The sequence below is a fragment of the Anaerococcus hydrogenalis DSM 7454 genome (assembly GCF_000173355.1).
Taxonomy (GTDB): Bacteria; Bacillota; Clostridia; order Tissierellales; family Peptoniphilaceae; genus Anaerococcus; species Anaerococcus hydrogenalis.
This window is the reverse complement of the sequence record NZ_ABXA01000032.1, coordinates 1-44,333: the sequence shown is the minus strand read 5'-3', so window position 1 is coordinate 44,333 and position 44,333 is coordinate 1. Positions and strand designations below refer to the sequence as shown.

Genomic DNA, 44,333 nt, shown 5'->3' with positions numbered 1-44,333 from the left:
ACAGGCTTATCTCCCCAAGAGTCCACATCGACGGGGAGGGTTTGGCACCTCGATGTCGGCTCGTCTCATCCTGGGGCTGGAGTAGGTCCCAAGGGTTGGGCTGTTCGCCCATTAAAGAGGCACGCGAGCTGGGTTCAGAACGTCGTGAGACAGTTCGGTCCCTATCCAGCGTGGGCGTAAGAAATTTGAGAGGAGCTGTCCTTAGTACGAGAGGACCGGGATGGACGCACCAATGGTGTACGAGTTGTTAGGCCACTAGCATGGCTCGGTAGCTAAGTGCGGAATTGATAAGTACTGAAAGCATCTAAGTACGAAGCAACCCTCAAGATAAGATTTCTTAGAGTAGGTAAAGAAATACCTTTGATAGGTCCAAGGTGTAAGTGCAGTAATGTATTAAGCTAATGGATACTAAACTTTAAATCTTGACTGGAAATATTTATAGCTATTGAATTAGCCCGTCCGGCTAAGAGAGGACAGCCCGTCCGGCTCATAGAGGACCCGTGCGGAGCACTCGCAGCGAAGCGAGAATAAAATAATTAGGTTAAAACAGTATATTAAAAATATGGTGACGATGGCAGAAGGGATACACCTGTTCCCATACCGAACACAGAAGTTAAGCCTTCTAACGCCGATGGTACTCGGAGGGAGACCTCCCGGGAGACTAGGTAGTTGCCAAACAAACAAGATCAGCTAAAGCTGGTCTTTTTTGATATTTATTTTTCTCCTTAAGCTAAGATTAAATTTCGTATTAATTATTTTAAGAAATGAAATAAATAGAATTTATCAAATTTAAACTATAAAGTTTTAAATATTGATTTTCCTATCACATAAATTAAGGTTTTACAAAGACATTTCTTACATAGCTAGCAAATACAATAAGTATAGTATTCTTCTTCGTTATTTATATTTTTTGCTTATAGAAGAATTAAAAAAATTTCTATAACTTAATTTCAATGGCACAAACATCTATTTATTAAAAAGTTCTTGTCCTGTCCACTTAGTCTTAAGGAGGCTTTTACCAGATCAAAATAAAAACATCTATCCTAAATTATATTTGGCTTAAATTTTATATAAACTCATATCATCTTAACTCTTTAGGATTAAATCTTACTATATCTAATTTTATTTAAAAATATTAATTAATGGATTAGCTTCTTTTTATTTACAATAATTTATATAATTACTTTATAAACCCAAAATAAAATGATGTAAACTTTCGAATAATTTAAGCAGCTTGGTGTACCAATGATGAACGTCTCCATTGGGACATTGGGACCTATTGGGAATAAAAAATGCGATGAAATAATTTATTTCATCGCATTTTTATTTTATTTATGTTTTATTTATACTTGTAGAATCCTTCGCCAGATTCTACTCCTTTTAGGCCTTTTTCGGCTCTTTCTTCTAGTTTTTTTACTGCTTTTGCTAGGGCTGAGTTTGGATCTTGGGCTTTTGGACTTATCTTTGTTATATTGATTACTGTTGTAATTCCTACTATATCAATTATTTCAAAAGGTCCTTTTGGTGCTCCTGTTCCTATTTTCCAGTCCATATCTATATCTTTTGGTTCAGCTATATCGTCACCGTAAAGCATTAGAGCTGAGTCTAATAGGGGTACTAGAAGTGAATTTAAAATATATCCTGCTTGTTCTTTTTTTAGTATTGCTGGATACATTCCTATTGATTTAGCAAATTCTATCACACTTTCAAAGGATTCATCGCTTGTTTTGTCGTGTTTCATTACTTCTGCTACATTTTGTCTCCAAATATTATTTGCAAAGTGTAGGTTTAAAAACTTATCTTCTCTTTTTGTATATTCCCTAAATTGTGAAGGAATGAGAGTTGATGAATTTGAAACTACTATTGTATCTTCTTTTAAGTGAGTAGAAATTTTTTCGTAAAAGGCCTTTTTTTCATCTACAATTTCTGCTATTGCTTCAATTACTAAGTCTGCGTTTGAAAAAGCCTCGTCAAGGTCTGTAGTATATTTCAAATCTTCATAAATTTCATCATTTACTTTCTTTAATTCTTCTATTTTTTCTTTTGTAATTTCACTTTTGTCCTTGAAAAATGATCTTGGATAATCTGGTTTTTCTTCTCCTATATAGGATGGGGCAAGATCTAATTCTTTTGAAAAAATATTGTGGAGTCTTTCGATTCTTGGTTTAATTCTTTCTATTGACCCCTCACTTCTTCCCCAAAGAGTTACATTGTATCCATGAAATGCTGTTATATAAGCTATTTGAGCACCTAGTACTCCACCGCCTGCTACTGTTACATTTTTAATCTTCATTTTTTTCTCCTTTTATAACTTTTTTCTCTTATATATCTTATACCCAATTTGCCTTGAGAATTTATTTTTTTTGATTTGGATAATTTTTATAAAAGGACTTGTTTTATTACTTAATTAATAGATTTTTGTTATAATTAAAGGCAGGTATTTAAGTTTTACTTTTGAAAATTGATATAAAGGAGCTAATATATTGAAAAAAAATGAAAAAATTTCAGCCAAGGCCTTAATTCCCTTTTTGGTTTTTATTATAATTTATTTATCTACAGGAATTATTCTCCAACTTAGGGGAGTTGAAATGGCCTTTTACCAACTTCCTGCCCCAATTGCAGTTTTTGTTGGTATAATTTCTGCCTTTTTATTGTTTTCTGGAAGTGTAGATGAAAAATTTGATAACTTAGTGGAAGGCTGTGGGGATTCAAATATTATTATAATGTGTTTAATTTATTTGTTGGCGGGAGCCTTTTCTGCTCTAGCATCAAAATCCGGTGGAGTTGATTCTGTAGTTGGTTTGGGACTTTCTTTTATTCCAGGAAAATTTTTGACAGCAGGTATATTTTTGATATCTTCTTTTATTTCTATAGCTACCGGCACTTCTGTTGGAACAATTACAGCTCTTGGTCCAATAGCTGTGGGACTTTCAGAATCTGGGGGAATTAATCTCGCCCTTATGCTAGGGGCCTTGGTAGGTGGATCTATGTTTGGGGATAACTTATCAGTTATTTCTGATACAACAATTGCAGCAAGCAGAACCCAAAATTGTCAGATGAAAGATAAATTTAGGATGAATATAAAAATGGCCCTTCCTGCAGGTTTAATTAGCTTAATTATTTTATTGATATTTGGAGGGCCAGAAAGTGAACCTAGTCAAAAAGACTTATCCTATGAACTTATCAAAATTCTTCCCTATATTTTTGTACTAATTTCTGCCCTTATGGGCCTAAATGTATTTTTGGTACTTACAGGTGGAATTTTATTTTCTGGAATAATCCTTCTTTTTGACAATGGATTTGATTTTTTAGCTCTTTCTCAAACTATGTGGCAAGGCTTTACAGGAATGTTTGAAATATTTTTACTGTCCATGTTAATAGGTGGCCTTTCCAATATGGTTAATAAGGAAGGTGGGATAAATTGGATAATAGGGAAAATAAAAAAAATAGCAAGGGGAGAAAAATCTGGTCAACTAGCTATAGCCCTTCTTGTTTCTCTCGCTGATATGGCAGTTGCAAATAATACTGTTGCAATAATAATTTCAGGTCCAATTGCTAAGAAAATGTGTGGGGAATATAAGATTGACCCAAGAAGGTCAGCCTCCCTGCTTGATGTCTTTTCTTGTGTATTTCAAGGAATAATTCCCTATGCCGCCCAAGTTTTGATAGCTGCAAGCTTTAGTAAAGGGAAACTTGCACCATTTCAACTTATACCATATTTTTACTACCAATTTATCTTAGGCTTAGTTGCTATAATTTCCATATATATCCCCTTTACAAGGCCAAAAGATAAGTGGAATTTTGAATTAGATATGGCAGAATCGGAAGTAGAAAATCATATTTTAAATAAGAAAAAATAAATTTTTTAGATCATGTGTCTCAGAAAAAAATATAATTAATAAATATAAGCAAGTAAAGACCTAAAACTAGCCACTTTATAAAAAAGTATATTAATACTATTTTTAATTTATATATTTATTCATAAAATTAAAAAAATACAGGTTAAAATACTTGCTATTATTTAATATAGAATAAATAATAATAAGTATTTAATTTAAATGTTGTTATTGAAATCTTAATATTTAATTTAGGTGTAAATACTTTATCATGATAATTAAATCTTTAAAATAAATATTTTTCATACAAGATGAAATAATATAAAGAAAATGAATAAAAATACCTAAATAAACATTTTACTAGGCTTTTATATATATTTACTCTAATAAACTTGCAATATATACACAATTGATATATAATGTGAGTATCAAAATAATATATATTAAAAAGGAGAAAAATAATGAAAAAGAAAAATGTATTAGCATTAGCTCTTGCAGCAGGATTAGTATTCGGTGGAACAGCTTATGCAGCAGATGCACCATCAAATGTTGAAGGTTCAGGTAATGTAGCAATTAAATCAGGAGAAGAATACAAAGGTGATGTAGATAAGGAACAAAATAATGCTCCAGCAGCAGTAGTAGAAGATAACGCTAATGGTTACTCAACAAAAGCAGCAGCAGAAGCAGCAGCAAAAGCAGCTTTAGCAAATGACAATCTTAACAAAAACTTCTCAGTTTCAGAAAACAATGGTAAATTCTTCTATGTACTTACACCAGCTGAAGATTTAAGCCATGTTCAAGCTCCAAAAGAAGAAAAAACACCAGAAAAACCATACGCTAAATATGATGAAAAAGCTGATGAAAAAGCATTCAACTTTGATAATGGATTTAAAACAAAAGAAGAAGCTATCAAACAAGCAGAAGCTTTAGTTAAAAATTCAAAAATCAATAAAGGTTATAATGTAACAGTTGGTGCTGATGGAAGATACTACATCCAATTAACAGTTGATGAAGCAAAAACTGAAGGACTTGAAAGAAAAGAAATTAAAAAAGAAGAAAAGAAAGAAGCTCCAAAAGAAGCTCCAAAAGAAGAAAAGAAAGCTGTATCTAACAACGTACAAACAGGTGTTGCTGGACTTACAGGTGTAGTTGCAACTCTTGCAGCAGCTTCAACAGCTCTTTTCAAATCAAAAAGAAAATAAGTAAAATTAATTTTAAAAACTAGGGTGGAAACATCCTAGTTTTTTTTGTGAAAAAATTTATTTCTTATAGATAAATATTTTTACAATAAATATGTAAATAAATCTTTTTTTTGATATAATTAAGATAATAAGAGTAAAGGGGTAGATATGGAAAAGAAAAAGTTTAATGGTATTTTTGCCTGTATTGTTGGAGCTTTTATGGTTCTTTCTTTTTGTTATATTTTGTTTTTATTAAGACCCAAAAAAGTTTCAAATTATAAGCCTACAAAAAACATTACTTATAAGGGCCAAATTTTGAAAAATAAATTAAATGGCAAGGGTAAGCTTATTTGTCCTGAGGGAAAATATCTTGGAAGCTTTAAAGATTCAAGGTTTGACGGCAAGGGAAAGTTTATTTTTGATGATTTTGTTTATTATGCTAAATTTAATAAGGATAAGGCAAATGAGGATATTAAAATCAAACACAGTGATGGCTATACTTACAAGAGAGTGAAAAATGGTTGGATGAGATTAGAAGGTAAAGATGAGAATTAAGGGTTTAGATTATATTCGTGTATTGGGAATATTTTTGGTAGTAGCCTACCATTTTTTTCCGAATTTTATTCCAGGTGGATTTTTGGGTGTAAATATTTTATTTGTTTTATCAGGTTTTTTGATCACCTACCACCTTTTGAAAGAAATTTATAAAAATAAAGAAATTGATATTAAAAAATTTTATTATAAAAGATTTGTTAGGATTTTCCCACCCCTTTTATTGATGGTTTTTATAACAAGTCTTCTTTGTTTTTTTATAAATAAGGATTATAGCGTAAGATTTTTGGACCAATTTATTTCTGCTCTTTCTTTTAATTATAATATTTTTGAACTGGTAAGGGGAGGATCTTATGAGGGTGGCTTTGTCAAACAATTATTTATGCCTACTTGGTCTTTGGCAATCGAGGTTCACTTTTACTTGCTTTGGCCCTTGGTCTTAACCCTTCTTATAAATACATTCGATAAGGATAGGAATTTTAAGGAGAAATTTTCTTCTTTATTGATGAAGGTTTGTATTTTTTTATACCTTCTTTCATATTTTTTGATGGTTTATCTGGTAAAAAATTATAATAATGCCATAGCCTTCGTTTATTTCTTTGATTTTACCCGTATGGGATCATTTTTGATGGGGGCTTTTGCAGCCTTGTTTGTAGGAAAAATAAGAAAACTTCCTTATAAAACTTTAACGGCTCTATTTAGTCTTGCTTTGATTGGACTAAGTTTTATTTTATCCTATTCTAATGAACTTACCTATAAATTTGGCTTTATCCTAGCTGATTTATTTACGGTTTTAATGATAATTGTCTCCTATTCCAATAAAAATATAAGGGAATATAAATTTATTAATAAATTATCCATGTATTCATATGGAATTTTCCTTTTCCATTGGCCAAGTTTTGTTATATGCACAAGTATTTTGAATAATTATTGGGGAATAATCTTATCGATTTTTGTAACGGGAATTTTGACCCTAGTCAATTTTCATTTGTTTGAACCCTTATTTAAGGAAAAAAATACAAGTGGGAAAAAGAAAAATTCTAGGCTTTCAAATGCAATTAGCCAAATTTTTATTGGATTAATCTTTGTATCTTCAATAGCCATGGCTTATATTTTAAATGAAAATGCTAATAATATGGTAAAGATTGAAAAAACTATTTTTGAAAAATCTATAAAACAAGATATAGATAAGATGAAAATGGATAAAAATTTACTTGATATGGCTATAAAAAAGGCTGAAAACAAGGATTATGCCGCTAAAAAGGAAAATGTAATGATTAATGTCTTGGGAGATAGTGTGCTTTTGGGAAACAGGGACATGCTCCAAGAAAATATTAAAAATTTACATGTAAATGCAGAAGGTAGCAGGCCAATCGATTCTGCAAGTGACCTTATCAAGCAAATGAAAAAAGATGGGAATTTGGGATCTCTTGTGGTAATTGCCCTTGGAACCAATGCCATAAAAGATCCAAAGGAAAGTCTTGAAGAAATTATAAAAACTGTTCCTAAAAAAACTCGTTTGATTTTTGTAACTTGCTATGATAATAGGTACGACCAACCGCACAGGGTTTCTGTTGCAATGAGAGATCTTTCTAAAAAATATGACTTTATAACCCTAATGGATTGGGAAAAAGAGGGCATGGCCCACCCAGAATATTATTCTGGAACTGATGGGGTGCATTTTTATGGAAAATTAAATGCCTATGATGCCTATTTAAAAATGCTAGAAAAATCCATAGACCAGTCCTTAAAAGCAAAGGCAAAAAAATAAGAAGGACTTAAAATAAGTTTCAGACTGTTGACAAAGTAAACAAATCCTCACGCTAAGAATAGAATACGTAAAAAATTGATTTGATTTCAAATTTAAAAATTCGTCAAAAATCGCACTGTTTGAGCCTTAGCGAGTTTGCGATTTTAGAATTTTAAAATTTAGAAATAAACAATTTTTGAAGTTGGATATTCGTGCTTGAGAGTTTGTCTACGCTCTGATACTTAAAATAAGTTTTTCTTATTTTTTATATAATTTTAAATATTGTAGTCTAATTTTTATAGTTTTACCATATTTTAATAGGAGAAAATTTTATTAATATTTGCCTAAATTTAGTTTTATTTTAAATAAAAAAATAAGTTATATTGTTTTGATAAAATGTATATCTTTTCTTAACGACCAATATTAATTTGAAAAATAGACCTTTGTTAGCTATAAATTTTTCTTATATAAACCATAACATATATGTATTTTACTAGGGTATTAAAATAATGTATGATAATTATGAAAACGTAATCATTTAAAAAAAGGGGTGAAAATTTTGAAAGAGAATGAAAGAATTTCTGGTAAAGCCTTAATTCCATTTTTAGTTTTTATTGTTGTATACCTTGCCACAGGTATAGTGCTTCATTTAAGAGAGGTGGAAATGGCATTTTATCAATTGCCTGCACCGATAGCAGCCTTTGTTGGTATTGTTAGTGCTTTTGTTTTATTTAGTGGAAGCATTGATGATAAGTTTGATAATTTGATTGAAGGTTGTGGGGATTCGAACATTATTATTATGTGTTTGATTTACATATTGGCAGGGGCTTTTTCAACTGTAGCTTCTGCTTCTGGTGGTGTTGATTCTGTTGTGGGATTGGGTTTATCTTTTATACCAGCTAGGTTTTTGACAGCAGGTGTATTTTTGATAGCTTGTTTTATATCTATAGCTACTGGATCTTCAGTTGGAACAATTACAGCCCTTGGTCCTATAGCCATAGGCCTTGCAAATTCAGGAGGGATAAATCTTTCCTTGATGCTTGGAGCCTTGGTAGGTGGATCAATGTTTGGTGATAACTTGTCAGTAATTTCTGATACAACCATAGCTGCTACTAGAACTCAAAATTGTGATATGAAAGATAAGTTTAGGATGAACATAAAATTAGCCCTTCCAGCAGGTCTAATAACTTTTATCTTACTTCTTATATTTGGATCTCCAGAATCAGAGCCTAGCCAAGCTGCATTAAATTATGAAATAATCAAGGTTATTCCTTACTTATTTGTACTAGTTGTTGCCCTTATGGGGGTTAATGTATTTTTAGTACTTACTGGTGGAATTGTACTTTCCGGAATAGTTTTACTTATGAACAATGGTTTTAATTTATTAGAACTTTCTCAAACCATGTGGGAAGGATTTACAGGAATGTTTGAAATATTCCTACTATCAATGTTGATTGGGGGTCTTTCCAATATGGTCACCAAAGAAGGTGGAATTAATTGGATCATTTCTAAAATTAAAAAATTTGCAAAAGGTGAAAAATCTGGAGAGTTTGGTATAGCAGCCTTAGTTTCTCTTGCAGATGTTGCAGTCGCAAATAATACTGTAGCAATTATAATTTCAGGACCAATTGCAAAGAAAATGTGCAACGAATATAAAATTGACCCTAGAAGGTCGGCATCACTTCTTGATACTTTCTCTTGCGTATTTCAAGGAGTAATTCCTTATGCAGCCCAAGTTTTGATAGCAGCAGGATTTACAAAAGGAGCAGTAGCTCCATTTCAAATTATCCCTTACTTCTGGTATCAATTTATACTTGGAATAATCTCAATAATTTCAATATATGTACCATTTACAGCTGCAAAAGATAAGTGGAATTTTGAATATGATATGCCAGAATCAAAAGTAGCTGATCATATCAAAGTTTTGGAAGACAATGAAAAAGTTCAAGCTTAGTAAGGTCTAAGTATTCTTTACAAAGTTTTGAAAGATTTCTGGAAGATTTGTAAACATAACCTATATCCATAGATAAATTTTCAGGATTTTCAAGTTTAACAGTTTTTATGTTAGAAAATCCGTTATTAGGATGAAGGCAACCAGTTCCAACATTAAAAGAATTGGTATTAGATATTAATCCTAAAGTTGTACCCCTGTCTTGGGTGTAAATGATTTGTTTGTGGTCAGGTAAGTTTACAAATTCTTCTGGCAATACTTGGGTATTATCTTGCTCATAAATTATCATGGGATAGGAATAAAGGTCAGAAATTTTTATAAGTTTTTTCTTTGCCAAAGGGTGGTCCTTGTTTATAAAAACGTGAGGAATAACCTTGGCTATCGATACATATGTTAGGGATTTTTCCTTAAACAAATTAAAGATAGCCTCCCTATAAGATTTATTTATGTAGATAAAGGAAAGGTCTGAATAATCATTTTCAACATGGTTAATGGCATGGAGGGAAGTCGTTTCCTTAAGGTAGAACTTAAATGGAGAGTTCTTGTATTTTTCGATTAATTTCATAAAGGCAGAGACAGTAAAGTTAAAATGTTGGCTTGAAATTCTAAGCTCGGCAATATCATTTTTATCAGGACAATATTGCCTTTGAATATCCTTATATTTGCTGATTAAATCTTGACATTTAATTAGATATTCAAGCCCTTTAACAGTAGTTTGAGTTCCGCTTTTAGACCTTTTAAAGATTTTAAAGCCCAATTCTTTTTCAAGATCATTAATGGCCATGGAAATGGCAGGTTGGGAAGTATATAAGTTTTTGGCGGCTTTTGAAATTGAGCCAGTCTTAGAAACTTCTATAGCGTAAGAAATTTTGTTTAAATTCATAATATCTCCTTAAATTCTTTGGATATATTATATTAAATATTTTATAAAAATAAAAGTAATAAAAAATAATAAGAAAGGATAAAAAAATGGCAGAAAACAATAAAAGATCATTTGCAACACAAACAATCCACGCAGGAGCAATGAAAGATAAATATGGTTCCTTGGGACTTCCAGTTTACCAAACATCAACTTTTATATTTGATAGTGCAGAACAAGGTGGCAGAAGATTTGCCCTAGAGGAAGAAGGCTTTATCTATTCAAGGTTAGGAAACCCAACAAATGATGCCCTAGAAAAAAAACTAGCAGCCCTCGAAGGAGCAGAGGCAGCAGTATCCACAGCATCAGGAATGGGAGCAATTACATCATCAATTTGGCCATTTATAAAAGCTGGAGACCATATTCTTGCTTGTGGAACACTTTATGGATGCACCTTTGCCTTTTTAAATGAAATTAAAAAATTTAATGTAGAAGTAGAGTTTATAGATATGACAAATCTAGAAGAGGTAAAAAGTCATCTAAAAGAAAATACAAGAATAGTTTATCTAGAAACACCAGCAAATCCAACCCTTGATATAATAGATATAGAAGAAGTTGTAAAACTAGCAAAAGCAAACTCAAAAGATACTATGGTAATAGCAGATAATACCTTTGCAACTCCATATTTACAAAATCCACTAAAACTTGGAGCAGATATAGTAGTACACTCAGCAACCAAATACCTAAACGGCCACGGGGATGTAATAGCAGGATTTTCATGTGGATCAAAAGAATTAATGACCCAAGTAAGGCTAGTTGGACAAAAAGACTTTACAGGTTCAGTCCTATCTGCTCATGATGCATTTTTAATCTTTAGAGGAATGAAAACTCTAGAAGTTAGAATGAAACAACATATAGAAAATGCTAAAAAAGTAGTAGAAGCTTTACAAAAACATAAAAATGTAGAAAAAGTATACTATCCAGGCCTAGAAGATTTTAAAAACCACGAAGTTGCTAAAAAACAAATGAAAGATTATGGTGCAATGGTAACCTTTGAAGTAAAAGGTGGAATTGAATCAGGAAGAACAATAATGAATAATGTAAAATTATGCTCACTTGCTGTAAGTTTGGGAGATGCAGAAACATTAATAGAACACCCAGCAACAATGACCCATTCTACCTACACAGAACAAGCTTTAAAAGAAGCAGGAATAGCACCAGGTTTAATAAGATTATCAGTAGGATTGGAAGATAGCGATGATATAATAGAAGATCTAAATCAAGCTTTAGACTTAATCTAAAATAAAAATTATCTCCCTTAATTGGGAGATTCAGAATGTTGACGAACTAAAAAATTTCTCATTTCGACCGAGTGCACGAGTGGAGAAATCTCTTGAGATCTCTCCATGCGTTCGTTTCACTCACTAAAACTCATTTGCTTCGCAAATTTTTCCGTGCTATCGCACTTGGTTTTAGGGATGATTGTGCCAAATCAAGGCACAATCATCTAGTCGAGATGGTACTTAGCTTTATTTTTATTTAAAAATAAAATATTATCTAATTTCATACTTTGTCTACGCTCTGTATCTCCCTTAATTGGGAGATTTTTTTATTTTTTAAAATAATATGTATGCTATTTTATTTAATGAAAATAAAAAATTTAAAAAATTTATAAAAAAATGTTTAGAATCGATTTCATGGGGTATCATTATAATAACAGAAGATAAGATACTTCTGATAGTCCACTAGCATAGAAAGGACGAGGGCTTAATTTTATAGGAAATTAATTATAGTAAAAAGTTTAACCTATAAATGTATTTAGACTATGAGAATTTAAATGGATTTAAAATCTGAAATTTCTAATTAAAGTCTTTACAATAGTGATATTTATTTAAAAAAAGAATCAAAATTTCATAGAAAAAGTGGTGGAAATCAAGTGTAAAATATAGCCATCTGACATTTTTCTAAAAAGGATTTGTTTGTAGCTAAATAAAAAAGAGCCAAATTACAATTGAATATGATAAAAGTGTTAGGAGGAAGTTTTCCCATAAAGTAAAAAATATACAAAACTGTCAATATGCCGAGGTATTTAAATAAATTTAAATATGAAAAAAGAAAGGACTTAAGCGTGATTGAACCAAAATCAGAAAGCTGTGCTAGTGGACATATAAAATAATCGACTTTAAATTGTAAAGAAAGTTTAAAGTCGATTTTTTTGTGCTGAAATTTAAATATTTGGTTTTTTATTAAAAAATTATGATAATTTCTTCCTGTAGACAAGTTGATTTATCAAAAATAAAAGAGAAATTACAAAAAGATTTGTAAAAGAATCAGTATTATTTGTAAAAGGTAAAATCATATCAAGTAAAAGATAAATTATAAAGGCCATTAGGGTGTGAGAACAAGTTTTATTAAAAATTTTTCTATCCCTATCATCACCAAAACTAAATTTTGACAATAAAAGAACATTAACTATTGCACTTATTATTAAAATTACTATAAAAATCACTGTGGTTTTCATAAAAAATCCTTTCTTTTTCTCTATTTATAAAATATTATATATAAATAAAGATGTCAAATTTAATCACATAAGTAGAAAAGAGAAAAAAGATGAGAAATTTAACAAGAAAACAAATTCTTTATGACTTCGATTTAAAAAATGATGACTTAGTTGAAAATAAAAATATTTTTTTAAATATGAAATTTAAAAAAGAATCTTTGACCTATAATCTTTATCCAACTTCTATAATTGGATGTGGGAAAAATGTCCTAATAAAATCAGATAATAAGAAAATGTTAGAAGAATTGAAAGATGAATTGGAAGATTTTCCATCAGAATGGTTTTTTGAATATGAAAATATTTATAAAATAGATAAAATTATTGGAAAATATGGTCAAAAAAATATAAATTATGGTCCAGTATTTGAGCCTAATAACAATTTCAAAAAAATTGAAGGAGCTTTTAAATTTGAAAAAATCGACCTTAAAAATGCTGAAAAATACAGAAAATACAAATTCATTTTTGATTTTGATGATCCCTATTTTAATTCGAAATTTGCCTATGCTTATTATGATTATGAAAAGTTAATAGCCTTAGCATCTTTTAGTAAAAATTCTAAATATTTATGGGAATTTTCCTGTCAAAAATTTTCCAAAGATCCCAAATATAAAAAATTAATGAGTCTTATGCTAAATAATATGACCCATGAAATTTTAAAAAATCATAAAGAAATATTGCCAATTACAGCAAGTCAATTCTCTCACATAGATTCTATGAATTTATCCATTAATGCAGGCTATAAATTTGCTTTTTCATTTATAGCAATTGATAAAAAGTAGGAAGTTTATAATAATATAAAATTTTGAGTTGATTTTATTATTTTCAATTAGTGTAGGAAATATCAAATAAGTTTTTATCTATTTTTTTCTTGAAAGTTTTTAAATATTCCCATATAATTATAAGACAGTAAGAGTCTAAACGATGAAAGGGATTATATGGATATTTTAGAAAAATTGGAGATTTTGACAGATGCTGCTAAATATGATGTGTCTTGTTCTTCTTCAGGATCGAATAGAAAAAATTCATCAAAAGGTTTGGGAAATAGTCATCTTTCTGGGATTTGTCATTCATGGAGCGAAGATGGTAGGTGTATTTCTCTTTTGAAAATTTTATTTACCAATAAGTGCGTTTATGATTGTGAATATTGTATAAATAGGTCATCAAATGTCACAAAACGAGCAGAATTTACTCCAAGAGAAGTTGCTGATTTGACTATTAATTTTTATAGGAGAAATTATATAGAAGGTTTATTTTTATCATCGGGAATTATCAAAAATCCAAATTATACAATGGAGCTTTTGATAAAAACGGCTGATATTTTGAGAAATGAATATCATTATAATGGATATATACATATGAAATCTATACCTGGAGCTGACTCTGATTTAGTTAAAAGAATGGGTCTTTTGGTTGATAGGATGAGCGTTAATGTTGAACTTCCATCAGAAAATTCTCTAAAAATTTTAGCTCCCCAAAAATCTACCAAGGCCATAGAATCTTCTATGAATTTTGCCAAGGAAAAAATAATCCAAAGAAAAAATGAAATAAAATTGTATAGGCATACTCCAAAATTCCTCCCTGCAGGTCAAACTACCCAAATGATAATTGGAGCAGGAGGAGAATCTGATTTTGATATAGTAAATAGGGCAGAAAATTTGTACAACTCTTATTCGTTAAAAAGAGTTTTTTATTCAGCTTTTGTTCCTGTTGTAAAAAGTGAATTTACAAAAGATGTAAAAAAAGCTCCACTTTTAAGAGAACACAGACTCTATCAGGCTGATTGGCTTTTAAGATTTTATGGTTTTAAATCATCTGATTTATTAAATGAAGAAAATAAAAACTTTGACTTAAGAATTGATCCTAAAACAGATTGGGCAATAAATAATATTGATAAATTTCCTGTTGAAATAAATAAGGCAAGCTTTTCTGATTTAATGAAAGTTCCAGGTATTGGAAGAATTTCAGCAAGAAGAATTGTAAATGCAAGAGAATACAGAAATCTTGAATATTACCACTTGAAATCCTTAAACATTTCTGTAAAAAAAGCTAGAAATTTTATTACAGTAAACGGAAAATACCAAGGTTTAAAATTTAAGGACCAAAAAGATTTGAGGGAAAGGATGATCCTTTCTGATCCTAAATCTTTTGAGCAATTATCACTTTTTGGGTAAAATATGAAAAATATTGTATATGATGGGTCATTTGAGGGATTTTTAACAGTAGTTTTTCTTTTTTATAAGGATCTTTTTAAAATTAAAATTGAAAGTGAAAATAATCAAATTTCTCTTTTTGACCAAACTTTTATAAAAACAGAATATGATAAGGCAGGAAGGGTAGAAAATTCTATAAAGAAAAATATATCAAAAGAATTTTTTTATCAAATAAAAATAGCCTTTAGGTCAGATTATAAAAATAAGGACATAATAATTGCAAGACTTATAAAACTTTCTTTTCTAAAGGGTAAAAATATTATAAATTCTACAAATAAATACTCTATAGCTTTTAATAAAATGATAAAAAATTATACAAGCGAAGCTCATGCTTATAAGGGGCTATTGAGATTTAGAGAAATTCAAGAGGGATTTTTATTTTCTGAGTACCAATCTCACAATAATATTTTGGAAGATCTTTCAAGACATTTTTTAAGAAGAATGCCCAAGGAAAAATTTATTATTTACGATAAAAATAGAAAAAAAGCATTTATTTCAATTTATGGAAATGTAGAAGTTATAGAAATTTTAAATCTCGATATAGAAGAAAGTGACCAAGAGAAATTTTTTCAAAATCTTTGGATAGGATTTTATGATGCAATTTCTATAAAAGAGCGAAAAAATAAAAAACTTATGATTTCAAATATGCCAAAAAAATATTGGAAATATTTGCCAGAAAAAAACAGGAGGAAATAATGAAAGACAAGATTTCAGACTACCAAGTTATTGGGGGAGCAATTTCTTATATGATAGTAATGATAATCTCATGGACAAAAAAACTTCCAACAAGTGGGCCAAATGCTATCTTTTATTCCATTGTATTTAGTGGAATGGTCTATAAAATATTTATTAAAAAAGAAAAAAATAATATGTTTTTTAATATTTTAACTATGATAGGGTATATTTTAACTATGATAGGGTCGTTTATTTTGATGATTGTAAGTTTTTTGGAAATGCTTTAGGAGAAAATATGAAAAAAAGACCAGAAATTTATATATTTACCTTTGCTATAATAATTTTGATAATTTCAATAATTGTCCCATATGATTCAATGGAATTTATATTTGGTAAAGGACTTAGACCCTTAGGATTTACAAGTTTATATTTGTGTCCTATATGTGGGATTATAGGATCAATTTTTTCTGTAAAAAATAAAAATTATGTATTTTTGTTTTTAAATATTTTATTAATATTTACATTTTTCTTTACAAATATAATTGGATATATGATTTATTAATTTATAAAAAAATTACTTTTTTATATTACTACTTAAAAATTAAGACCTCAGGGTCTTTCAGACTGTTTTCAAACTAAAAATTTTCTCATTTCGACCGAGTGCAACGAGCGGAGAAATCTCATTAGATCTCTCCATGCGTTCGCTTCACTCATACTAAAACACGTTTGCCTTGCAAACTTTTTCGTGCTTTCACACTTAGTTTTAGGGATAAATATGCCAAATCAAGGCATATTTATCTAGTAGAGATGGTTTTTTAGCGTAATTTTATTTTTAAATCATTGATTAATTATTAAACTGACTTTGTTTACGCTCTGTAAGACCTTAGGGTCTTTTTTTATTTAGGAAAATGTTATAATTTTTTGTTTTTATTAATACAGAACTTTAAGAAAATTTCAAAAAAATTTTGAAAAATATACCTACTTCTTATAAAAAGCTAAAATTAGAGGATTAAATAGAAAAAAATATTTTTTGAAAAAATTAATTAAAGGCTTGATTTTTATTTTTAAATATGCTATAGTTAATTTACGGAAACGATACCGAAAATAGTTTGCATGAATTTTTCTAAGTATAAAAAGTTTAATTCTAAAAAATGCTAATTTAAAAATACTAATTAAAAAAATTAGGCTTTTTTATCGAAAAATATCTTTGCTAGGCAAAAAATCAAAATGGAGGAATTTTTATGAAATTGAAGAAAACGTTATTGGCAACAGCCTTGCTTCTTGCAACATCTTTATCACTTACATCTTGTGGGCAAAAAAATGATGCTGACAATAGCTCTAATGCAAAAAGTGGCGATAGTGCAAAGGGATCTGTTTATTATTTGAATTTCAAACCAGAAGTTGAAAAGGTTTGGAATGAGATTGCAAAAACTTATACTGATGAAACGGGTGTTCCTGTTAAGGTTGTTACTGCTGCAAGTGGAACTTATGAAAAAACTTTGAAGGCAGAAATTACAAAATCTGATGCCCCAACACTTTTCCAAATTAATGGACCTATCGGTTACAAAAACTGGAAAGATTATACAAAGGATTTAAAGGATTCTGAACTTTATAAACACCTTATAGATAAAGACCTTGCTGTTAAGGATGGGGAAGGAGTTTTTGGTATTCCTTATGTTGTTGAAGGATATGGAATAATCTATAACGATGCAATTTTACAAAAATATATAAAACTTGACGGTGCAAAAATTAAAAGCGTTGATGAAATTAATAATTTTGAAAAATTAAAAGAAGTTGCTGAGGATATGCAAGCTAAAAAAGCTGATCTTGGAATAGACGGAGCCTTTGCTTGTACTTCTTTAAAACCGGGTGAAGATTGGAGATGGCAAACTCACCTTGCAAATTTACCAATTTTTTATGAATATAGGGACAACAAAGTAAAGGATATGGATGAAGTTAAATTCAAATATTCTGATAATTACAAAAATATTTTTGATCTTTATATTCAAAATTCAACAGTTGAACCAAATGCTTTAACTGGAAAAGCAGTAACAGATTCTATGGCTGAATTTGCACTTGAAAAAGCTGCCTTTGTTCAAAATGGAAACTGGGCATGGAGCCAAATTTCAGAAGTTTCTGGCAACAAGGTTAAGGCTGAAAATATTAAATTCTTACCAATTTATACAGGAGTAAAGGGTGAAGAAAAACAAGGTATCTGTATTGGTACTGAAAACTTCTTCTCAGTAAATTCAAAGGCTAGTGAAGAAGACCAAAAAGCTACAGAAGAATTCTTAAATTGGTTATTTACATCTGATAAGGGAAAAGAATTTGTAACAAAAGATCTTGGATTTATTTCACCATTTGATACATTCAAAGAAGAAGATCAACCAGAAGATCCTCTTGCAAAAGAAGTTGTAAAATACATGTCAAACAAAGACTTATACAATGTTGATTGGAACTTCACATCATTCCCAAGCCAAGCTTTCAAAGACTTCTTTGGACAAGCTCTAGGTCAATATGCATCTGGAGAAATGAAATGGAATGAAGTTAAAGATTCATTTGTAAAATCTTGGAAAGATGAAAAAGCAGCTCAAAAGTAAAAGAACAAAAGATTATCTCTGATTAATCTATCCTAATAGAAAAAGTCTGAATGTATGATAAATCATTAAAACATTCAGACTTTTTTTAAAAATCCATAAAGGAGGTTTTTATGGAAAAAATATTGAAAAAATATTTCCCATTTTTTGTCTTACCTACTTTTTTAGTTTTTTGTATAGTTTTTATCATTCCTTTTATTTTAGGAATTGGACTTTCTTTTACAAAATTTACTACAATTTTTAATTCTGAGTTTGTAGGTTTACAAAATTATGTTACAGCCCTTTCAAGTGGGCAAAGATTTGGAAAAGCCTTTGTATTTACAGTAATTTTTACAATTATTTGTGTTATTTCTATAAATGTCTTGGCATTTTCACTTGCTGTTGTTCTTACTAGAAAAATCAGGGGAACAAATTTATTTAGGACTGTATTTTTTATGCCAAACTTAATAGGTGGAATAGTCCTTGGTTATACTTGGCAAGTTATGATTGATTCGTTTTTATTAAAATTTGGCCAAACACTTTTGGCAAATCCAAAATTTGGTTTTTGGGGTTTGGTAATTCTTATGAATTGGCAATTGATTGGTTATATGATGGTAATTTATATAGCAGGCCTTCAAAATGTGCCTCCTGCTTTGATAGAAGCTGCAGAAATTGATGGGGCTAGCAAGGGACAAATTTTAAAGTCAATAACAATTCCAATGGTAATGCCATCAATTACAATTTGTACCTTCTTAACCCTTACCAATAGTTTCAAATTATACGACCAAAACCTTGCCCTAACAGCAGGAGCTCCAATGTATAAAACTGAAATGCTTGCTATGAATATAGTTGATACAATGTTTTCAAGAAATGGATTTGAGGGAGTAGGACAGGCAAAAGCTGTAATATTTTTTATAATCGTAGCCTTTATAGCCTATCTTCAAATCAAACTTACTAGAGAAAAAGAGGTGGAACAATAATGAAAGAAAAAACTATAAATGCAATTTTATTTGTCATAATGTTGTTTTTACTTGTGATTTTCCTATTTCCTATTGGATTTATCCTAATAAATTCTTTTAAAGGAAAATTTTTTATAAGTGATTCACCATTTAGCCTTCCAAAAGGAGATTCTTTTGCAGGTCTTGAAAATTATGTTTCTGGTCTTGCAAGGACAGGGTTTTTCCAAGCAGCTGGCTGGTCATTTTTTATAACAATAATTTCTGTTGCAGTTGTTGTACTTTTTTCAGCGATGACAGCCTATTATTTAACCAGGGTGAAAAATAAATTTACACAAGTAATTTATTACTTATTTGTATTTTCAATGATAGTTCCCTTCCAAATGGTTATGTTTCCAACAATAAAAGTTGCAGACATGCTTCATTTAAACAATCCAATAGGTATGGTTGTTTTGTATTTGGGCTTTGGAAGTGGGCTTTCAGTATTTATGTTTGCAGGATTTATAAAATCAATCCCAATAGAAATCGAAGAAGCATCGATGATAGATGGATGTTCGCCAATAAAACATTTCTTCTATATTATTCTTCCAATTTTAAAACCAACAGCAATAACAGTAGCAATTTTAAACACTATGTGGATTTGGAATGATTACCTCCTACCTTATCTTGTAATAGGAGTAAGCACCCCATATAAAACTATTCCAGTTGTAATCCAAATGCTTGTTGGAAGTAATGGAAACAAAGACTTAGGAGCTATGATGGCTATGCTTGTATTATCTATGCTACCTGTGATAGTATTTTACTTGACAATGCAAAAACATATTGTGAAAGGAGTTGCCGCTGGAGCAATTAAGGGATAGGTAAATGAAAAGAGTAACCATAAAAGAAATAGCATCCTTGTGTGGAGTAAGTGTAAGTACAGTTTCAAGAGCTATAAATAATAATGATGAAATAAGCGAAAAAACAAGAAAAAAAATCCTTGATACTATAAAAGAAGTTGGCTATACACCAAATCAAAATGCAAGAAATTTAAAAATAACAAAAACAAAAACTATTGCAGTTTTGATAAAGGGAATTACAAATCCTTTTTTCACACCCATGCTAAAGGTCTTAGAAGAAGAAATTACAAATTCTGGTTACACTTTTGCCCTACAAAAAGTTGAAGAAAATTCAAGCGAGATAGATCTGGCCCAAAAAATTGTAAAAACTTTAAAACCGGAAGGAATAATATTTTTGGGAGGATATTTTATAAATGATAGTAAAAAATTAAAGTCATTAGCAGTGCCTTTTACAATGACAACAATAATAAATCAAACCCTACAAATTCCAAGGTCAGCTTGCTTGGGAATAGATGATTTTCTTCAAAGCAAAAAATTAGTAGAATATTTGATAAGTCTAGGTCACAAAAAAATCGCCTTGATTGGACCAAGATATGATGATGAAAGTATAGGAAAGCTTAGACTTCTAGGTTACAAAAAGGCCCTAGAAGAAAATGGGATAGAATTTGATGAAAAATTAGTTTTTTATTCAAATAAAGGCTTAAACCCTTACTCCCTAGAACATGGTTATGAGGTTGGCAAAAAAATTGTCAAAGAAAATATTTCTTGCACGGCAATTTATGCAATTTCAGATACCATTGCCATGGGGGCTATGAAGGCTATTGATGATTTTGGAAAAAAAGTTCCAGAAGATTATTCTCTTGCAGGTTTTGATGGACTAGAGATAAATAAATACTTACTAAAACCGATAACAACCATAGTCCAACCTGCATCAGAAATAGCCTATAAGTCTGTAAAAGAATTATTTAAAATAATTGATAAAAAAGAATACGAAAAGATAAGTAAGTTTGATGCGAAATTATATATAGGAAAAACCACAAAAAAAGTTAGGAGTTAAAATGAAAAAAGCAGGTATTTTATTACCCCTACAAAGTATAAACGGAGATTACGGGATTGGAGATTTTGGAGAAAAATCATATGAGTTTATAGATATAATAAAAAAATCTGGGTTTGATATGTGGCAAATTTTGCCCCTAAATCCACTAGGCTATGGAAATTCTCCCTACCAACCCTACTCATCCTTCGCAGGAGATGAAATTTATATATCCTTAGAACTATTATATAAGGATGGACTTCTTGATCAAAAACCAAAAAAATTAGACCAAAAATCAAGAATTGACTATGAATTTGTAAGAAAATTTAAGGAAAAATATTTAAAATTAGCCTATGAAAATTTCAAAAAAAATAAGGGATATGAAGATGAGTCTTACAAAGATTTTTTGAAATTTGATTTTGTCTACAATTACGGGGTTTTTATAACATTTAAAAAAGAAAATGGTCTAAGGTCATGGAATGAATGGCCAGATGAGATGAAAAATTGGATAAGGGATAAAAAGCTAGACTTAAGTCCTTATGAGGATAAGATAAATTATGAAATTTTTATCCAATATATTTTCTACAAACAATGGATGAAGTTAAAAGAATATGCCAATGAAAATAAGATAAAAATTGTTGGAGATATTCCTTTTTATGTAGGTCTTGATAGCCTTGATGTTTGGGAAAATCAAAAATATTTCCAAATAACTAAAGATGGTAGAGAAAAATTAATTGCGGGAGTACCACCAGATAATTTTTCAGCTACAGGCCAAAGATGGGGAAATCCAATTTATAATTGGGAAAAAATAAAAGAAGATGATTTTTCATTTTGGATAAATAGGCTTTCTTATAACGGAAAACTCTATGATATTGTAAGGCTTGATCATTTTAGGGCCTTTGATACCTATTGGGTAATTGATGCAAAAGAAAAAACAGCTATTAAAGGAAAGTGGCATCTTGCCCCAGGTTATGACTTATTTAAAAAAGTGAAAAAAGAATTAAATGATGTGGAATTTATTGCAGAAGATTTGGGAGAAATAAGGCCAGAAGTTTTTGAGCTTAGGGATTATTTTGACTTAAAGGGCATGGTTATTATCCAAGAATTTTTAAAACCAAAAGAGGAAAAGTATATAGATGCCCCAGAAAATTCTGTAGCCTATACAGGAACTCACGATAACAAAACTCTTATGGCCTGGTTTGACGAGTTGGATAAGGATAAAAAGAAAGATGTAAAAAAACTTTTTGAAAAACTTGGCATAAAAAATGATACTATTTATGATGATTTCTTTGAATTTGCCATGAAAAGGGATAGTGAGTATGTAATAATTCCTCTCCAAGATATTTTGGGCTTGGGTGATGAGGCTAGAATCAATGAGCCTGCAACTTTAAATGATAAAAATTGGTCTTTCAAATTCACATCCATGGAAAATTTAAAAGAAAAAGAAGAATTTTTGAAAGAAATCATAGAAAAAAATAGGAAATAAATTCGAAATATTAAAATTTACATCTTTAGCTTGTGAATTTTGATATTAAAGGAGAAAAAATGGCAAATTTAAGTTTAAAAAATATAAATAAAATTTATGATAACGGCTTTCATGCTGTAAAAGATTTTAATATGGAAATTGAGGATAAGGAATTTATAATTTTTGTTGGTCCATCAGGTTGTGGTAAGTCTACAACTTTAAGAATGATAGCTGGCCTTGAAGACATAAGTTCCGGTGATCTTGAAATTGATGGAAAAAGAATGAATGACATCCTTCCAAAAGATAGGGATATAGCCATGGTTTTTCAAAATTATGCCCTCTATCCTCATATGACAGTTTATGATAATATGGCATTTTCTCTAAAAATTAAAAAAATGCCAAAAGATGAAATTGATAAAAAAGTAAAAGAAGCTGCCCAAATTTTGGGAATAGAAAATTTATTAAAGAGAAAACCAAAACAATTATCCGGTGGTCAAAGACAAAGAGTTGCCATGGGACGAGCTATTGTTAGAAATCCAAAAGTATTTTTGATGGATGAGCCTTTAAGTAACTTGGATGCAAAACTTAGGGTTCAAATGAGAATAGAAATTTCAAAACTCCACCAAAAATTGGGAACTACAATGATTTATGTAACCCATGACCAAACAGAGGCTATGACTCTTGGTACAAGGATTGTTGTAATGAAAGACGGAATTGTCCAACAAATCGACACCCCACAAAATCTTTATGACCATCCAAGAAACTTATTTGTGGCAGGATTTATAGGTTCTCCTCAAATTAACTTGATTGATGTAGAAATTTTAAAAGAAGATGATGGAATTTATGTAAAAAATGATCATATAAAATTAAAACTTCCTGAAGAAAAGGGTCGTGCCCTTGAAGATAAAAATTATATAGGAAAAAAAGTAGTTTTTGGAATAAGACCAGAATCTTTATATGATGATGACGATTATTTAGAAAAAACAGACCAAGGGTCAATTATTGAAGCAAAAGTAAGAGTTTATGAGCTTATGGGAGCAGAAGTTTATTTATATTTTGACCTTGGTGATGATCAAATTACTGCCAGGGTAAAACCATCAACAAAAGCAAGGGTTGGAGAAAATACAAAATTTGCCTTTGATATGGAAAAATCATACTTGTTTGATCCTGAGACAAAATTAATTATAGAATAAAAATATAGAAAGAATAGGGAAATTATGGAAGAAAAATTGAAAGATTTAGCCCAAAAACTTTTTGGCAAAGAAATTCTTGATTTAAATGATAAGGAGCTTTATCTTCTTTTATCAGAATTTTCGAATAATTTATTAAATAAAATTGAAAAACCAAAGAAAAGTGATAAAAAGCTTTATTATTTTTCAGCAGAATTTCTTTTAGGTAAACTTTTGAAAAATAACTTATCAAATTTGGGAATAAGGGATGAGATTAAAGAAATTTTATCTAAAAATGGAAAGGATATAGAAAAAGCAGAAGAGTTTGAAGCTGAACCATCTTTGGGAAATGGTGGACTTGGAAGGCTTGCTGCTTGTTTTATGGATTCTTTTGCAAATTTAGGCTTAAATGCAGAAGGAATTGGAATTTGTTATCATTTTGGACTCTTTAGGCAAAAATTTGAAGATTATAAGCAAAAAGAAGTCAAAGATCCTTGGCTTGATGATTCAAACGCCCTAATAAAAACTGATACAAAATACCATGTAAATTTTAAAAACCAAAAGGTTGGAGCTACAATGTATGACTTGCCAATTTCTGCAAGGAAAGACTCAAGATCAACAATACATTTTTTTGATATAGATAGTGTAGATGAGTCAATAGTAAAAGAAGGAATTTCTTTTGATAAAAAAGATATAGAAAAAAACCTAAGCCTATTTTTATATCCTGATGATAGCGACGAAGATGGACAAAAACTTAGAATTTACCAACAATATTTTATGGTTTCATGTGGTGGAAGATATATCTTAGATGAGTATATAAAAAATGGGGGAAAACTTGAAGAGTTTGGAGATAAGATTAGAATCCAAATAAATGACACCCACCCAACTATGATAATTCCTGAAATGATTAGGCTACTTACAAATAAGGGCCTAAGTTTTGAAAAGGCTGTTGAAGAAATTACAAAAGCATGCGCTTACACCAATCACACAATTTTACAAGAGGCCTTGGAAAAATGGAATTACCAAATGCTAGAAGATGTAGTTCCAGCTTTGATGCCAATAATTGAAAAATTAGATGAAATTGTAAGAAAAAATTATGACAACGAAAAAGTTTATATTATAGAAAATAAAAAAGAGGATGAAAAAAATCCAGAAAAACTTACAAGAATTGTCCACATGGCAAATATAGCCATACATTTTTCATCAAAGGTAAATGGAGTTGCCCAACTTCATAGCGATATATTGGTAAATGAAACCCTAAAAGATTTTTATGAAATATATCCAGATAAGTTTGAAAATGTGACAAATGGAATTTCCTTCAAAAGATTTTTCCACAATTGTAATGAAGACTTAACAAAATTAATAGAATCCTTGATAGGTCCTGAATTTAAAGATGATCCTACTAAGCTAGAAGAATTATTAAAATTCCAAGATGACCCAGAAGTTTTGGATAAATTTTTGAAGGTAAAAGAAATATCCAAAGAAAATTTCTCTAAATATGTAAAAGAAAAAGAGGGGGTAGAATTAGACACAAATTCTATTTTCGACGTTCAAATCAAGCGTCTTCACGAATACAAAAGACAACAAATGAACGCCCTTTATGTAATAGATACCTACCTAAAAATTAAAAAAGGTATCCTACCAAAAAATCCTATAACAGTAATTTTTGGGGCAAAGGCAGCACCTTCTTATTACATGGCGAAAAATATTATCCACCTAATCTTGTGCTTACAAGAATTAATTAATAAGGATGAGGATGTAAATAAGTATTTGAAAGTTGTAATGTTGACAAATTATAATGTCTCATACGCAGAAAAAATAATTCCAGCAACAGAAATTTCTGAGCAAATTTCCCTAGCATCAAAAGAAGCATCTGGAACAGGAAATATGAAAATGATGCTTAATGGAGCAGTAACTTTGGGAACCTTGGATGGTGCAAATGTAGAGATAAGAGACTTGGTTGGAGATGAAAATATTTATATTTTTGGTAAAAAAGCTGATCAAATAATAGACCTTTATGAAAAAGACTCTTATAAGGCAAAAGAAATCTACGAAAAAAATGAAGATATAAAAAGAGCTGTTGACTTTATAGTATCAAAAGAAATTTTAGAAATTGGTCATAAGGAAATGTTAGAAAGCCTTCACAATGACCTAATAAATAAAGATTACTTTATGGCCCTAATAGATCTTGAGGAATATATTGAAGTTAAAAATAAATTAATAGAAGCATATACAGACAAAAAATCATTTGCAAAAATGGCCATCAACAATATAGCAAAGGCAGGATTTTTCTCATCTGATAGGAGTATTAGAGATTATAACAGAAAAATCTGGAACCTATAATAAAAAATACCCTCTTTACTGGACAACCCAGTAGAGAGGGTATTTTTGTGAAATATAGTTAAGATTTTAAAAAAAATTAAAGTTGTACATAGAAGGAAAATGGTCGGATACACCTGAAGGTATTAAAGAAAAAATATTCAGCAATTTTTGTAGAAATATGACTTATACTAACAAATCATTTTCCAATTAGATTAATAATGTATACTTTAATTCTAAATAATTTCTATAGCAAGCCAATATGTAAATTTATTTTTTTATAAAAATGTTTGCAAAAAATTTTTAAGCGTGGTATTATATAAAAGTAAACGAAAGGAAATGAAATTAAATAAAATGTTTTTAGAAGAAAGATTGAAATTTATCGAAAGCAAACTTAATAAAGATTACAGGGTTAATGTTTCCGATTTGGCAGATGATCTTAAAGTTTCTGAAGTAACTATAAGAAAAGATTTGAAAGAGCTTGAAGAAAAAAATATTGCCAAAAGAACCCACGGTGGGGCTATTAAGATTCAAAAAAATATAAAAGAACTTGCGGTTGATAACAAGAAAACCATAAATATAGATTTAAAAAAAATCTATAGCCTTAAAGGCAAGTAAGTTTTTAGAAGATGATATAGTTATATTCTTAGATTCTGGAACTACAACTTATATGCTTGTTGATTATATTAAAAAATATAAAAACATAGAAGTTATTACATATGATTTAGGAATAGCCTACAGCTTATCGGATTTTGAAAATATAAAAACATATTTATTAGGTGGATATGTAGATAGAAAAACAAGAACCTTATCTTCTATTGATGGGCTTGAGAACTTATCAAGACTGCATGCAGACATTTGTTTTATGGGTACAGATGCCTATGATGAAAAGTTTGTTTATTCAACTTCTGAAAAAAAAGGGAAGAATAAAAAGAAAAATGATTGAAAATTCTAATTTATCCATAATGATGACAGATACGAGTAAATTTGGGAAAACAGGTTTCTATTCTTTCAACAAGTGTGATGAATTTGATTATTTTATAACTGAAGATTTTAAATCTAATATTTAAAAATTCAAAGGAGGGATTATGAAAGAGGTTATGATAATAGCCGATGATCTGACGGGTGCTAATGCAAATTGTGCCTTGATGAAGGGGATAGGCTTAACAACTGCAAGTATCACTGGAAACGATATTAGTGATCTTCGTGGAGAAATTGATGTATTTGCTTTTACAACAGACTCTAGGGCTATGAGTTCAGCTCAAGCTTATAAAAGAGTTTTTGAAAAAGTTAATAAATTTAAAAAAGATGAAGTGATTTTATATTCTAAAAGGATAGATTCTACCCTAAGAGGAAACCTAGGATCGGAACTTAAGGCTTACCAAGATGCTTTAGGAGATAAAAGATTGGCTATTTGTGTTCCATCCTTTCCAGATTCTAAAAGAATTGTAGTAAACGATTTTATGTATGTAGATGGAATTCCCTTAATGAATACAGATGCAGGCAAGGATTCAAAAATATCAGCCGTATCTAACCTGGTTACTGAGAATTTTAAAAAAGATTATGAAGGAAAAATCAAACATATATCTATAAATGATATTGAAAAGGGCATTGAAAATATAAAAAAATTAATAATTGAAAATAAAGACTATGACCTTCTTATCTTTGATGCTATAACAAATGAGCAAATAAGAAAGATTGCTAAAGCAAGTATAGAAAGCAAAGTAAACTTTATTAGCGTAGATCCAGGTCCATTTACAAAAGAAGTAACCAAAATTCTTTATAAGCAAAGTCACATTAGTACAAAAGCTTTGGCGGTAATCGGCTCAGTTACAAACGTGACAATTAATCAAATGAAACAATTATACAAAAATTTCAATTCTTTTAAACTTGAAGTAGATCCTATAAAACTAATAGATATAGACCTAGCTTTGGAAGAAATCGAAAGAGCAACAAATCTTGCAGAAAAAGAGTTAAAGGAAAGGAAATTAGTTGTAATAACTACAACACCAGATGATATTGAAAAAAGACTTGATTTAAAATCAATCTCTGAAGAAAAAAAGATGAGTATTGATGATTTATCTCTTATGATTTCTAGAGGACTTGCCAAAATTGCAAAAAAAATAATAGTTAAGGACAAGGCAATATCTGGGGCATTTACTTCTGGAGGAGATGTAACAATAGCAGTAACAGAAGAGCTTGGAAGCCAAGGAATCGAAATAAGAGAAGAAATAGAACCTCTAGTTGCCTATGGAAGACTTATAGGTGGATGTGTAGATGGTTTAAAAATTGTAAGTAAGGGTGGCATGGTTGGAACAGACCAAATAATGGTAAAATGTATCGATAGATTATTAAGCAAAGGAGAGTAAAAATGAAAAGAAGTAGAATAGCAGTAACATTAGGAGATCCAGCAGGAATAGGACCAGAAATAGTAGCAAAAACATTTAATGTAAAAGAATTGTATGACCAAGCTGATATAGTTTTGGTAGGAGATAAGAATGTTTTAGAAAAAGCATTAAAAGTTACAGGTCTTGATTTAAAAATAAATATAATTGAACATGTAAACGAAGGAAAATATGAATTTGGAACAATAGATTTAATAGATTTAAAAAATATGCCAGAAGATTATGAATTTGGAGAGGTAAGTGCAGCTTGTGGTAAGGCAGCTTATGAATATATTTTTAAAGCTGGTGAACTTGCTATGAATGGAGAAGTAGAATCTGTTGCTACATCACCAATCAATAAAGAATCACTAAGGGCAGCTGATATACCATTTATAGGACATACAGAAATGTTTGAAAAAATTTCTGGAGTAAAAGATCCACTTACAATGTTTGAAGTAGAAGGATTGAGAGTATTTTTCTTATCAAGACACCTTTCACTAAAAGATGCAATAGATCAAGTTAAATATGATAAGGTTTATGAATATATTGAAAGATGTACAGAAGCTATGAAGAGATTGGGAGTTGAAGGAACTCTTGCAGTTGCTGGATTAAATCCACACTCAGGTGAACATGGTTTATTTGGCTATGAGGAAGTAGAAGAGATTAGTCCAGCAATTGAAGATGCTAAGAAAAAAGGATTTGATGTTACAGGACCTGTTGGGGCTGACTCAGTCTTTGCTCAAGGACTTCAAGGAAAATATGGAGCAGTTTTGTCACTTTATCACGATCAAGGACACATTGCTACAAAAACATATAACTTTATGAAGACAATTTCACTTACAAATTCAATGCCATTTTTAAGAACTTCTGTAGACCATGGAACAGCCTTTGATGTTGCAGGAAAAAATATTGCATCAGAAGTAAGTATGGTAGAGGCTGTGAAACTTGCTGCAAAATATGGCCCACAATTTAGAAGATAGTAGGTAAAATATGTCAGATAATAGAATATTAATAGCCTTAATAGTAGGACTTGTCCTACTAATAGGGCTTATTGTAAAAACAAAAATACATACATTTTTAGCTCTTATTATTTCAGCTCTTTTTATAGGAGTAGCCGGCGGAATGCCTTATGAGGAAGTAATAAAAAGTGTGACGGATGGATTTGGAGGTACACTTGGAAGCATAGGAATAATAATTGGATTTGGGGTAATGATGGGACAGCTTTTTGAAATTTCAAATGCTGCAAAAAGAATGGCCCTAACCTTTATAAAAATATTTGGTAAGGGTAGGGAAGATTTGGCCATGGCCATTACAGGATTTTTAGTTTCAATTCCAATTTATTGTGACTCAGGCTTTATAATTTTATTTCCAGTGGCAAAGGCACTATCAAAAAATACAAGAAAATCAGTTATTACATTAGGACTTGCCCTAGCATCAGGACTTGTAATAACCCATACCTTGGTTCCGCCAACTCCAGGACCTGTAGGAGCTGCTGGAATTTTTGGAGCAAATGTAGGTGCTGTTATTTTGTGGGGGATAGTAATAGCAATACCAATGGTTTTAGCAACCTTATTATACGCTAGATACTATGGGAAAAAGGTTTACCAATTGCCAGATGAAAATGGAGATTGGATAAGACCAGAAATTCAAGAAGAAAGTAAAATAGTTGATTATAAATTAGATGAAAATGAAAAAATGCCATCAGCAACAATAGCATTTTTACCAATAATAGTTCCTATAATACTTATCTTAATAAATACAATAATAGGAGCTCTTTCAAAAGTAAAAGGATTTGAAATAAAAGGGATTTTAAGCACTTTTGTATTTTTGGGAACACCAATAGTTGCTGTTGGAATAGGTTTAGTAATAGCGATTATTACCCTAACTAAAAATATGTCAAGAGATAAGGTAATAAAAGAGCTAGAAGTGGGCATCCAATCTGCAGGAATAATAATTCTTGTTACAGGCGGTGGAGGAGCCTTAGGAAAAGTTCTAACAGAATCTGGTGTTGGATCTGATATAGCAACTTCAATTTCAAAGATGAAAATAAATCCACTATTGTTGCCATTTATAATATCAACATTAATTAGATTTATACAAGGATCAGGAACGGTTGCTATGTTAACATCAGCATCAATTTCAGCTCCTATAGTTTTAGAGTTGGGAGTAGATCCAGTGTTTGCAACCCTATCAGCCTGTGTTGGATCAGTATTTTTCTCATACTTTAATGATTCATTTTTCTGGGTTGTAAATAGGTCACTAGGTTTAACAAAGGCTAAAGAGCAAATAAAAGGATATTCAATAATATCAACAATAGCTTGGGCTGTTGGATTTGTTTCAATAGTTATTTTAAATCTATTATTTGGATAAAATTTATTAAAATATTTTAAAAGTTTTTTATCTATTTATTGTGAAGTTTTTAGTAGTCATGAATTTAAAATTAGAATTTAATATTTATGATAGCTAACAATGTGCATTTAGCAAAAGGAGTTTAATAATATATTTTTAGATATATTATTAAACTCCTTTATATTTTTTGTTTTATATTTTGTTAGTAATATAAAATATAAAATTCTGATTCCCTTTTAAATAAATAGAAATTTTTTTTTCGCTTTCAATTATAAAATTTTCCATTTCAAAATCCACTTTATTTTTATTCTATGTGTCTTCTATTATTTTTTAAACTAAGTAATTATGAAAATTTTATTTATTTAATTTGTCAAATATAAATGTATAAATTATTAATTAAAAAACAAATTGATAATTATTGACAAAATAATTTATATTTTGTAAAATCTAGGGTATTGAATATCATATAAATTATAGAAAAAATTTTTAAAATTTGATAAAATAATTTAAATTCAAAATAAAAGGAGGTCTTATGGAAAAAAGAAAAGATATTGACTTAACAAAAGAAAATATTGGAAAATCTTTGATACTTTTATCGATTCCCCTAACTCTTACAGCCTTTGTGCAAATAGCCTACACCTTGGTTGATATGGTTTGGATTGGAAGAATTGGATCAAATGCTGTAGCTGCTGTTGGAGTTTCATATTTTTTGGCTTGGATTGCTGAAGCCCTTTCTTTGATTGCAAAAATTGGTGGAGGAGTTTATGCCTCTCAAGCCTATGGAAGAAAAGATAAAAAACTTACCTCCTTGATCCTTCAAAATGGATATTTACAAGGCTTTATTACTTCAATTATTTACATAATTTTGATTTTAACTTTTAAAACTTATATTATTGATTTTTATAAGCTTGGAGATGTGGTTTCTAAATTTGCCAACCAATACCTTTCAATAACTGCCCTAGGCTATGTTTTTGTTTTTTTAAATCCTATTTTCTCCCAAGCCTTTTATTCTATTGGTGAGAGTGTAACTCCTTTTAAAATAAATACAATTGGCCTTGTTTTAAATATTATTTTGGACCCTATTTTTATTTTTGGTCTTGGGCCAATTCCAGCTATGGGGATAAGAGGGGCAGCTTTTGCAACAGTTACTGGTCAGGCTACTGTTTTTATAATTTTTTTATTTGTGATGAAAAGAAAAGACGGAGTTATAAAAAATTCTTTAGAAAATTTTACTCTTTCTACAAAATGGCAAAAAAGAATTTTTAAATTGGGTCTACCAGTTTCTTTTATAAGTGGTATCCATGCCCTTATAACTATAATTTTAAATAAACTTATGGCAGGTTTTGGGCCAAAACCAGTTGCAGTTTATTCTATAGGAAGTCAACTTGAATCAATTTCTTGGAAAACAACCGAGGGTTGCCAAGCTGTAATCCAATCCTTGATTGCCCAAAACTATGGGGCAGGACTTGTTGATAGGGTAAAAAAAGGCGTAAAAGAAAGTTTAAAACTTGTAGGGGCAATTGGACTTATTGCAAGTATTATTCTTTTTGGATTTAGAAATTCCTTATTTAAAGTTTTTGTGCCGGGAGATTTAGAAACAATAAATTTGGGGGCAAAATATTTGGCAATTCTTTCAGCAAGCCAATTAATGATGTCTTTAGAAATTGGATCTACAGGAATTTTCCAAGGCCTATCTGATACAAGGACTCCATCAATAATTTCTGTAATTTTTAATGGAGCAAGAATCCCAATTTCACTTTTATTAATCCCATATTTTGGAGTTTTGGGAATTTGGTTATCAATGACCATAACATCAATAATAAAGGGCATACTTTCACTTTATCTTTTGAGAAAGAAAATTAAAAAGAATTTAAAATTTGTGGATTTTAGATAAAATTTTTTCAAAAATAACAAAAAAATAACCACCATTTGGTGGTTTCAGACTGTTGACAAACTAAAAAAATATCCATTTCGACTGAACGCAGTGAGCGGAGAAATCTCGTGAAATCTCTCCGTGCGTTCGTTTCACTCACACTAAAACACGTTTGCTTCGCAAAATTCTTCGTGCTTTCGCACTTGGTTTTAGGGATGATTGTACCAACTCAAGGTACAATCATATAGTCGAGATGGTATATAGCTTAATTTTTATTTTTAAATAAATCATTATCTACATTCATACTTTGTCTACACTTTGTAACAACCATTTGGTGGTTTTATTTTTATAAATTTTTAATTTTTTCCATATCAAGATCTTTTATATTATCAAGAATTATATCAGATTCTTTTTTTATCTCTTCCCACTCATTTTTGTTGTGAGGGAAATCTTTAATTCCTACGATTTTTATGCCAAGTTTTTTTGCTGTTTTTATAGCATAAAGGGCATCATCAAATAAAACAGCTTCCTCAGCCTTTATTTGGTATTTATCGAGGGCATCTTGCCAATATTCTATTTGATTTTTTTTATAACCAATTGTATCAGGTGTTTGGATAAAATCAAATAAATCGAAAAGATCTAATCTTTTTAGGGCATTTTCCAAATGAACCCTGTCAGTTGAAGAGCAAATACACATATCATAGCCCTCATCCTTTAATTTTCTTAAAGTTTTCTCAGCACCAACTTTTGGCATGAGAGAATTTTTGTAGGCGTCTGTTATTGTATCAGAAAAATAATTTATTATATCTTCCTCGCTTCTTTCAGGACAGACATTTTTATTTAACCACCTTACTGTATCAATAAAAGTCAAGGCTTCAATTTGTCCCTTTTGTTCAGTTGTAAGTTTAAAATTATAAGCATCCAACAATTTCCCAATAGGTTCTAGCCATATATGCATAGAATCAAGAATAGTTCCATCACAATCAAATAATAATTTCATAAAATCTCCTTAAGATTTAAGTAAGCTTAATGTTCTCTTCAATATAAGCCCTTGGGAAAATTGAAGTTAATAAGTCCATGTAGTGGTTAAAATTAATAGTCTTATTAAGGCTCATTAATTCCAAATCAACCCCGAACCAAGAAATATTTATGTCAGTTTGCTTAAAACCGAGATTTTCATAAAATTTCTTTCTTTTTTGCCTTTGCAAAAGATTGCTAGCCTCATTTACACAAGGTTCAATCTCAATAATTATAGTTTTATTTTCCATCTCATTTAAAAGCTCAATAGCTTTTGAACCAAGACTTAGGCCCCTGTAATCACTTTTTATTGCAAAATAATCAATTAAAAGTGTATTATCACCATCAGAATCAAGGGTTATAAACATCCCAACAAATTCATCATCCATCAAAATTGGAATAATTCTTCCGTAACCATTTTGGCAAACTTTAATAATTTGATCCATTGGTTTTCTTTCAGCCTTTGGAAAAGCTTCTATATATAAATCATTAATTTCATTTAAATACTTTAAGTAGGAGTCTGATAAAGTTAAATTCATAAAATTCCTTTCATTTAATCGCTATAAAAATTATTATACTAATAAAAAGGCTCTATTCAAGCAATTTAGCCAAAGTCTCCCCTTGTGCTATAATAAATTAAAAGGAGAATTAAAATGAAAATATTATTAGATCTTTACATAACTTTTTTTAAAATAGGGGCCTTTACCTTTGGAGGAGGCTATGCCATGCTTCCTCTTTTACAAAGGGAATTGGTTGATAAAAGAAAGTGGATTACAGAAGAAGAAATGCTAGATTATTATGCAATAGGCCAAACAACACCAGGAATAATTGCTGTAAATACATCAACATTTTGTGGGAGAAAAAGAAAAGGCAATTTGGGAGGAATAATTGCATCTTTGGGCTTTATCACCCCATCAATAATAATCATCACCCTTATTGCTAATTTTTTAAAAGAATTTTCCCATTTACTAATCATCCAACACGCCTTTGCCGGAATTAGGATTGCAGTTTCAGCCTTAGTTTTAAATACAGTAATAAATATGGTAAAAAAAACAGCTAATACAAAAATAAAAATTTTAATATTTTTATTAACTTTTATAGCAATTGGAATATTTTCAATTTCACCCATAATTATCGTTATAGCTTGTGGAATTTTTGGAATTCTTTTTGGAGGAAAATATGCTTAGCTTGATGTGGGAATTTTTCAAAACTGGACTTTTTGCAATAGGAGGAGGAATGGCAACTTTTCCCTTCCTACAAAAAATGGCAGAAAATTATGATTGGTTTACAAGTGAAGAATTATTAGATATGATTGCAGTTTCAGAATCAACTCCAGGGGCAATTGGAATAAATGCAGCAAGTTTTGCAGGATATAAGGCCTATGGAATTGTTGGGGCAATTCTTGCAACTTTTTCTTTAATAAGTCCTGCAATAATAATAGTTTTAATAATAGCAAAATCTATGGATAAATTTAAAAAATCTCTTAGGGTAAAAAATGCCTTTGAATATATAAGGCCATCAACGGCAGGCCTTATCTTGGGTGCTATGTTAAATGTAATGGTGATTTCCTTATTTAATGTGAAATTATACCAAAAAACAGGAAATTTCCTAGATTTATTCCAAATAATTCAGCTTGTTTTGTTTATAGGATTTTTATTTTTATTAAGAAAATACAAAAAAATCCATCCCTTATTAATAATAGGGATGGGGGCAGTTTTTGGAATTGTGTTTAAATTGTAAAAAAAGTAGGATCAGAGCGTAGACAAAGTATGAATATATATAATAATTTATTTTAAAATAAAAATTAAGCTACGTACCATCTCGACTAGATAAATGTGCATTGATTTTGCACATTTATCCCTAAAATTAAGTGCGAAAGCACGGAGAGATCTCATGAGATTTCTCGATTCACTACGTTCGCTCGAAATGGAAGAATTTTTAGTTTGTCAACAGACTGGTAGGATATATCTTCCTACTTTTTTTATTGACTTATATATTATTTTAAATTAACTACTTAAAGCTTACAGGTAAAATCATTGCAAAATATGCCTTCCACCTGTATTTTAAAATAATTTTCATAAAATCACCTAAAAGTTCGGAGTCCTTATTGTCATAAAGGGCATCTCTCAAATATGGATAGAGCTTATATGAGGCATAATTTATATTTGTCTTATTATTTAATAATTCTTTATATTGGTCTAAAATTTTTTTCCTACAAGTTTCAGTTAAATTTAAATTTTTATCATTGTAAATTTGGTGAAGTTTTTCCATAAAATACTTTTGTTTTTCTTTTTTCTCATAAATCTACCTCTAAATTTTCAATTTTATTATGATATAATTACATTGTTATCGCATCCAATCTGATAACAGAATGGAGGTGCTTGCAATGAAAATTATATGTTCCTTTATAATTGGCATTTTGACAAATATAATTGGTCATTTTATTTGTAAATGGTTAGATGCCAATGACAACTGCGATAACTAGCCAAGTAAAAAAGCAGGAGTTGGCCCTCCTGCTTTTTTAGTCTTACAATGAACTATATGTTCCTTTAGTCATTTTCATTATACTAAGACATAAGAAAAAAAGCAAGATTTGTCATCCTGCTTTTTTGATTCCATGAATCTATATTCTTTTACTCAAAAACAATATACTTATTTAAAATAAAAAATCAATGAAAATTTTCATGCTAAAACTGAGAAATAAAAATTATGATATAATATTTTTGTTATCGTCAACCTAAACTGGTAACAGTTAGGGGGTGATTGGTTTGTTCATATCTCTAGTACTTTCTATCTTAGCAGGTATAATTTGCCACTATATTTGTAAATTTTTAGATAGATATATTGACGATAATTAGGCAAAAAAAGCAGGAGTTGCCGCTCCTGCTTTTTTTGATTGGTTGTATATTTTCATATCTCTTAGTAATTTCATTATACTAAAATACAAGGAAAAAGCAATAGAATATTTTCAAAATAAATTCAGCTCGTAAACTGTGAAATTTAAATTGTGATATAATATTTTTGTTATCGTTAACCTAAACTGGTAACAGTTAGGGGGGTGATTATCATAGATTATGTCATAACTTTAATAATATCTATTTTGGCAGGTGTAATTTGTAATATTACCTGCAAGTGGCTAGATAGATATTTTAGCGATAATTAGCCCAAAATAAAAAAGCAGGAGTTGGCCCTCCTGCTTTTTTGTGATTATCATTATCTTGTCATAACTTTTTGTCACTTACATTATACTAATTAAGCAAAAAAAAAGCAAGAATTAAAACTCTTGCTTTTTAAAAAATATTTTATTTTTTCTAGAACTAATTTTGTGAACTTCTCCTAGAATTAATGGGATAAAGGCTAGGGCTAGAATTATTATCCATTGCCAGGTGATAAATTCTAATTCAAATAAATATCTTAATGGTCCTACATACATTACTAGTAAAAGTAGGGCAAATGATAAGAGATTTGCTTTTATTAATTGTTTGTTTGATCCAATTCCTAATTCTTTTAGGGTGTATTTTGTACTTCTTACAGAAAATGCTCTTAAAAGCTCACTTGTAATTAAGGTTGCAAAAACCATTGTGTGGGCTCCTTCTATATTTCCTGGGAAAATCCATTTAAGTCCTATCAAATAAGATGCTAAAACTGAAAGTGTAATTGCTAGTGATTGAACAATTAGTGAATTTTTCAAATCTCCAGAAATTATTGATTCTTTTGGATCTCTTGGTTTTCTTTCCATTATATCTTTTTCTCCTGGTTCAACTCCAAGGGCAAGGGCTGGGAAAGCATCTGTTACTAGGTTTAACCAGAGTAGTTGGATAGGTGTAAGTGGGGAAGGTAGGCCAAATAAAATTGACAAAAATACAATCAAAACTTCTGCAATGTTACATGAAAGTAGGAATGAAACGAATTTTCTGATATTTGAGAAAATTATTCTTCCTTCTTCAACTGCATTTACAATTGTTGCAAAGTTATCGTCAACCAAAATCATATTTGCTGTATCTTTGGCAACGTCAGTTCCTGTAATTCCCATAGAAATTCCAATATCAGCGTTTTTAATTGCTGGAGCATCGTTTACTCCGTCTCCTGTCATGGCAACTATTTCTCCGTTTTCTTGGAGGGCGTTTACAAGTTGAACCTTATTTTGAGGAGATACTCTTGCAAAAACTCTTTTTTCTTTGGCAATTTCTCTAATTTCTTCATCACTCATATTATTTAATTCTTTTCCCTCGATAGCTTGGTCTTTGGAATCTGCAATTCCCAAATCTCTTGCTATGGCGAAGGCTGTTTCTAAATAATCTCCAGTAATCATTAAAACATCAATTCCTGATGAGTGACATTCTGCTACTGCTTTTTTAGCCTCTGGTCTTGGTGGATCTATCATTCCAGTAAGACCTACAAATACCATTTCTCTTTCTATATTTTCGCTTGTCAATTCTTCATTTTTTATTGAATCAAATTCTCTAAAGGCGTAAGCCATTACACGAAGAGCTTGTTTGGCAAGATTTTTATTTTCATCCATTGCCTTTTTCTTTAAATCTTCAGTGAAATCTACAATTTCTCCATTTAATAAAATTTTTGAAGAATTTGAAATTATTATATCTGGAGCTCCCTTTGTCATTGACTTATAATTTTCTTCAATGTTGTGGAAGGTTGTCATCATTTTTCTGTCAGAATCAAAAGGAATTTCTTCAAGTCTTGGATGTTTATCTTCCATATCTTCTTGAACAATTCCCCATTTTTCAGAAAATGTAAGCATGGCCCCTTCTGTTGGATCTCCAATAATTTTATATTGGTCGCCCTCACGAGTTAGGTCAGCGTCATTACACAAAGTTGAAATTTTCATTAGAAGTTTTATATTTTCTTCATCTTCTATTTTTTCATCGTCAAGCTTTATGTGACCTTTTGGTTCATATCCGCTTCCTTCAACTTCATATTCTTTTTCATTTGTCCAAATTTTTGTAATGGTCATCTCGTTTTGAGTCAAAGTTCCAGTTTTATCTGAACAAATTGCTGTTGTTGCTCCTAGTGTTTCTACAGAAACTAGAGATTTTACAATGGCCTTTCTTTCTGCCATCCTGTTCATTCCGATTGATAAAACAATTGTTACAACTGCAGTAAGTCCTTCAGGAATTGCTGCAACTGCAAGAGAAACTGCAACCATTAAGTTTTCTAATAGGGAATCTCCAGTTCTAAAATATCCAACAACAAATACAATTATACAAACGACAACTACAAGTATTGCCAAAAGTTTTGATAATTTATTTAATTGTCTTTGTAAAGGTGTGTCCTTATCTTCAACTTTGTGAAGGCTTGATGCAATTTTTCCCATTTCTGAATCAGATCCAGTTTGAGTAACAATTCCTTTTCCGTGACCATAAGTTACTATTGTTGATGAGAAAGCAAAATTTTCCCTATCACCAATTCCTACCTCGCTGTCATAAATAACTTCAGAATTTTTTTCTGCTGCGACAGATTCTCCTGTAAGAGAAGACTCATCGATTTGTAAATTTGATGATTCCAATAAACGCATATCAGCTGGAACAATATCTCCAGTTTCAATTACAACAATATCTCCAACAACCAAGTCCTCTGCCTTAACTTTTATTTTTTTGCCATCACGAATTACACTAGCTTCGGGTGATGACATTTTTTGTAAGGCCTCAACAGAATCTTCAGCTCTTCCTTCTTGAATAATTGACATGATTGCATTAATAATAACAATGGCAATAATTATAAAACACTCAACAGTATCTCCAGTAAAGGCTGATACGATTGATGCAACTATCAACAAAATTACCATAGGGTCAATAATTTGTTCGGCGATTTTTTTGCCAAGAGATTTTTTCTTCTTGGATTCAATTTTATTTGGGCCGTTTTCTTCAAGACGTTTAGCTGCAAGATCTTTTGATAAACCCCTTGAGCTATCAGAGTCAAGTTTTTTTACAATTTCATTTTTTTGACCTAAATAGTCCATTTCTACCTCCTTAAAAATTTTCATTACAAAAAGAAAAGACTTCTGGCATATGCCAAAAGTCTTGCTACCAGATGGTTTATTCAACCGGGTTAAACCGTAATGACGATTGAATAATTAAGCTACTCCCTCTTGTTGATATAATTATATATCAAATATTATAAAAATCAATCTTAATTGCTAGATGCAGCCGCAGCTGCATCATCCCTATCTTTCATTTCATTAATGCAAAGACAAAGGGCGATTAAAATTAAGCTATACTTTTCATCATAAACTGTAAGCTCGTATTGGTCGGTAAGGGCGAAAAATTTCTTGTTCATTTCAGCAATCAAATTATTTTTATAATAAACCTCAAAATCATGGTCCATAATAGAACCCTTTAGGGAAAAATGTTCCCCTTGGTAATTAATTTCGACCTTTCTTTTTAAAAAAGATAATTTTTGATTTATTTCCATATGACTTCCATCATAAAAATCTACATAGTAAGTTTGAAGAAAGGATAAAATTTTTTTGGAAATATCAAACAAAACTTTACCATCCATATCTTTTAGTTTAGCCTTATAGCCAACAAATTTAAAATCTTGGTCAAAAAAATAAACTTCATTTCCATTTTCATCCAAAATTGGATACTTATCTGTAATTTTAAAAAACTTTTCCTTAAAATAATATTTTTTCATAAAAAACTCCATTTCTTTGATAATTTTATACCCCAAAATAGTAAAATAAAAAATATGGAAAATCTAATGTGTTGACATTTATAATATAGGGTATAAAATTAGATAAGATAGGCTTAAAATAGGCTTTGATTTATTAATTTATATTATAAGGAAAGAAAATGACAAATATTAGAAAAAATAAAGAAAATTTTTTGGAGAAATTATCGGATAAGATTACATCGAATCCACCCTTGTATTTGACCTTGGGTTTTGCAATCTTAATTCTTATAGGTGGATTTATTTTATCTCTTCCGATTTTTACAAGAACTGGTGAATCTACAAATTTAATTGACTCAATTTTTGTAGCAGCATCTGCATCTTGTGTAACAGGACTTACAACTGTAAATACAGCCGAGCATTGGAACTCTTACGGCCACCTTTTGATTTTATTTTTAATTCAAATCGGAGGTCTTGGTGTAATGACTTTGGCCACACTTTTTCCCTTACTTTTGAGAAAAAAAATTGGCCTAAAATCAAGACAAATTTTAAAAGAGCAATTAAATATAGACACTCTTCAAGGAATTATGAAATTATTTAGGTATGTTTTGGTTTTTACCTTTTTAGTAGAATTTTTGGGAGCATTTTTATTATCCCTTCGTTTCGTACCGATTTTTGGAATGGCAAAGGGCTGGTGGTATTCAATTTTCCATTCGATTTCTGCCTTTTGTAATGCAGGTTTTGATCTTTTGGGAGATTCAATTTATCCCTACAGAAATGATAATTTGATAAATGTAACCTTAATGAGCCTGGTTGTAATTGGTGGGCTTGGTTTTATGGTTACAGCTGAATTTTTTAGAAAAAGATCTTTCAAAAAATTATCAGTCCATGCCAAGTTGGTTTTTATAATAAGTGCCTTTTTAATTGTAATAGGAACACTTGCCTTTTATTTGATTGAAAGACAAGTTGGGGGAGTTTTATATAAAGAAGGGTTTAAAAATTCTATAATGCAATCAGCCTTCCAGTCAATTTCTGCAAGAACGGCAGGATTTTATTCGGTAAAATTAAATCAAATGCATGACACTAGTGTTTTGTTTTTGATAGTTTTGATGGTTATAGGAGGATCACCAGGATCAACTGCCGGAGGATTAAAAACTACAACCTTTGGAGTTTTGGTCTTATCAACAATTTCAATTTTTAAAGAAGAAGATGAGGTTACAATTTTTAATAAACACATAGATTCAAAAACTATTAGAAAGGCACTTGCAATTATAATGGTTTATTTGGGATTGATATTTTTTGTAATTTTTATCTTATCTATAAGCGAGAATTTTAAGGTTTTAGATATTTCCTACGAAGTTGCTTCGGCATTTGGAACAGTTGGAGCAAGTAGAGGGATTACGGGTGATTTTTCAAATATTGGAAAAATTTTGATAACTTTAAGTATGTATTTGGGAAGGATTGGTCCAATGACTATGGCTTATTCAATTGGACTTAAATCAAAGACAAAATATATTAGATATCCAGAAGCAAATATTAGTATAGGTTAGGAGATAAAAATGGATAAAAATGTAATAGTTTTAGGACTAGGAAGATTTGGAGAAAGAGTTGCCACAAAACTTTTTGAAGATGGCTTGGAAGTTATGGCAGTAGATAAGGATTATGATTTGGTACAAAATATTGCTGATAAGGTAACAAGTGCAGTCCAATGTGATATTGCAAATGACAATGCCCTTGAAGAATTGGGAATGGGAAATTTTGATGTTGCAGTAATTGCAACAGGAGAGAGTCTTGAAGCTTCAATGGCAGCAACTCTTTATGCAAAAGATCATAAGGTAGAAAAAATTATTGCCAAGGCAACTTCTAGAAATCATGCTAGAATTTTGAAAAAAATTGGGGCAGATCAAATAATTTTCCCGGAAATTGATATGGGAGAAAAACTTGCAAGAAGCATAGCAGGATCAAACCTCCTACAATTTTTCCATTTTTCTGATGATTATTCTATGCTGGAACTAAAGGCCTTTGAAGATATTGTTGGAAAAACTTTGGCAGAAATAGATTTTAGAAAAAATATAGGATGATGGTTATAGCCTATAAAAGAGATGGTGAATTGGTTATAAATCCTGATGCTAATTGGAAAATTGAAAAAGATGATACCCTTGTTTTGTTAGGTGATAGTGAAAACTCTGAAAAACTTCAAAAAGAAGTTGATAAGTACAAATAAAATTAGGAAAACGAAAACTATGAGAATAAGCCTTGAAATTTAAAGGAAAGAAAAATATCGAAAAAAAGTTTGCATTTTTTAAAAATCATGCTATAATAATATTAGCTAGTAAATAGCTAGGTTTTTCATTATTAATTCCTTATAGTTTTCCCTATAGAAAACTAGGACTAACTTATTCTTTTCTATATTATAAAAAGGCCTTTAGGGTCTTTTTATTTTGCCTAAAATTCTTTAAAATTTCTATTTTTGTAAATTTAATTCATGAGATCCCTCCACTTCGGTCGGGATGGGAACTTCTTCGTTTGAATTTATATATATAATAATAGTTTTAAAATTTCTCAGATAATTATTTTAATTTATCCTTTAGCACAAATATAAATCCAATAATTCCCCATCTCGAGCAGATAATTATGCCTTGATTTGGCATAATTATCACTAAAAATTAGTGCGAGAGCACGGAAAAGTTTTCGAAGAAAACTGCTTTTAGTAGTCGAGAGATCTCTTTATTACTTTTATATTTTAATTTTCTATTTCCCTGTATTTTATTTTTAATTATTGAAATAAAAAATCCCAATAGTATATTGAAAAAAATAAAAGGAGAAAATTATGTTTTATTTTGACAGAACTTATGTTCTAGTTTTGATTGGACTTCTTATTAGTAGTCTGGCTCAAACTAATATTCAAAGAAAATTTGATAAGTATAAAAAAATAAAAACTCAAAAATCTATTACAGGCTTTGATGCGGCAAGATATATTTTGTCTACAAATTCTTACAATGATATTTCCATAAAAAAAGTTAGAGGGTCCTTATCTGATTATTTTAATCCAGTGAGTAAGGAAGTAGCCTTATCAGAAACTTCTATGACTGATACATCAATTGCATCTTTGGCAGTTGCAGCTCACGAATGTGGTCACGTTATCCAATACAAAGAAGGCTATATTCCTTTAAAGATAAAATCCTACATAGTACCAGCTGTAAATCTTGGATCAAAATTATCCTTTCCTATGATTTTATTGGGGATTTTTCTTTCTATGGGAAAATTAATTACTATTGGAATATTTTTATTTTCTTTTGTCTTAATTTTCCAAATAATTACCCTTCCGGTAGAATTTGACGCTTCAAGAAGGGCCCTTAAAGTTTTAAAAGAATCTGGTATGCTTGTTGGAGTTGAAAATGATTATGCAAAAGATATGTTAAAATCTGCTGCCCTAACTTATGTAGCAGCAACAATTTCCACAGCCCTTCAATTTTTAAGACTTTGGATTTTGTTTGGAAATAGGAGAGATGATTAAATAAGGATAAATTTTTAGCCTTAGGTTGTCGACAAACTAAAATTTCAACCATTTCGACCGAGTGCAACGAGCGGAGAAATCTCATGAGATCTCTCCATGTGTTCGTTTCACTCACTTAGTCGAGATGGCACTTAGCTTAATTTTATTTCAAATAAATATTATCTAATTTCATACTTTGTCAACAGTCTGAGGCTAAATTTTTTAGCCTTATTTTTTTATATTTTTTTAGAAAGTCATTATTCTTGAATCTATACTATTTTAGTGTACAATAAAATAAAAGGTCAGAGAAAGTCAAAGAAATCGAGGTAAATCTATGGCAGGATTAACGTCTGATATAGAAAAATTCTTGAAAGCCCTTTTGGAAAATGCTCAAGAAGGTTTTGTAGAAATTGGAAGAAATGATTTGGCAACAAGGTTTGAGTGTTCTCCAAGTCAAATTAATTATGTGCTTTCTACAAGATTTACTCCATACAATGGATATTTAATTGAAAGCAAAAGAGGCGGTAATGGCTTTATAAGAATTATTACTATAGTCGAAGATGAAGATGATTATATAAATATATTATTAAAATTTAGATAAAGAACTAACTGAAGAAAGAGCGAAAAGTTTTACAGAACTTTTAACAAGGGATATA

The 44,333-nt window shown here is 30.1% G+C and carries 40 protein-coding genes and 2 rRNA genes; 34 read left to right on the top strand and 8 right to left on the bottom strand.

Going from position 1 to position 44,333, the window contains the following annotated elements:
* Together ANHYDRO_RS05570 and rrf are read left to right on the top strand one after the other, a co-directional pair.
* Positions 1-430, top strand: a 23S ribosomal RNA gene (locus ANHYDRO_RS05570); the annotation flags it as partial.
* A gap of 131 nt (positions 431-561) precedes the next feature.
* A 5S ribosomal RNA gene (gene rrf, locus ANHYDRO_RS05565) occupies positions 562-678 on the top strand.
* Positions 679-1,339: 661 nt separating this feature from the next.
* Here the strand turns inward: rrf and ANHYDRO_RS05560 are convergent.
* The gene (locus ANHYDRO_RS05560) at positions 1,340-2,293 is read right to left on the bottom strand and encodes a 3-hydroxyacyl-CoA dehydrogenase (RefSeq protein WP_004814414.1); all 954 of its coding nucleotides are present in this window, start codon (positions 2,291-2,293) and stop codon (positions 1,340-1,342) included.
* A 190-nt stretch (positions 2,294-2,483) separates the two neighbouring features.
* On the opposite strand from ANHYDRO_RS05560, the gene ANHYDRO_RS05555 reads away from it, so the two are divergent.
* From ANHYDRO_RS05555 to ANHYDRO_RS05535, 5 genes are all read left to right on the top strand, one after another.
* On the top strand, positions 2,484-3,860 hold the full coding sequence (locus ANHYDRO_RS05555) for a Na+/H+ antiporter NhaC family protein (RefSeq protein WP_004814413.1): 1,377 nt from the start codon (positions 2,484-2,486) through the stop codon (positions 3,858-3,860).
* Between the two features lie 437 nt (positions 3,861-4,297).
* Positions 4,298-5,038 (top strand): DUF5633 domain-containing protein, encoded by a 741-nt coding sequence (locus ANHYDRO_RS05550; RefSeq protein ID WP_004814412.1) that lies wholly within the window; start codon positions 4,298-4,300, stop codon positions 5,036-5,038.
* 147 nt (positions 5,039-5,185) lie between these two features.
* On the top strand, positions 5,186-5,572 hold the full coding sequence (locus ANHYDRO_RS05545) for an MORN repeat-containing protein (RefSeq protein ID WP_004814411.1): 387 nt from the start codon (positions 5,186-5,188) through the stop codon (positions 5,570-5,572).
* Positions 5,562-7,340: an acyltransferase family protein gene (locus ANHYDRO_RS05540; RefSeq protein WP_004814410.1), complete on the top strand. Its 1,779-nt coding sequence runs from the start codon at positions 5,562-5,564 to the stop codon at positions 7,338-7,340. The genes ANHYDRO_RS05545 and ANHYDRO_RS05540 overlap by 11 nt, the downstream gene beginning before the upstream one ends.
* Before the next feature lie 538 nt (positions 7,341-7,878).
* A complete protein-coding gene (locus tag ANHYDRO_RS05535) occupies positions 7,879-9,273 on the top strand; it encodes a Na+/H+ antiporter NhaC family protein (RefSeq protein WP_039914186.1) in 1,395 nt (464 codons plus the stop codon).
* On the opposite strand, the gene ANHYDRO_RS05530 is transcribed toward ANHYDRO_RS05535, so the two are convergent.
* A complete protein-coding gene (locus ANHYDRO_RS05530; RefSeq protein WP_039914184.1) occupies positions 9,236-10,153 on the bottom strand; it encodes a LysR family transcriptional regulator in 918 nt (305 codons plus the stop codon). The genes ANHYDRO_RS05535 and ANHYDRO_RS05530 overlap by 38 nt on opposite strands.
* Before the next feature lie 86 nt (positions 10,154-10,239).
* On the opposite strand from ANHYDRO_RS05530, the gene megL reads away from it, so the two are divergent.
* Positions 10,240-11,430, top strand: coding sequence for a methionine gamma-lyase (megL, locus tag ANHYDRO_RS05525; RefSeq protein WP_004814407.1), 1,191 nt, complete (start codon positions 10,240-10,242; stop codon positions 11,428-11,430).
* Between the two features lie 953 nt (positions 11,431-12,383).
* Here the strand turns inward: megL and ANHYDRO_RS05520 are convergent.
* A complete protein-coding gene (locus ANHYDRO_RS05520) occupies positions 12,384-12,650 on the bottom strand; it encodes a hypothetical protein (RefSeq protein ID WP_004814405.1) in 267 nt (88 codons plus the stop codon).
* A gap of 89 nt (positions 12,651-12,739) precedes the next feature.
* Between ANHYDRO_RS05520 and ANHYDRO_RS05515 the strand changes: the two genes are divergently transcribed.
* The 19 genes from ANHYDRO_RS05515 (at position 12,740) to ANHYDRO_RS05435 (ending at position 32,558) form a co-directional block, all read left to right on the top strand.
* The gene (locus tag ANHYDRO_RS05515) at positions 12,740-13,468 is read left to right on the top strand and encodes a hypothetical protein (protein WP_004814404.1); all 729 of its coding nucleotides are present in this window, start codon (positions 12,740-12,742) and stop codon (positions 13,466-13,468) included.
* Positions 13,469-13,624: 156 nt separating this feature from the next.
* The gene (locus tag ANHYDRO_RS05510) at positions 13,625-14,860 is read left to right on the top strand and encodes a putative DNA modification/repair radical SAM protein (protein WP_004814403.1); all 1,236 of its coding nucleotides are present in this window, start codon (positions 13,625-13,627) and stop codon (positions 14,858-14,860) included.
* 3 nt (positions 14,861-14,863) lie between these two features.
* Positions 14,864-15,595 carry a TIGR03915 family putative DNA repair protein gene (locus tag ANHYDRO_RS05505; protein WP_004814402.1) on the top strand — a complete coding sequence of 244 codons (732 nt, stop codon included), beginning with the start codon at positions 14,864-14,866 and terminating at the stop codon, positions 15,593-15,595.
* A complete protein-coding gene (locus tag ANHYDRO_RS10105; RefSeq protein ID WP_004814401.1) occupies positions 15,595-15,861 on the top strand; it encodes a hypothetical protein in 267 nt (88 codons plus the stop codon). Before ANHYDRO_RS05505 ends, ANHYDRO_RS10105 begins: the two co-directional genes overlap by 1 nt.
* A gap of 8 nt (positions 15,862-15,869) precedes the next feature.
* Positions 15,870-16,136 carry a hypothetical protein gene (locus tag ANHYDRO_RS05495; RefSeq protein WP_004814400.1) on the top strand — a complete coding sequence of 89 codons (267 nt, stop codon included), beginning with the start codon at positions 15,870-15,872 and terminating at the stop codon, positions 16,134-16,136.
* A 679-nt stretch (positions 16,137-16,815) separates the two neighbouring features.
* Positions 16,816-18,174 (top strand): ABC transporter substrate-binding protein, encoded by a 1,359-nt coding sequence (locus tag ANHYDRO_RS05490; protein WP_004814399.1) that lies wholly within the window; start codon positions 16,816-16,818, stop codon positions 18,172-18,174.
* A gap of 110 nt (positions 18,175-18,284) precedes the next feature.
* The gene (locus ANHYDRO_RS05485) at positions 18,285-19,130 is read left to right on the top strand and encodes a carbohydrate ABC transporter permease (RefSeq protein ID WP_004814398.1); all 846 of its coding nucleotides are present in this window, start codon (positions 18,285-18,287) and stop codon (positions 19,128-19,130) included.
* A complete protein-coding gene (locus ANHYDRO_RS05480; RefSeq protein WP_004814397.1) occupies positions 19,130-19,966 on the top strand; it encodes a carbohydrate ABC transporter permease in 837 nt (278 codons plus the stop codon). Before ANHYDRO_RS05485 ends, ANHYDRO_RS05480 begins: the two co-directional genes overlap by 1 nt.
* Positions 19,967-19,970: 4 nt before the next feature.
* On the top strand, positions 19,971-21,002 hold the full coding sequence (locus ANHYDRO_RS05475) for a LacI family DNA-binding transcriptional regulator (RefSeq protein ID WP_004814396.1): 1,032 nt from the start codon (positions 19,971-19,973) through the stop codon (positions 21,000-21,002).
* Between the two features lies 1 nt (position 21,003).
* A complete protein-coding gene (gene malQ / locus ANHYDRO_RS05470) occupies positions 21,004-22,464 on the top strand; it encodes a 4-alpha-glucanotransferase (RefSeq protein WP_004814395.1) in 1,461 nt (486 codons plus the stop codon).
* Between the two features lie 59 nt (positions 22,465-22,523).
* On the top strand, positions 22,524-23,636 hold the full coding sequence (locus ANHYDRO_RS05465; protein ID WP_039914180.1) for an ABC transporter ATP-binding protein: 1,113 nt from the start codon (positions 22,524-22,526) through the stop codon (positions 23,634-23,636).
* Positions 23,637-23,660: 24 nt separating this feature from the next.
* Positions 23,661-25,955, top strand: coding sequence for a glycogen/starch/alpha-glucan phosphorylase (locus ANHYDRO_RS05460; protein ID WP_004814393.1), 2,295 nt, complete (start codon positions 23,661-23,663; stop codon positions 25,953-25,955).
* A 315-nt stretch (positions 25,956-26,270) separates the two neighbouring features.
* A complete protein-coding gene (locus ANHYDRO_RS09365) occupies positions 26,271-26,549 on the top strand; it encodes a DeoR family transcriptional regulator (RefSeq protein WP_081449347.1) in 279 nt (92 codons plus the stop codon).
* Positions 26,530-26,877, top strand: coding sequence for a DeoR/GlpR family DNA-binding transcription regulator (locus tag ANHYDRO_RS09360; RefSeq protein WP_316244736.1), 348 nt, complete (start codon positions 26,530-26,532; stop codon positions 26,875-26,877). The genes ANHYDRO_RS09365 and ANHYDRO_RS09360 overlap by 20 nt, the downstream gene beginning before the upstream one ends.
* Positions 26,870-27,001, top strand: a complete 132-nt coding sequence (locus ANHYDRO_RS09995; RefSeq protein ID WP_004814390.1) for a hypothetical protein — start codon at positions 26,870-26,872, stop codon at positions 26,999-27,001. The genes ANHYDRO_RS09360 and ANHYDRO_RS09995 overlap by 8 nt, the downstream gene beginning before the upstream one ends.
* Positions 27,002-27,019: 18 nt before the next feature.
* Complete coding sequence (locus tag ANHYDRO_RS05450) at positions 27,020-28,300, top strand: four-carbon acid sugar kinase family protein (protein ID WP_004814389.1); 1,281 nt, start codon at positions 27,020-27,022, stop codon at positions 28,298-28,300.
* 2 nt (positions 28,301-28,302) lie between these two features.
* Entirely contained in the window at positions 28,303-29,295 is a 993-nt protein-coding gene (gene pdxA / locus ANHYDRO_RS05445) for a 4-hydroxythreonine-4-phosphate dehydrogenase PdxA (RefSeq protein WP_004814388.1), read from the top strand.
* A gap of 10 nt (positions 29,296-29,305) precedes the next feature.
* Positions 29,306-30,685: a GntP family permease gene (locus ANHYDRO_RS05440; RefSeq protein WP_004814387.1), complete on the top strand. Its 1,380-nt coding sequence runs from the start codon at positions 29,306-29,308 to the stop codon at positions 30,683-30,685.
* A 511-nt stretch (positions 30,686-31,196) separates the two neighbouring features.
* Positions 31,197-32,558 (top strand): MATE family efflux transporter, encoded by a 1,362-nt coding sequence (locus ANHYDRO_RS05435; RefSeq protein WP_004814386.1) that lies wholly within the window; start codon positions 31,197-31,199, stop codon positions 32,556-32,558.
* 325 nt (positions 32,559-32,883) lie between these two features.
* On the opposite strand, the gene ANHYDRO_RS05430 is transcribed toward ANHYDRO_RS05435, so the two are convergent.
* Positions 32,884-33,537 carry an HAD family hydrolase gene (locus ANHYDRO_RS05430; RefSeq protein WP_004814385.1) on the bottom strand — a complete coding sequence of 218 codons (654 nt, stop codon included), beginning with the start codon at positions 33,535-33,537 and terminating at the stop codon, positions 32,884-32,886.
* Between the two features lie 16 nt (positions 33,538-33,553).
* Complete coding sequence (locus ANHYDRO_RS05425) at positions 33,554-34,093, bottom strand: GNAT family N-acetyltransferase (protein WP_004814384.1); 540 nt, start codon at positions 34,091-34,093, stop codon at positions 33,554-33,556.
* Between the two features lie 114 nt (positions 34,094-34,207).
* On the opposite strand from ANHYDRO_RS05425, the gene ANHYDRO_RS05420 reads away from it, so the two are divergent.
* On the top strand, positions 34,208-34,741 hold the full coding sequence (locus tag ANHYDRO_RS05420; protein WP_004814383.1) for a chromate transporter: 534 nt from the start codon (positions 34,208-34,210) through the stop codon (positions 34,739-34,741).
* Positions 34,734-35,294: a chromate transporter gene (locus ANHYDRO_RS05415; protein WP_004814382.1), complete on the top strand. Its 561-nt coding sequence runs from the start codon at positions 34,734-34,736 to the stop codon at positions 35,292-35,294. The genes ANHYDRO_RS05420 and ANHYDRO_RS05415 overlap by 8 nt, the downstream gene beginning before the upstream one ends.
* 270 nt (positions 35,295-35,564) lie before the next feature.
* Here ANHYDRO_RS05415 and ANHYDRO_RS05410 read toward each other — a convergent pair whose 3' ends face one another.
* The 3 genes from ANHYDRO_RS05410 to ANHYDRO_RS05400 form a co-directional block, all read right to left on the bottom strand.
* Complete coding sequence (locus ANHYDRO_RS05410; RefSeq protein ID WP_004814380.1) at positions 35,565-35,825, bottom strand: hypothetical protein; 261 nt, start codon at positions 35,823-35,825, stop codon at positions 35,565-35,567.
* A 1,003-nt stretch (positions 35,826-36,828) separates the two neighbouring features.
* Positions 36,829-39,531, bottom strand: coding sequence for a cation-translocating P-type ATPase (locus ANHYDRO_RS05405; protein ID WP_039914177.1), 2,703 nt, complete (start codon positions 39,529-39,531; stop codon positions 36,829-36,831).
* A 170-nt stretch (positions 39,532-39,701) separates the two neighbouring features.
* Positions 39,702-40,205: an LURP-one-related/scramblase family protein gene (locus ANHYDRO_RS05400; RefSeq protein ID WP_039914174.1), complete on the bottom strand. Its 504-nt coding sequence runs from the start codon at positions 40,203-40,205 to the stop codon at positions 39,702-39,704.
* 158 nt (positions 40,206-40,363) lie between these two features.
* On the opposite strand from ANHYDRO_RS05400, the gene ANHYDRO_RS05395 reads away from it, so the two are divergent.
* The 5 genes from ANHYDRO_RS05395 to ANHYDRO_RS05380 all read left to right on the top strand — a co-directional run bounded on the left by ANHYDRO_RS05395 (position 40,364) and on the right by ANHYDRO_RS05380 (position 44,278).
* Positions 40,364-41,731, top strand: coding sequence for a TrkH family potassium uptake protein (locus ANHYDRO_RS05395; RefSeq protein ID WP_004814377.1), 1,368 nt, complete (start codon positions 40,364-40,366; stop codon positions 41,729-41,731).
* A gap of 9 nt (positions 41,732-41,740) precedes the next feature.
* Complete coding sequence (locus ANHYDRO_RS05390) at positions 41,741-42,262, top strand: potassium channel family protein (protein WP_004814376.1); 522 nt, start codon at positions 41,741-41,743, stop codon at positions 42,260-42,262.
* Complete coding sequence (locus ANHYDRO_RS10675; protein ID WP_004814375.1) at positions 42,259-42,405, top strand: cation:proton antiporter regulatory subunit; 147 nt, start codon at positions 42,259-42,261, stop codon at positions 42,403-42,405. The genes ANHYDRO_RS05390 and ANHYDRO_RS10675 overlap by 4 nt, the downstream gene beginning before the upstream one ends.
* A 606-nt stretch (positions 42,406-43,011) precedes the next feature.
* Positions 43,012-43,698 (top strand): zinc metallopeptidase, encoded by a 687-nt coding sequence (locus tag ANHYDRO_RS05385; RefSeq protein WP_004814374.1) that lies wholly within the window; start codon positions 43,012-43,014, stop codon positions 43,696-43,698.
* 313 nt (positions 43,699-44,011) lie between these two features.
* Positions 44,012-44,278 (top strand): CtsR family transcriptional regulator, encoded by a 267-nt coding sequence (locus tag ANHYDRO_RS05380; RefSeq protein ID WP_004814373.1) that lies wholly within the window; start codon positions 44,012-44,014, stop codon positions 44,276-44,278.
* The last annotated feature ends 55 nt before the right edge of the window (positions 44,279-44,333 follow it).

What these genes read in the sequence shown, in the direction of transcription:
- ANHYDRO_RS05560 (WP_004814414.1), bottom strand. Translation starts at nt 2,293, where the DNA reads ATGAAGATTAAAAATGTAACAGTAGCAGGCGGTGGAGTACTAGGTGCT.
- ANHYDRO_RS05550 (WP_004814412.1), top strand. Translation starts at nt 4,298, where the DNA reads ATGAAAAAGAAAAATGTATTAGCATTAGCTCTTGCAGCAGGATTAGTA.
- ANHYDRO_RS05545 (WP_004814411.1), top strand. Translation starts at nt 5,186, where the DNA reads ATGGAAAAGAAAAAGTTTAATGGTATTTTTGCCTGTATTGTTGGAGCT.
- ANHYDRO_RS05540 (WP_004814410.1), top strand. Translation starts at nt 5,562, where the DNA reads ATGAGAATTAAGGGTTTAGATTATATTCGTGTATTGGGAATATTTTTG.
- ANHYDRO_RS05530 (WP_039914184.1), bottom strand. Translation starts at nt 10,153, where the DNA reads ATGAATTTAAACAAAATTTCTTACGCTATAGAAGTTTCTAAGACTGGC.
- megL (WP_004814407.1), top strand. Translation starts at nt 10,240, where the DNA reads ATGGCAGAAAACAATAAAAGATCATTTGCAACACAAACAATCCACGCA.
- ANHYDRO_RS05520 (WP_004814405.1), bottom strand. Translation starts at nt 12,650, where the DNA reads ATGAAAACCACAGTGATTTTTATAGTAATTTTAATAATAAGTGCAATA.
- ANHYDRO_RS05515 (WP_004814404.1), top strand. Translation starts at nt 12,740, where the DNA reads ATGAGAAATTTAACAAGAAAACAAATTCTTTATGACTTCGATTTAAAA.
- ANHYDRO_RS05510 (WP_004814403.1), top strand. Translation starts at nt 13,625, where the DNA reads ATGGATATTTTAGAAAAATTGGAGATTTTGACAGATGCTGCTAAATAT.
- ANHYDRO_RS05505 (WP_004814402.1), top strand. Translation starts at nt 14,864, where the DNA reads ATGAAAAATATTGTATATGATGGGTCATTTGAGGGATTTTTAACAGTA.
- ANHYDRO_RS10105 (WP_004814401.1), top strand. Translation starts at nt 15,595, where the DNA reads ATGAAAGACAAGATTTCAGACTACCAAGTTATTGGGGGAGCAATTTCT.
- ANHYDRO_RS05495 (WP_004814400.1), top strand. Translation starts at nt 15,870, where the DNA reads ATGAAAAAAAGACCAGAAATTTATATATTTACCTTTGCTATAATAATT.
- ANHYDRO_RS05490 (WP_004814399.1), top strand. Translation starts at nt 16,816, where the DNA reads ATGAAATTGAAGAAAACGTTATTGGCAACAGCCTTGCTTCTTGCAACA.
- ANHYDRO_RS05485 (WP_004814398.1), top strand. Translation starts at nt 18,285, where the DNA reads ATGGAAAAAATATTGAAAAAATATTTCCCATTTTTTGTCTTACCTACT.
- ANHYDRO_RS05480 (WP_004814397.1), top strand. Translation starts at nt 19,130, where the DNA reads ATGAAAGAAAAAACTATAAATGCAATTTTATTTGTCATAATGTTGTTT.
- ANHYDRO_RS05475 (WP_004814396.1), top strand. Translation starts at nt 19,971, where the DNA reads ATGAAAAGAGTAACCATAAAAGAAATAGCATCCTTGTGTGGAGTAAGT.
- malQ (WP_004814395.1), top strand. Translation starts at nt 21,004, where the DNA reads ATGAAAAAAGCAGGTATTTTATTACCCCTACAAAGTATAAACGGAGAT.
- ANHYDRO_RS05465 (WP_039914180.1), top strand. Translation starts at nt 22,524, where the DNA reads ATGGCAAATTTAAGTTTAAAAAATATAAATAAAATTTATGATAACGGC.
- ANHYDRO_RS05460 (WP_004814393.1), top strand. Translation starts at nt 23,661, where the DNA reads ATGGAAGAAAAATTGAAAGATTTAGCCCAAAAACTTTTTGGCAAAGAA.
- ANHYDRO_RS09365 (WP_081449347.1), top strand. Translation starts at nt 26,271, where the DNA reads ATGAAATTAAATAAAATGTTTTTAGAAGAAAGATTGAAATTTATCGAA.
- ANHYDRO_RS09995 (WP_004814390.1), top strand. Translation starts at nt 26,870, where the DNA reads ATGATTGAAAATTCTAATTTATCCATAATGATGACAGATACGAGTAAA.
- ANHYDRO_RS05450 (WP_004814389.1), top strand. Translation starts at nt 27,020, where the DNA reads ATGAAAGAGGTTATGATAATAGCCGATGATCTGACGGGTGCTAATGCA.
- pdxA (WP_004814388.1), top strand. Translation starts at nt 28,303, where the DNA reads ATGAAAAGAAGTAGAATAGCAGTAACATTAGGAGATCCAGCAGGAATA.
- ANHYDRO_RS05440 (WP_004814387.1), top strand. Translation starts at nt 29,306, where the DNA reads ATGTCAGATAATAGAATATTAATAGCCTTAATAGTAGGACTTGTCCTA.
- ANHYDRO_RS05435 (WP_004814386.1), top strand. Translation starts at nt 31,197, where the DNA reads ATGGAAAAAAGAAAAGATATTGACTTAACAAAAGAAAATATTGGAAAA.
- ANHYDRO_RS05430 (WP_004814385.1), bottom strand. Translation starts at nt 33,537, where the DNA reads ATGAAATTATTATTTGATTGTGATGGAACTATTCTTGATTCTATGCAT.
- ANHYDRO_RS05425 (WP_004814384.1), bottom strand. Translation starts at nt 34,093, where the DNA reads ATGAATTTAACTTTATCAGACTCCTACTTAAAGTATTTAAATGAAATT.
- ANHYDRO_RS05420 (WP_004814383.1), top strand. Translation starts at nt 34,208, where the DNA reads ATGAAAATATTATTAGATCTTTACATAACTTTTTTTAAAATAGGGGCC.
- ANHYDRO_RS05415 (WP_004814382.1), top strand. Translation starts at nt 34,734, where the DNA reads ATGCTTAGCTTGATGTGGGAATTTTTCAAAACTGGACTTTTTGCAATA.
- ANHYDRO_RS05410 (WP_004814380.1), bottom strand. Translation starts at nt 35,825, where the DNA reads ATGGAAAAACTTCACCAAATTTACAATGATAAAAATTTAAATTTAACT.
- ANHYDRO_RS05405 (WP_039914177.1), bottom strand. Translation starts at nt 39,531, where the DNA reads ATGGACTATTTAGGTCAAAAAAATGAAATTGTAAAAAAACTTGACTCT.
- ANHYDRO_RS05400 (WP_039914174.1), bottom strand. Translation starts at nt 40,205, where the DNA reads ATGAAAAAATATTATTTTAAGGAAAAGTTTTTTAAAATTACAGATAAG.
- ANHYDRO_RS05395 (WP_004814377.1), top strand. Translation starts at nt 40,364, where the DNA reads ATGACAAATATTAGAAAAAATAAAGAAAATTTTTTGGAGAAATTATCG.
- ANHYDRO_RS05390 (WP_004814376.1), top strand. Translation starts at nt 41,741, where the DNA reads ATGGATAAAAATGTAATAGTTTTAGGACTAGGAAGATTTGGAGAAAGA.
- ANHYDRO_RS10675 (WP_004814375.1), top strand. Translation starts at nt 42,259, where the DNA reads ATGATGGTTATAGCCTATAAAAGAGATGGTGAATTGGTTATAAATCCT.
- ANHYDRO_RS05385 (WP_004814374.1), top strand. Translation starts at nt 43,012, where the DNA reads ATGTTTTATTTTGACAGAACTTATGTTCTAGTTTTGATTGGACTTCTT.
- ANHYDRO_RS05380 (WP_004814373.1), top strand. Translation starts at nt 44,012, where the DNA reads ATGGCAGGATTAACGTCTGATATAGAAAAATTCTTGAAAGCCCTTTTG.